The 57454-nt window shown below is 55.6% G+C and carries 50 protein-coding genes and 4 pseudogenes (2 of these 54 only partly in view); 32 read left to right on the top strand and 22 right to left on the bottom strand.

Going from position 1 to position 57454, the window contains the following annotated elements; genetic code table 11:
- The 4 genes in view from QCL65_RS06410 to QCL65_RS06425 are tightly spaced (at most 4 nt apart) and all read left to right on the top strand, a layout consistent with a single transcriptional unit that may run on beyond the window.
- Window positions 1–152, top strand: the 3' portion of a protein-coding gene (locus QCL65_RS06410; protein ID WP_099770638.1) for a transglycosylase SLT domain-containing protein. It extends 439 nt beyond the left edge of the window; the window shows 152 of its 591 coding nt (coding positions 440–591); its start codon lies off the left edge, out of view; it ends in the stop codon at window positions 150–152.
- On the top strand, window positions 149–688 hold the full coding sequence (locus QCL65_RS06415) for an integrating conjugative element protein (RefSeq protein ID WP_407315430.1): 540 nt from the start codon (window positions 149–151) through the stop codon (window positions 686–688). Before QCL65_RS06410 ends, QCL65_RS06415 begins: the two co-directional genes overlap by 4 nt.
- 4 nt (window positions 689–692) lie before the next feature.
- The gene (gene traD, locus QCL65_RS06420; RefSeq protein ID WP_407315431.1) at window positions 693–2855 is read left to right on the top strand and encodes a type IV conjugative transfer system coupling protein TraD; all 2163 of its coding nucleotides are present in this window, start codon (window positions 693–695) and stop codon (window positions 2853–2855) included.
- A complete protein-coding gene (locus QCL65_RS06425; RefSeq protein WP_407315432.1) occupies window positions 2852–3601 on the top strand; it encodes a TIGR03747 family integrating conjugative element membrane protein in 750 nt (249 codons plus the stop codon). Before traD ends, QCL65_RS06425 begins: the two co-directional genes overlap by 4 nt.
- A 196-nt stretch (window positions 3602–3797) precedes the next feature.
- Here the strand turns inward: QCL65_RS06425 and QCL65_RS06430 are convergent, their stop codons facing one another.
- A complete protein-coding gene (locus QCL65_RS06430) occupies window positions 3798–5717 on the bottom strand; it encodes an ATP-binding protein (protein ID WP_147471367.1) in 1920 nt (639 codons plus the stop codon).
- Between the two features lie 242 nt (window positions 5718–5959).
- On the opposite strand from QCL65_RS06430, the gene QCL65_RS06435 reads away from it, so the two are divergent.
- Window positions 5960–7753: an EAL domain-containing protein gene (locus QCL65_RS06435; RefSeq protein ID WP_407315435.1), complete on the top strand. Its 1794-nt coding sequence runs from the start codon at window positions 5960–5962 to the stop codon at window positions 7751–7753.
- 349 nt (window positions 7754–8102) lie between these two features.
- Here QCL65_RS06435 and QCL65_RS06440 read toward each other — a convergent pair whose 3' ends face one another.
- The 5 genes from QCL65_RS06440 to QCL65_RS06460 all read right to left on the bottom strand — a co-directional run bounded on the left by QCL65_RS06440 (window position 8103) and on the right by QCL65_RS06460 (window position 11575).
- Window positions 8103–8456 carry a gamma-glutamylcyclotransferase family protein gene (locus tag QCL65_RS06440; protein WP_407316705.1) on the bottom strand — a complete coding sequence of 118 codons (354 nt, stop codon included), beginning with the start codon at window positions 8454–8456 and terminating at the stop codon, window positions 8103–8105.
- 28 nt (window positions 8457–8484) lie between these two features.
- A complete protein-coding gene (locus tag QCL65_RS06445) occupies window positions 8485–9144 on the bottom strand; it encodes a M24 family metallopeptidase (protein WP_407315436.1) in 660 nt (219 codons plus the stop codon).
- A gap of 446 nt (window positions 9145–9590) precedes the next feature.
- A complete protein-coding gene (locus QCL65_RS06450) occupies window positions 9591–10100 on the bottom strand; it encodes a GNAT family N-acetyltransferase (protein ID WP_407315437.1) in 510 nt (169 codons plus the stop codon).
- 251 nt (window positions 10101–10351) lie between these two features.
- Entirely contained in the window at window positions 10352–10999 is a 648-nt protein-coding gene (locus QCL65_RS06455; protein ID WP_407315438.1) for an HAD hydrolase-like protein, read from the bottom strand.
- Between the two features lie 63 nt (window positions 11000–11062).
- On the bottom strand, window positions 11063–11575 hold the full coding sequence (locus QCL65_RS06460; RefSeq protein WP_407315439.1) for a GNAT family N-acetyltransferase: 513 nt from the start codon (window positions 11573–11575) through the stop codon (window positions 11063–11065).
- Between the two features lie 192 nt (window positions 11576–11767).
- Between QCL65_RS06460 and QCL65_RS06465 the strand changes: the two are divergent.
- Window positions 11768–12535: pseudogene (locus QCL65_RS06465) on the top strand (MCP four helix bundle domain-containing protein); the annotation flags it as partial.
- 69 nt (window positions 12536–12604) lie between these two features.
- Complete coding sequence (locus QCL65_RS06470; RefSeq protein ID WP_407316707.1) at window positions 12605–13393, top strand: methyl-accepting chemotaxis protein; 789 nt, start codon at window positions 12605–12607, stop codon at window positions 13391–13393.
- Window positions 13394–13448: 55 nt separating this feature from the next.
- On the opposite strand, the pseudogene QCL65_RS06475 reads toward QCL65_RS06470, so the two are convergent.
- Window positions 13449–13903, bottom strand: a pseudogene (locus tag QCL65_RS06475) (transposase); the annotation flags it as partial.
- A 148-nt stretch (window positions 13904–14051) separates the two neighbouring features.
- Between QCL65_RS06475 and QCL65_RS06480 the strand changes: the two are divergent.
- From QCL65_RS06480 to QCL65_RS06525, 10 genes are read left to right on the top strand one after another with little or no spacing between them, the layout of a single operon-like run.
- Window positions 14052–14429 (top strand): RAQPRD family integrative conjugative element protein, encoded by a 378-nt coding sequence (locus QCL65_RS06480; RefSeq protein ID WP_407315440.1) that lies wholly within the window; start codon window positions 14052–14054, stop codon window positions 14427–14429.
- Window positions 14426–14659: a TIGR03758 family integrating conjugative element protein gene (locus QCL65_RS06485; RefSeq protein WP_407315441.1), complete on the top strand. Its 234-nt coding sequence runs from the start codon at window positions 14426–14428 to the stop codon at window positions 14657–14659. The genes QCL65_RS06480 and QCL65_RS06485 overlap by 4 nt, the downstream gene beginning before the upstream one ends.
- 17 nt (window positions 14660–14676) lie before the next feature.
- Entirely contained in the window at window positions 14677–15036 is a 360-nt protein-coding gene (locus QCL65_RS06490) for a TIGR03745 family integrating conjugative element membrane protein (protein ID WP_407315442.1), read from the top strand.
- A gap of 11 nt (window positions 15037–15047) precedes the next feature.
- Window positions 15048–15446, top strand: a complete 399-nt coding sequence (locus QCL65_RS06495; protein WP_080721195.1) for a TIGR03750 family conjugal transfer protein — start codon at window positions 15048–15050, stop codon at window positions 15444–15446.
- Window positions 15443–16129, top strand: a complete 687-nt coding sequence (locus QCL65_RS06500; RefSeq protein WP_003413095.1) for a PFL_4703 family integrating conjugative element protein — start codon at window positions 15443–15445, stop codon at window positions 16127–16129. Before QCL65_RS06495 ends, QCL65_RS06500 begins: the two co-directional genes overlap by 4 nt.
- Window positions 16126–17031, top strand: coding sequence for a TIGR03749 family integrating conjugative element protein (locus QCL65_RS06505; protein ID WP_407315443.1), 906 nt, complete (start codon window positions 16126–16128; stop codon window positions 17029–17031). The genes QCL65_RS06500 and QCL65_RS06505 overlap by 4 nt, the downstream gene beginning before the upstream one ends.
- Window positions 17021–18436 carry a TIGR03752 family integrating conjugative element protein gene (locus QCL65_RS06510; protein WP_407315444.1) on the top strand — a complete coding sequence of 472 codons (1416 nt, stop codon included), beginning with the start codon at window positions 17021–17023 and terminating at the stop codon, window positions 18434–18436. The genes QCL65_RS06505 and QCL65_RS06510 overlap by 11 nt, the downstream gene beginning before the upstream one ends.
- Complete coding sequence (locus QCL65_RS06515) at window positions 18417–18851, top strand: TIGR03751 family conjugal transfer lipoprotein (protein ID WP_289883808.1); 435 nt, start codon at window positions 18417–18419, stop codon at window positions 18849–18851. The genes QCL65_RS06510 and QCL65_RS06515 overlap by 20 nt, the downstream gene beginning before the upstream one ends.
- Window positions 18851–21727: a conjugative transfer ATPase gene (locus QCL65_RS06520; protein WP_407315445.1), complete on the top strand. Its 2877-nt coding sequence runs from the start codon at window positions 18851–18853 to the stop codon at window positions 21725–21727. The genes QCL65_RS06515 and QCL65_RS06520 overlap by 1 nt, the downstream gene beginning before the upstream one ends.
- An 8-nt stretch (window positions 21728–21735) precedes the next feature.
- Window positions 21736–22449 carry a DsbA family protein gene (locus QCL65_RS06525; protein WP_407315446.1) on the top strand — a complete coding sequence of 238 codons (714 nt, stop codon included), beginning with the start codon at window positions 21736–21738 and terminating at the stop codon, window positions 22447–22449.
- A 47-nt stretch (window positions 22450–22496) separates the two neighbouring features.
- Here the strand turns inward: QCL65_RS06525 and QCL65_RS06530 are convergent, their stop codons facing one another.
- On the bottom strand, window positions 22497–23519 hold the full coding sequence (locus QCL65_RS06530; protein ID WP_407315447.1) for a DUF4917 family protein: 1023 nt from the start codon (window positions 23517–23519) through the stop codon (window positions 22497–22499).
- A 176-nt stretch (window positions 23520–23695) separates the two neighbouring features.
- On the opposite strand from QCL65_RS06530, the gene QCL65_RS06535 reads away from it, so the two are divergent.
- The 5 genes from QCL65_RS06535 to QCL65_RS06555 all read left to right on the top strand — a co-directional run bounded on the left by QCL65_RS06535 (window position 23696) and on the right by QCL65_RS06555 (window position 28350).
- Window positions 23696–24118, top strand: coding sequence for a TIGR03757 family integrating conjugative element protein (locus tag QCL65_RS06535; RefSeq protein WP_407315448.1), 423 nt, complete (start codon window positions 23696–23698; stop codon window positions 24116–24118).
- On the top strand, window positions 24115–25056 hold the full coding sequence (locus tag QCL65_RS06540; protein WP_407315449.1) for a TIGR03756 family integrating conjugative element protein: 942 nt from the start codon (window positions 24115–24117) through the stop codon (window positions 25054–25056). The genes QCL65_RS06535 and QCL65_RS06540 overlap by 4 nt, the downstream gene beginning before the upstream one ends.
- Before the next feature lie 73 nt (window positions 25057–25129).
- Window positions 25130–26467: an integrating conjugative element protein gene (locus QCL65_RS06545; RefSeq protein WP_407316709.1), complete on the top strand. Its 1338-nt coding sequence runs from the start codon at window positions 25130–25132 to the stop codon at window positions 26465–26467.
- Complete coding sequence (locus QCL65_RS06550; protein WP_407315450.1) at window positions 26464–26811, top strand: hypothetical protein; 348 nt, start codon at window positions 26464–26466, stop codon at window positions 26809–26811. Before QCL65_RS06545 ends, QCL65_RS06550 begins: the two co-directional genes overlap by 4 nt.
- 15 nt (window positions 26812–26826) lie before the next feature.
- Entirely contained in the window at window positions 26827–28350 is a 1524-nt protein-coding gene (locus QCL65_RS06555) for a conjugal transfer protein TraG N-terminal domain-containing protein (protein ID WP_407315451.1), read from the top strand.
- An 11-nt stretch (window positions 28351–28361) separates the two neighbouring features.
- Here QCL65_RS06555 and QCL65_RS06560 read toward each other — a convergent pair whose 3' ends face one another.
- Complete coding sequence (locus QCL65_RS06560) at window positions 28362–28721, bottom strand: DUF3742 family protein (protein ID WP_407315452.1); 360 nt, start codon at window positions 28719–28721, stop codon at window positions 28362–28364.
- A gap of 225 nt (window positions 28722–28946) precedes the next feature.
- On the opposite strand from QCL65_RS06560, the gene QCL65_RS06565 reads away from it, so the two are divergent.
- The gene (locus QCL65_RS06565) at window positions 28947–29705 is read left to right on the top strand and encodes a type IV toxin-antitoxin system AbiEi family antitoxin domain-containing protein (RefSeq protein ID WP_122396403.1); all 759 of its coding nucleotides are present in this window, start codon (window positions 28947–28949) and stop codon (window positions 29703–29705) included.
- Complete coding sequence (locus tag QCL65_RS06570; protein ID WP_407315453.1) at window positions 29698–30624, top strand: nucleotidyl transferase AbiEii/AbiGii toxin family protein; 927 nt, start codon at window positions 29698–29700, stop codon at window positions 30622–30624. Before QCL65_RS06565 ends, QCL65_RS06570 begins: the two co-directional genes overlap by 8 nt.
- A gap of 155 nt (window positions 30625–30779) precedes the next feature.
- Here QCL65_RS06570 and QCL65_RS06575 read toward each other — a convergent pair whose 3' ends face one another.
- Together QCL65_RS06575 and QCL65_RS06580 are read right to left on the bottom strand one after the other, a co-directional pair.
- A complete protein-coding gene (locus QCL65_RS06575) occupies window positions 30780–31070 on the bottom strand; it encodes a hypothetical protein (protein ID WP_019237341.1) in 291 nt (96 codons plus the stop codon).
- A gap of 103 nt (window positions 31071–31173) precedes the next feature.
- Window positions 31174–32130: a diguanylate cyclase domain-containing protein gene (locus QCL65_RS06580; protein ID WP_407315454.1), complete on the bottom strand. Its 957-nt coding sequence runs from the start codon at window positions 32128–32130 to the stop codon at window positions 31174–31176.
- Between the two features lie 450 nt (window positions 32131–32580).
- On the opposite strand from QCL65_RS06580, the gene mobH reads away from it, so the two are divergent.
- The gene (mobH, locus tag QCL65_RS06585; RefSeq protein ID WP_407315455.1) at window positions 32581–34503 is read left to right on the top strand and encodes a MobH family relaxase; all 1923 of its coding nucleotides are present in this window, start codon (window positions 32581–32583) and stop codon (window positions 34501–34503) included.
- A gap of 72 nt (window positions 34504–34575) precedes the next feature.
- Here the strand turns inward: mobH and QCL65_RS06590 are convergent, their stop codons facing one another.
- The 9 genes and pseudogenes from QCL65_RS06590 to QCL65_RS06630 all read right to left on the bottom strand — a co-directional run.
- Window positions 34576–35097 (bottom strand): DUF4189 domain-containing protein, encoded by a 522-nt coding sequence (locus QCL65_RS06590; RefSeq protein ID WP_407316711.1) that lies wholly within the window; start codon window positions 35095–35097, stop codon window positions 34576–34578.
- Between the two features lie 206 nt (window positions 35098–35303).
- Window positions 35304–36686 carry a hypothetical protein gene (locus QCL65_RS06595; protein ID WP_407315456.1) on the bottom strand — a complete coding sequence of 461 codons (1383 nt, stop codon included), beginning with the start codon at window positions 36684–36686 and terminating at the stop codon, window positions 35304–35306.
- Window positions 36683–37273: a hypothetical protein gene (locus tag QCL65_RS06600; RefSeq protein WP_274339151.1), complete on the bottom strand. Its 591-nt coding sequence runs from the start codon at window positions 37271–37273 to the stop codon at window positions 36683–36685. The genes QCL65_RS06595 and QCL65_RS06600 overlap by 4 nt, the downstream gene beginning before the upstream one ends.
- Before the next feature lie 65 nt (window positions 37274–37338).
- A complete protein-coding gene (locus QCL65_RS06605) occupies window positions 37339–37869 on the bottom strand; it encodes a hypothetical protein (RefSeq protein WP_407315457.1) in 531 nt (176 codons plus the stop codon).
- Window positions 37870–38246: 377 nt separating this feature from the next.
- Window positions 38247–38765: a DUF4189 domain-containing protein gene (locus tag QCL65_RS06610; protein WP_407315458.1), complete on the bottom strand. Its 519-nt coding sequence runs from the start codon at window positions 38763–38765 to the stop codon at window positions 38247–38249.
- A gap of 43 nt (window positions 38766–38808) precedes the next feature.
- A complete protein-coding gene (locus tag QCL65_RS06615; RefSeq protein WP_104534797.1) occupies window positions 38809–39945 on the bottom strand; it encodes a type IV secretion system protein in 1137 nt (378 codons plus the stop codon).
- A gap of 31 nt (window positions 39946–39976) precedes the next feature.
- A complete protein-coding gene (locus tag QCL65_RS06620; RefSeq protein WP_407315459.1) occupies window positions 39977–40750 on the bottom strand; it encodes a hypothetical protein in 774 nt (257 codons plus the stop codon).
- Window positions 40751–41645: 895 nt separating this feature from the next.
- On the bottom strand, window positions 41646–43193 hold the full coding sequence (locus QCL65_RS06625) for an MASE1 domain-containing protein (RefSeq protein ID WP_407315460.1): 1548 nt from the start codon (window positions 43191–43193) through the stop codon (window positions 41646–41648).
- A 909-nt stretch (window positions 43194–44102) separates the two neighbouring features.
- Window positions 44103–44323 (bottom strand): annotated as a pseudogene (locus QCL65_RS06630) (transposase); the annotation flags it as partial.
- Window positions 44324–44383: 60 nt separating this feature from the next.
- Between QCL65_RS06630 and QCL65_RS06635 the strand changes: the two are divergent.
- The 5 genes from QCL65_RS06635 to QCL65_RS06655 all read left to right on the top strand — a co-directional run bounded on the left by QCL65_RS06635 (window position 44384) and on the right by QCL65_RS06655 (window position 54296).
- Entirely contained in the window at window positions 44384–47641 is a 3258-nt protein-coding gene (locus tag QCL65_RS06635) for an AAA domain-containing protein (protein WP_407315461.1), read from the top strand.
- 423 nt (window positions 47642–48064) lie between these two features.
- Window positions 48065–50200 carry an ATP-dependent nuclease gene (locus QCL65_RS06640; RefSeq protein ID WP_407316713.1) on the top strand — a complete coding sequence of 712 codons (2136 nt, stop codon included), beginning with the start codon at window positions 48065–48067 and terminating at the stop codon, window positions 50198–50200.
- Between the two features lies 1 nt (window position 50201).
- Window positions 50202–51998, top strand: a complete 1797-nt coding sequence (locus QCL65_RS06645; protein ID WP_256823414.1) for a UvrD-helicase domain-containing protein — start codon at window positions 50202–50204, stop codon at window positions 51996–51998.
- A 182-nt stretch (window positions 51999–52180) separates the two neighbouring features.
- On the top strand, window positions 52181–52966 hold the full coding sequence (locus QCL65_RS06650; protein ID WP_407315462.1) for a hypothetical protein: 786 nt from the start codon (window positions 52181–52183) through the stop codon (window positions 52964–52966).
- Window positions 52967–53411: 445 nt separating this feature from the next.
- Window positions 53412–54296, top strand: coding sequence for a LysR family transcriptional regulator (locus QCL65_RS06655; protein WP_407315463.1), 885 nt, complete (start codon window positions 53412–53414; stop codon window positions 54294–54296).
- A gap of 27 nt (window positions 54297–54323) precedes the next feature.
- Here the strand turns inward: QCL65_RS06655 and QCL65_RS06660 are convergent, their stop codons facing one another.
- A complete protein-coding gene (locus QCL65_RS06660) occupies window positions 54324–54617 on the bottom strand; it encodes a helix-turn-helix domain-containing protein (RefSeq protein ID WP_032699438.1) in 294 nt (97 codons plus the stop codon).
- A 102-nt stretch (window positions 54618–54719) separates the two neighbouring features.
- Between QCL65_RS06660 and QCL65_RS06665 the strand changes: the two genes are divergently transcribed.
- A complete protein-coding gene (locus tag QCL65_RS06665) occupies window positions 54720–55370 on the top strand; it encodes a LysR substrate-binding domain-containing protein (RefSeq protein WP_407315464.1) in 651 nt (216 codons plus the stop codon).
- Between the two features lie 213 nt (window positions 55371–55583).
- A pseudogene (locus tag QCL65_RS06670) lies at window positions 55584–55712 on the top strand (transposase domain-containing protein); the annotation flags it as partial.
- Window positions 55713–55897: 185 nt separating this feature from the next.
- On the opposite strand, the gene QCL65_RS06675 reads toward QCL65_RS06670, so the two are convergent.
- A protein-coding gene (locus tag QCL65_RS06675) for an ATP-binding protein (RefSeq protein WP_407316715.1) crosses the window boundary here: on the bottom strand, window positions 55898–57454 show its 3' portion. It continues 60 nt past the right edge of the window; 1557 of the gene's 1617 nt are visible here — the last part of the coding sequence; its start codon lies off the right edge, out of view — the gene reads right to left on this strand; it ends in the stop codon at window positions 55898–55900.

The raw sequence follows: 57454 nt of genomic DNA on the forward strand, positions 1-57454 counted from the left end.
GGGACGACTGGTTACTGGCGATTGGTCGCTATCACCGTCCGGCAGGCGGCGCACCGGCCGCACGCTATCGACAAAGCGTGGCCCGGCATCTTGACCGCGTTCGCGGTTCTTCACGAACAACCTTCAACGTTCGAAAGGAGACATCACCATGAAATGTTGGTTTATCGCGGATGCCCGAAGCCTGTTGATGCTGTTCACTCTGCCCGCTATGGCTTTGGCAGGCGAACCCTTGATAGTCGTCGAGGATCTTGGCGGTGCCTCTGCATTACCGTACTACGAAGCGCTCAATCTGCAACCGCGTGTATCCGCTCCAGCAAAGCCCCCTGTCGCTGTACCAATACCGTCCACCAAAGCATTAAGCGAAGTAGACATGCTGCCTGTACGCAGTGCCAAGCTCACTCCTGGCAAGATCACTCGCAGGGTCATAGAGGCTCCGGGGCTACAGCCATTCTTCCTGGTCGGAGACGATGAAGCATCGCATGACTGGTTACGCCTTCATGCATTAGCACTGCGTGAGCGCAAGGCGGTTGGCCTTGTCGTCAATGTGGAGTCAGCCCAAGGGCTCGCCAGTCTGAGAGCCTTAGCGCGAGGCATGCAACTCGCCGCAGTCCCCGCCGACGATTTGGCCGAAAGGCTAGGCGTGAGCCATTACCCCGTGCTGATCACCAGCACCAGCGTTGAGCAGTGATGCCATGGCGCAAACCCAGCCGGTAGAAGTATTGTTGCGCCCTGCTGTTGAGCTCTACACCACAGCTGTGTGTGCTGGTGCGGCTTTTCTCTCCTTCGCAGCTCCATGGTCGCTTGCGTTGAGCCCTGCCCTAGGGATCGGCAGCGGACTGGCCTTTCTGGCGTTTGGTGCCGTCCGCTTGCGTCAGGCCCAGACCATCCTCCGCTATCGCCGAAACATCCGGCGCCTGCCGCGCTACGTCATGACCAGCCGCGACGTTCCAGTCAGCCAGCAACGGCTTTTCATCGGAAAAGGTTTTCTCTGGGAGCAGAAGCACACCCACCGACTGATGCAGACCTATCGCCCGGAGTTTCGACGTTATGTCGAGCCAACGCCCATGTATCGTATGGCCCGGCGCTTGGAGGAACGACTGGAGTTCGCGCCATTTCCACTGTCGAACCTGGCCAGGATGACCAGCTGGGACATGCCCTTCAATCCGGTGCGGCCGCTCCCTCCGGTGGGCGGCCTACCTCGATTGCATGGCATAGAGCCCGAAGAAACTGATGTGAGCCTGCCGTTAGGCGAACGCGTTGGTCATTCGCTGGTGTTGGGAACCACACGTGTTGGGAAAACGCGGTTGGCTGAGCTGTTCATCACTCAGGATATCCGTCGTAGGAATCCAGCCGGGGAACACGAGGTGGTGATCGTATTTGATCCCAAGGGAGATGCGGACCTGCTCAAACGTATGTACGTCGAGGCCAAGCGCGCCGGACGAGAAGGGGAGTTCTACATCTTCCACCTTGGCTGGCCCGAAATCAGCGCCCGTTATAACGCAGTTGGCCGTTTCGGGCGTATTTCCGAAGTTGCCACGCGCATCGCAGGGCAGTTGTCGGGCGAAGGCAACAGTGCTGCTTTTCGCGAGTTCGCCTGGCGGTTCGTGAACATCATCGCCCGCGCGCTCATTGAGCTGGGGCAGCGGCCGGACTATCTGCTGATACAACGACACGTCATCAATATCGATGCTTTGTTCATTGAGTATGCGCAGCACTACTTCGCCAAACACGAGCCAAAGGCTTGGGAGGTGATTGTCCAGATAGAAGCCCGACTGAATGACAAGAATATGCCGCGCAACATGATTGGACGGGAGAAGCGCGTTATTGCGTTGGAGCAGTACTTGGGACAGGTGCGCAACTACGATCCTGTGTTGGAGGGCCTGCGCAGCGCGGTACGTTACGACAGGACCTACTTCGATAAGATCGTTGCCTCGCTGTTGCCACTGTTGGAGAAGCTGACCAGCGGCAAAATTGCCCAGTTGCTGGCGCCGAACTACTCCGACTTGGCCGACCCACGACCGATCTTCGACTGGATGCAGATCATCCGCAAGCGTGCGGTTGTCTATGTGGGCTTAGATGCGCTGTCAGATGCCGAGGTCGCTGCAGCAGTGGGCAACTCGATGTTCTCGGATCTTGTTTCGGTCGCTGGCCATATCTACAAGTTCGGTATCGATGACGGTCTGCCAGGCGCAATTCCTGGTGAGAAGTTACCGATCAACATCCATGCTGACGAATTCAACGAGCTTATGGGCGATGAGTTCATTCCAATGATCAACAAGGGCGGTGGTGCTGGCATCCAAGTCACCGCGTACACCCAGACGCTCAGCGACATTGAGGCGCGCATCGGAAATCGGGCCAAAGCCGGTCAGGTAGTGGGCAACTTCAACAACCTGTTCATGCTGCGCGTGCGGGAGACAGCCACGGCGGAACTGCTCACCCGCCAGCTACCTAAAGTCGAGATTTATTCCACAACCATCGTCAGTGGCGCCACCGACAGCTCGGACATCCGAGGTACCACGGACTTCACCTCCAACACTCAAGATCGCATCAGCATGTCCAGCGTACCGATGATCGAGCCTTCGCAAGTAGTGGGGCTGCCTAAGGGGCAGTGTTTTGCGCTTCTGCAAGGTGGAAATCTTTGGAAGATCCGCATGCCGCTGCCGGCGCCCGATCCCGATGAGGTCATGCCAAAGGATCTGCAGCAGTTAGCAGGCTACATGCGCCAGAGCTACAGCGACTCCGCCCAATGGTGGGAAAACTCTGGATCACCTACCCTGCAGAGTCAGGGGTTGCCCGACAGTCTGGTAGAGGATGTAACAGAGCCTGCATCGGTAGTTCGCGAGCCGCTGTCATGAGCGACGTGGCAAGTACCGCAAAGCGCCAAGAGGTTCGTCGTGACGGGCTGCTGGTTGGTCTGATTACGTTGCCGTTCCGGCTCTTTGGTGTGCTGGTTGGGTCATTGCTGATTTCGATTGTGATCGAATGCGTGGGCATGCATTTTTTCTGGAAAGAGCAAGGCTGGCGGCACTCCCAAGAGATGCTGCAGTACGAACTCACTCACCTGTCCAAGCATTTCACCCGTAGTGCGGTCATCCATGAACCTGGGCGTTCCGCGCACCAACTGGTAGAGACGGGCTATCGCTGGATATTCCTTCGCACCGGCTTACTCTCGCGTATGGAGCAAACTGCCGAGCGAGCCCGCGCCCCTAGCAAGGTTGGGACACGCGATTTTCGCTACTACATCAGCCAGGTGTATCTGTGGGCGGAGAATTACTTGATCGCCGCAGCGTTTACAGCGCTCACTTTTTTGGTCCGGCTATTGGTGTTGGTGCTGACGCTGCCACTATTCGTCATGGCGGCGTTCGTCGGCTTAGTGGATGGTTTGGTGCGTCGCGATGTACGTAAGTTCGGTGCTGGCCGGGAGTCGGGCTTCATTTACCACCGCGCCAAGGCTTCGCTCATGCCGCTGGCGGTCCTGCCTTGGGTTATCTACTTGGCGCTACCGATTTCAGTACACCCGCTGCTCATCTTGCTCCCGAGCGCTGCGCTATTGGGATTTGTCACGAACCTCACCGCGGGCAGCTTTAAAAAGTATCTCTAATCCTCTGTCGTAGAAGCTTTCACTAGGGCCTGTCGCACATTTCCTCCCTTCCCCCATGCCCCCCGAGGTGCTCCGGCGAGAGCGGCTTTATAAGCTCAAAGGGATTGTTGAATGTTCACAAGCAATTTCCCCTCAACTTTTTACAGTTTCGTAATCGACCAGCTTCAAGCTGGATACCCAACACAGCCATCGCGTTTCAGCCTGGCGTTAGTAATTTCTGAATCAGCATCTTGAGCTGTTTCATAGCGAAAGGTTTGAGCAGCAATTCGGTCTGTCCGCTTTTTAAGGCCATCGCAGGCATGTTGTTTTCGGCGAAACCGGAGATGAATAGGACCTTGAGCTTCGGCCGCGCATCCAGCGCGGCTTTGGCTAACTCATCGCCACTCATGCCGCCCGTAAGGCCGATATCGGTGATGAGCAAGCTTACCTCAGGCAGTCGCGCTAGCTGATCTAGCGCCTCCGCAGCTGTTGCTGCCTTGACGACCTGGTAGCCCACATCTAACAATGTTTCGCCGACCAGATCGCGAATGGCGTCCTCATCGTCGACCACCAATATGGATCCGCTCAGCGTATGAGCCTCATCCTCCGCCGCAGCTAGCGACACGATGTCGGGAGATGGCGCCGTGCCTTGATGTATTGGCAAAAACAGGTTCACCGTAGTGCCTTTACCTACATCCGATTCAATCTGGACGTCCCCAGATGATTGTCGGGCAAAGCCGTGTACCATCGAGAGGCCCAGGCCAGTGCCGGAACCTAATGGCTTGGTTGTGAAAAAGGGATCGAATGCACGCTCCAGAACGCTCCGAGGCATACCTATGCCGGTATCCCTGATACGGAAGCGTGCATATTCACCTGGGCTTAGCGTCACCGTGGCTTGAGCCGTCTCGATGCGCATTTGGGCTACCTCAATCTGTAGTCGGCCACCTTGCAGCATGGCGTCGCGTGCATTGATGCATAGGTTCAGTATTGCGTTCTCCAACTGGTGCGCGTCACAAAAGCACAGCACTGTTTCCTTGGGCGCCATTACCTCTAGCTCTATACGAGGGGTAAGCGTCCTGCTGATCAGATCCTTCATTTCCTGAACCAATAGTGCCGGGTCAATTACCGTACTTGCCAATGTCTGACGTCTGGCATATGCCAGCAGACGATGGGTGAGAGATGCGGCGCGATCGGATGCATTGCGAGCCAGACCAACGTATCGTTGGACTTCACCGTATTTACCTTGAGCAAGGCGATGTTCGAGCATGTCCAGGCTACTGGTGATCACTGTTAGTAGGTTATTAAAGTCGTGCGCCAAACCGCCGGTCAGTTGACCGACCGCCTCCATTTTTTGACTTTGCTGTAATTGGGATCTGACCTCTTCGAATGCCTCCTGGCGTTCTTTTTGAAGGGAGATGTCTCGAGCTACCGCGAAGTAATGCCCTTCGCGACGTGCAATTCTCCAGTTCAAATGCAACGGCGTTCCATTGCTGCGCGGGCCCTGGCTATCGAATTCAGCTACCGGCACCTCGCTTAGCCTGAGTAAGGCATCGGATAATTGCGAAGGAGAGATAAAGCTAAAAAACGCCCCGTCTTTGAGTGTAGATTCGACATGTCCCGTCTCGATTTGCCAGGATGGATTCATCGCCAATACTTCGCCACGTTCTGACAGCATGCAGATAAGGTCGGGAGAAACATTCCAGATGCCATCCCGCTCCAGGGTGCGGCGCTCGACCTCATGCTCCAGACGCTCATTTAGATCGGAGAGGGCGTTCAAGCTCTTCAGGAATGACGCGCAGATGACTGACATGCAGAAGGTCACCAAGGCGAAACTCGCGCTACTGGCCCAGGCCGGAAAGCCATCGTTGAAACCGATCTCGCCGATGAAAAAAAGGTGCGCAGCTAGAACCGCCAGCACGCAACCAAAAGCAGACGGCCCGACACCGAAGCAGAAGCCGATAAACATCAATCCGGGAATGAAAAATAGGTATGGCAGGGATGTGAAGGGAAGCAGAGAGCGAAGCGCGCAGCACAGCGTAACTATTAGGAATGCGCCCGCATAACGAGCCGGTTTGCTTCGCCGAGTGCGAGCAAAGCGTCGAACTAGCTCAAGGCGCGATGATAAAATACTGATCAAGTGGGCTCCATGGTGCAGATCCGGACTCTCGGGTAGGCATAGCTAGCAGTGCATAAAAGGGAAGGGATATGATGTGAATGGTATCGGCCAAAGCGCAGGCTGCTTGAGCGACCAATATCACCCGTCAACGTGAGCAGTGCGGAACTGCAATTATTCGTGCTCGGGTAGCGCCGGTTTGGTCGAGCGCGCGACCGCAAAATGCAGCGCGATGATTTCCTCACCACTGGGGTATATTAACCGACATGACCCTGACCAATCTTATATCCCCGCAAGAACGATCGCGCCTTGTCGAAGTAGATAGGTTGACGTCAGATCTGGAAAGCGGGTCTGACCCCGTGCTCAACAGCATTGTTACGATGGTTTCCGCTTACTTTGGCGTGCCTACGGTTATGGTCAGTATTATTGAGGGCGAATACCAAGTCTTTAAGGCTAGGGTTGGCATGGAGCCGGCGTGTACGCCGCTAGAAATGTCGTTCTGTTCCCATAAGCTTGAAGACGCCGATGTGCTGGAGGTTTGTGACCCTTTAGGAGACCCACGCTTCTCAGAAAACCCTCTAGTAAAAGGCACACCTTTCATACGGTATTACGCAGGTGCTCCCTTGATGATCCGCCCTGGCCTGAGCCTTGGTAGACTCTGCGTCATCGATCAAAAGGCTCACCCGCCGATGGACGAAAGGGGCCAAACTTTATTACGAGATGCGGCCAAGGTGGTGGTGGCGCGATTGGAATCTATCCATCGCCAACACTACTTCGAACCGACGACCGGCCTGCCCAATCACCAGCGTTTTGAGGCGGACTTCTTTGCCAAATCCGTGCGGCACAACGAGGTCGCGATCCTGATCGAACCACTTTCCGCGTCCGGAATGGACCGCCTGGTCAAGGCGCTGGGTGTGGAGTTTTACATAAACTTCATGCTTGCCTCCAAGGAGATGTTACTGGGCACACTGCCCGACGCGGCGCGGCTGTATCGATTTGGTAACCTCGGATTTGTTACTATTTTCAAACCCTCGGATGCGCTGTCGTTGCAAGGTCTGCTCAACGGACTTGTAGCAGCATTTTCACGCCCGCTGTTCAGCGCGAATGTGCCAGTTTTCCCCGATGTGGGGATCAGTGCGCTCGAGCTTGACCGTGACGTCGGCGCACCTAGGGAGATCCTGCGCTTGATGGCCAGCATAACCGATACGGCGCGGGCAAGTGAGCGACGTTGGCTTGATTACGATCCAGCGATCGATTTGAGTCTGCGCCGAAGTACCGAGCTCCTCAACGCTATAGAAGCTGCGCTGATTGCGCCGGATCAGTTGAGGCTGGTGTATCAACCCCGCGTAGATTTGGCCAGCAACCGCTGCGTGACTGTAGAAGCGCTGTTGCGGTGGAAACATCCAACACTGGGGGAAATCAGTCCCGCCGAATTCATTCCGCTTGCCGAAACAACCGCGTCGATACGACACATAACACGTTGGGTGGTCCGACACGTCTGCGAGCAGTTGGCGCTTTGGCATAGCCAAGGCTTGGATATAACAGCATCGGTGAATGTCTCTGCCATCGATCTTACCGACGGGCTGCTATTCGATGAGCTGATGGCGGCTCTGCGTGAGTTCGATGTGCGCCCGCAACACCTTGAGCTCGAATTTACCGAAAGCGTGTTGATCACCGACTTCCCAGCCGTGCAAGCACAACTTAAAAGGTTCCGTGATCTGGGCGTTGCCATCGGCATTGACGACTTTGGTAGTGGCTACAGCAACTGGGCCTACCTGCGACAGATTCCGGCGACGAGCGTGAAGCTGGACCGTTCGCTGCTGGCCGATCTCGTCCCGGGTAACAGCGAGTGGCACATCGTCCGGGGCCTGATCAGCCTAGTGCGCGACCTGCGCCTGACTGTCGTGGCTGAAGGCATCGAAACCGAACTGCACTACCATCTGTTACGCGGCTGGGGGTGCGAGCAGGGACAGGGTTACTATTTTGCCAAGCCCTTGCCGCCGGTAGAATTGGTGGCCTTGTTGAACAGCAGTAATGGATTTGGCGCTTCTACAGGCTGACCGATGGACTTGCCCGTGCCAAACCAGGCAACTGCTCACCGTTAAAATTGTGCTGCTACCAAACGCCTGAACTCTTGGCGGCCGATATTTCAAAGCGCTGTGCGGACGCTGACCGTTGCATTGCCCGAATTATTGGCGCCGATTCTTACTATCCATTTTTTAATGCCTGCTCGCACTCGGTCTGGTCCGAGAAAATAGGTCCGTGGTCTACAGCAACGCCAGTAATAGCTGCACTGTAAACCTGCACTGACTTTCATCGAACGACTTCCTTTCATCTGGGGGATTAAAAACTGTCGATCATGATCGGAACTTGCGCTGTGTGAATACAAACATAGCGCTCAGAGAAAATTTACGCCTGAACGTATACCCAAGCTGTCAATCCTGATGCCAGCGCAACCGACACGCGTTTGTAAGCTGCGACTTCATAGGCATCGGCAGCGGCAAGCTCTTGTTCGTCGATCTGGAAGACAGTGCCTGCTACTTTGTCTGCGTCGTTGTGGCTTGGGGTGATAATCGGGTGATGAGTCTTCCCGCTTGCTGCAAGCAGGTCGGGGTCGGTGATCTCGACCCATGATTGCGAGTACCCAAGCATTTGATCAGCTTCACCAGTCAGTTCCCGGCCAAAATTTGCCCGTTGCACTGCTTTGTCTTGCAAAGTGCCGTACGAAAAGAGCAGCACGGGGAATTCGGTAGACGCTTTCATTACGTTCTCTTCAGTAAGGTTTAGATGTTCAAGCCAGTAAATCTTCATAGAACGCGCCGTAAGGCTTACTTGGATGGGCGATCTGGATCTCCAGAATCCACAGCCCGGCATTCGGACACTGCTCGAAGTCTCCAAGGTCACCGCCACGGTGAACTGCGTGCGGAAAATCGCTTACCCGATGGCCTTTGATATTGAAGTTCAACCGCCAGCCCATGGCGTTGGCCTGATCTTCGGCGTAGCGATACAGCTCAAGCCCGGCAACGCGTTCATTTTTCCAGAGTGCTTGAACCCGCTCAAACAGAGTCTTGGCTGCAATCGCACATGCCTTCATATCCGGATCTGCGCCCGTGACGAAGGTCTCGCCCGCATCCCCTTCGTGACCCTGCCACACAGCACCCATGTCGATGAAAAAAATATCGTCTTCACCGAGTACCGGGTCACCCTCAGACCGCTCTTTGAAAGTCTTCAGCGTGTTAGCGCCAAAGCGGATCAGCAATGGATGCCAGATTCGTTGCATCTCCAGCCCCGCCAGCACCTGCTTTCCAAGCTCTCTGGCCTCGGATTCCAGCATGCCAGGCTGAATCTGTTGCGATAGCAATCGGATCGCACGCCATGTCATTGATTGAGCGTGACGCATGGAGTCGATGCTGTAGGTCGTGCCGACGGCCTCTTTGGGTTGTGCGTTCAACGAGTTTCTCCTTGGATCTAAGTCTATCGTTATATTGATAACTATATAGCGATACGCGCGGTAATAGAAAGCAGCAGGCCTGTACGAAATGGAAAGGCCTTGGTGGATCTGATCGGTGCAAGCGCAGCCATCGACCAAGGCGTCTAGGAATTCAACGCATTGCGCCTATGCCGATCAAGTGATCAACGTGTCGCCTGAAGATTGCTCAACGCTGTCATTCGCTCCGTCAAGTCACCCAGCGCTAAAAGCGCGGCTCTGGAAAGCTGGCGATGGGACGCAACGCAGACTGACAACACCGGATGGCTGACGTGTATCCCGGTAAGCGGCACGAAAGCGATAGTGTTTTCCGCTACCTCACTGGCGACATCGAGCCATGAAAGAATACCAATCCCCCCCCCCCGACGACTGGACCACCAATCGCCAAGGGTCGATTTTCGCAGATGCAGCTAGCGAAGCGCACGTAACTCAAGATCTTTGAGGTCGGTCAGATACACCAACTGCTTGCGCATAGGCACGCATGCCAATTGGAGCCCGGAGGGTGAGTTGTAAATAGCTTGGGCGCCTGCGGTGAAGCCACAGCGCTGATAAAAACTTTCAGAATTCAGCGTGGCTTCAAGGTGGATCTCGGCAAGACCCGCCTTTCGTGCTAGATGCTCAAGATGAATGACCATCTTTTTACCTATGCCTTGGCCCATGAACTCTGGTAACACGAAGATTGCCTCCAGTTCCCCCCTCTGGAGATTTATTAGTCCTGTAGCCACAGGAAGTCCATTGACGAAAGCCAAGTGATAATCATTTTCCACCCAGGATCTGTATTTATCCGTGAGCGGAATGCAAGTCCAAGCCATCACTTGAGCATTCGTGTAAACGGTACTGCATTGGTTCTTAATTGCCTGAAAGCGGATATCGAATGCTGCCTCAGCATCACAACGCTCAGCTCGACGAATCTGCAACATCTTCACACTCCTGAGATTGGCCATTCTGGACGGAGAATGAAAAAGCCCCGTCCATTCCTGGCGGGGCTTTAGTCAATGCGCTACTACCTACGCGCGCATAACCTCATGGCCCGCCCAAGGCGGTCATCAAGGTGCGCATCATGTTCAGTCGGTAGGTAATAGTCATTGATTTATAGTCTGGGGATTTATCTCAACTGTCAATGTAGCGCAGCGCCTGTGCAGCCAGCCAGGTGCCGAAGCCGCCACATACCTCAGTCTTTTACGAGTGCACCCAGCAAATGAGTCGGTTGCTCGACTAGCTTGTCGGCACCGCACTCGATCAGCTCTGCGCGGGTGCCGTAACCCCATAGAACGCCAATGGCAAGTAATCCGTTTTGATGGGCGGCGACAATATCATCGCGCTTGTCGCCGATCATGCAGGCGGATCCAGGACGGATCGCCTCTACCGCCAGCAATGTATCCAGCAAGCGGGATTTGTCGTCCAGTTTACCATCCGGTGAAGTGCCGAAAACGCTTTGGAAATGACCTCTCAGCCCCGTCTCACTCAGAATGCGCTCGGCAAACTCCTGACGCTTAGAGGTAGCGACATACAACGCGTATCCTTGTGTAGTCAGCGAATCAATAACTTGTCTAATTCCCGGATAAGCCAATGATCCAGAGATGCCGTACCGTCCATAATGAGTCCGGTACAACTCGACGCCTTGGTCGACGCGGTCATCTCCATAAGGCATCAGCAGTTGTGCCATTACATGAGTCATCGGCGGCCCGAAAAGGTGTGTGATTCCGGCAGAGGGCGTGAAGTCGTGACCTAGAGCCCGAACGGCGTGTGTCAGACTGGCGACGATACCTGGTGCTGAATCAACGAGAGTGCCGTCCAGGTCGAAGATTAAAGTTTTCATAGCTTTCCTTTGAAGGTCAGCGGATGGCAAACACGCCCTAACTAGAATGGCTTGGTTTGCTTATCAATCGTATAGGACACGCCACAATGTTTCACGAGTTGTGGCATCCAGCGTAAGCCATTGGCGATCCATTACCTGTTTCAATCCTTCACCTATATATGCACCCGGCATCGTAAGGAAGCCTTGCTTGCGGAACCAGGGGCCATTCCAAGGAGGCTCACGAAAAGTTGTCAAGCTCACCGCTTGGACCCCAAGGCTTTCAGCATGCTCTACGGCTGCCGAAAGCAGTTTTGCTCCTATCCCAATCCCTGAAGCACTTGGGCGAACGGAAATATTGTCTAAATACAAAAGCCCGTCCAGCGGTCGCATTGCCGCGAAGCCCATTATTTTATGACTATCGCTATCGAGTGCCACCACGACACTACAGGCCTCAAATCTCACAGGGGTCAACGCAGGTGCGTCAGCGATATGGGCTAGAGATGGAAATGTCCTGTAGCGCAGACGAGCCTCTGCCGAGATACGGCATAAATCCGCCACATCCTCAGTACGACTCAGCCGGAAGTAGTAGGTATGCATTTTTTCCTATCCTTCAGTTTCACTGGATGCGTCTTCCAATTTTACCTCGCACAACTCAGGTCAGCATCCCCACAGCGCTCGTAGCTTTGGTTGACTCCGTTTATTTTTACCCTAAACACTACAGTTTAATTACAACCGGCAGATAGCATCTAAAGCAAGCTCTCTATCCACACTCGATACTCCGGACAACCTATGAATCTCCGCTCGTTCACCATCGCCTCCAGAGCTTCACTTTGTTTTGGCATGATTACCCTATTAGTGATCGCTTTGGGAGGGTTCGCCTACCTGCAATTAGGCAAACTTCGGGACTCTGAGCAAGACATCGAAAAAAACTGGTTGGCCAGCATCCAGACGACCGATGACATTCAAATAGCGGTATTGGAGGCACGTCTGGAAAGCATTCGACTGCTTGCCGCGACTACTCCTGAAGCCCGCACCATGGCAATCGGTCAATTGGCGAAGGCGCGTGATGTACTTAGTGAACGGACCGATTTCTATCGGCAGAATTTGCTTTCGGACGAGACGGAACGTCAGACCTTCGAACTTGCTGCCGGGCTTATGGGGAAATTCCTGGAGGGGCTGGCGCGAATCGTCGAGCTAGATGACACGCAGCATAATCTGGCTGTTGATTATGCTAATACAGAGCAGAAAGTCCGGGCAGAGGCTTACCAGAACGCTCTGTCATTGTTACGTAAGCATAATTCTGATGGGGCAAAAACTGCCGGAACTCAAGCAACGGAGGTGTATGACCACAGTAACCATGTAATCGCATCTATGGTGGCTGTTGCACTGGCACTGACTATTCTGTTGGCCATTTTACTTACCCGCAGCATCGTAATGCCCATCAATACGTCGCTGAAGATGGCAGAAGAGATCGCCAATGGGGATTTACGTATGTCCCTTAACGTGACGGGCACAGATGAAGCAGCCCGCCTCATGGCAGCACTCAATACGATGCAGGCAAACCTGCGCGGCACGATCGCTGACATTTCTGAGGCCTCAGCGCAATTAAGCTCGGCCGCAGTGGAAATGACCGCGATAACCGAAAGCGCTAACCAGACCCTACAGCAGCAGAACAGTGAAATCGACCAGGCAGCTACCGCAGTCAATCAGATGAGCGCGGCGGTCGAAGAGGTTGCTCGTAATGCGACGTCTACATCGCAGGCTGCTAAAGAATCGACACGTGCTGCTGAAGCGGGCAATGCTAAAGTTGGAGAGACCCTCGATGCTATGCGCACTCTGAAAGATCGCGTGCACGTAACTTCGGAGCAAGTCCAGCAGTTGGCTGGACAAACGCAGGACATCAGCAAGGTATTAAGCGTGATCGGTTCCATTGCCGATCAGACCAACCTTCTAGCTTTGAATGCAGCCATTGAGGCTGCACGTGCCGGCGAACAGGGCCGTGGCTTTGCCGTCGTAGCCGACGAAGTACGTGCCCTTGCACACCGAACGCAGGCCTCAACAGAGGAGATCGAGGTCATGATTTCCTCAATGAAAGTACGCAGTTCAGAAGTCGTGGATTCAATGGCGGACAGTACGCGAGAGGTGAATAACACCCAGAATACTGCCGAAGAGGCCGGTCGATCGTTGCAAACCATCACTGACGCCGCACAAATGATTGATGACCGTAACCAGCAAATCGCCACGGCGTCGGAGGAGCAAGCTTACGTCGCCCGCGAGGTAGATCGTGCCTTGGTCAGCATTCGGGACCTAGCCCTGCAGAGCAGTGAAGGTACCCGACAGACGTTGACCGCTAGCGGCGAGCTGTCGCAATTGGCCGTAAATTTAAACCGAATGGTTGCACGCTTTCGCACTTGATCAATCTCGAGGTCCGGTCAGCTGAAGCATGCCTTAGTCTTCTTGTTTATCTGTCCTTTTTGGTCTGATGCATCTCAGGAGTGCGCACATGGTCGGCATTCTTGGTTGAGTTGGGCGTAGCGATCAGCGTGTCATCGATGATCGTGCCGGACCGCAGGGCTGGCCATTGCGCTAGATACGCGTGACAGCCTCGAGGATCCGAGTGGCGAGGCCATGGGGTTCTAGCAGGCGCCGAAAGTTAAGAGTCGTGGGCGCATCGGAGAACCTGGTCCAGGTCGTCAAGTGGGCAAAAAGGCGCAACTTCGGTATCTGGTACAGCACTTCTTCCATCGCCGGATTTTTAAGCGCGTACCACTGCTGCAAGATATGAATCCGAAACATCGTTGCCAGTGCTTATAGCTGCCCACCAAGGCATCCTGACCCCGGATAGTGCGGCGCGATCAGCAGTTGTGGCCATGGAGCAACCTTGGCTAGGAAAAAGTTTGTGGTTGTTGCCCTGATTGAGGGCATGTGATGAGCTGGAAGCTTGCGAATAGATGCACACCTAAAAAGCGACTCAGGGCATCAATCCGGGGCCTACTTATTTCCTATTCTTTGCAGTGTGCATCTGCACTCCCGGTCACGATCACTCAACTGTTGATCTGACGAGGAGGGCGCGATGGTGCGTTCATTCGAATGGCGATATGTTGGTTGCAGCGCACCGATGCTCATCCTGACTGCTCTGATGGTCATGCACCCCCTTGCAGCTGCAGCCAGCCCGCCTGCACAGGACCAGGACATCGCCGCGGCACTCCGACAACTCGACGCGCTGGATCGTCTGATCCAGAACAGCGAAACCTCAACTGTCGTTGCCCCCGGCCAGCGCTACTACCTCGATTACAGCCGGCTGCGCGCCGACGTAGCACGTGTACGTGTCGGTCTACAGGAATACCTCACCCCGCCACGTGCCCAGCCTAGAGATCCGGTCGAAATCGTCGGCCAGTACCGAGCCGAACAGGCAGAGGGCCAGCCCGGCGATACCGACTCCTCCCCATGAACGGCGCACAGGTCTCGGCGTTTCAAGCCAACAGCGGTATTGCACCCGCCGCGATGACCACCGTGCTGATCGGCATGGTGCTCGCCGTTCTGCTGCTGTGGGGCGCATGGGCGATCCGCACGGCCTATGTGGGCTGGGCTGAGAGCCGAATCAACCAACGGCAGTTCCTGGGTGTCGTGGTGCGCTTTTTTGCCATGTACATCGTGCTGACGTTTTTCCTCCTCTCTTGATCTTGAAGGGACCGAACATGAAGACGCGCTTTCTCTCCTCTCGTATCCCTCTCCGGCTGGCATCTGCGCTTGGAGTACTGGGTCTACCAACTGTGTCCTCAGCCCAAGGGCTTCCCACGCTGGAGAATCCCTCGCGCGGCACTGGCAACGGGATCATGGAGACCATCCGTAACTATGGCTACGACATCGTGCTGCTGGTGGCGCTGTTGGTGGTGGCGTCCATGTTTATCGGGGTCTGCTACCACGCCTATGGCACCTACGCCGAGATTCACAATGGTCGCAAGACCTGGGGCCAATTCGGTTTGACGGTGGCAATCGGCGCTGTGCTGCTCGTAGTCGGCATCTGGCTGCTCACCGAAGCCACCGGCATCCTGTAAGGGGGCTGGTCATGTCCGATTACCCGCATGTCCGAGAGGACGGCACAGTGTCTTTCTTGCCGCACCGGCTCAACCGTCATCCGGTGGTGGTGCGTGGACTGACCGCAGATGAACTGTGGGTCTGCTGCGGCCTATCCGGCGCGACCGGGCTGGTGGTTGGTGGACCTCTTTCCTGGATGTTCTCGACCATAGCGCTCGCACCGACCTTCATGGTGGCAGCGGTAGCTATTGGCGTGTTCGTTGGTGGAGGCATCCTGCGTCGACAGAAGCGCGGCCGACCCGACACATGGCTTTACCGACATCTGCAATGGTGGTTGACGACGCGTCACCCCACCGTCGCCGGTTGGGTTGGTGGGCAGGCGCTGGTCACCCGCTCTGGTTTCTGGTCGGTTCGAAGGAAAGCAGGATGAGCCGATTCAAAAACGAGGTCATGCACCTACAGGCACACATCAAGACGTTGCGCCTTGGCGTTGGAGCCCTGCTGATTATTGCCTTGGTCATGGGCGGTGGCTGGTGGAGCGCGCCGCGCGACCTCACCGTCCATGTCCCGCCGGATCTGCGCTCTGGCAGCACACGCAAGTGGTGGGAGGTGCCGCCGGAATCGGTGTATGCCTTCACGTTCTACGTATTCCAGCAACTCAACCGATGGCCGACCAATGGCGAGAACGACTACGCGCGCAACCTGCATGCGCTTTCGCCGTACTTCACGCCTGCATGCAAGGGATTCCTTCAGGCCGATTACGACTATCGGCGTAACGCGGGTGAATTGCGCGAACGTGTGCGCGGAATCTATGAAATTCCAGGTCGCGGCTACGGCGACAACCCTGGGCTCCGCGTGCGCGTCGTATCAGAGCGCGATTGGGTGGTCACCCTAGACATCAGCGCGGACGAGTACTACGGCTCCGAACAGGTCAAGCGCGCTCTGGTGCGCTATCTGATCAAAGTGGTGAGGGCCGACGTGGATCCCACGCGCAACCCATTCGGTCTGGCGATCGACTGTTATGACGGCGCGCCTCAGCGCATTGGAGCACCCGATGTAACTGATCCTGCGCCGACTCGAAGTGGCCTGGATGCCCAAGGAGAGAAACCATGAAGCATCAATTCGCCTTCTGGCTTAGCAGCGTCATTGCCATAGCGATGACGCCCCAGGCTCATGCGGTTCAAATCCTGACTTGGGAGCGGCTGCCTCTGACTATTCCGCTGGTCGTAGACCAAGAGCGAATCGTATTCGTTGATCGCAATGTCCGCATCGGGGTGCCGGCTAACGTAGGCGAGCGTCTCCGTGTCCAGAGCGCAGGCGGCGCAGTCTATCTGCGCGCAAACGCACCCATCGAGCCTACCCGGCTGCAGCTGCAAGATGCCGATACCGGGGCCCTCATTTTGCTCGACATCAGTGCCCAGGTTGGGGGTGAGGGCGTTCCGCCCTTGGAACCGGTGCGCATCGTTGATGGTCCCAGCACGCCAACCCGCTACGGCGAGAAGCCATCCGAGGCAGAAGATGCTGATCCGGACATCAAGTCCCTGCCCGCTCAAAACAAACGCGAGACTCCGGTTGCAGTAGTCCTCACTCGATACGCAGCCCAGAATCTCTATGCGCCGCTACGTACTGTCGAAGCGGCTCCTGGAGTTACGAGGGTGAACCTGCGCCGTAACCTACCGCTTGAGACACTGTTACCGACCTTGCCGGTCAAAGCTACAGCGCTTGCCTCCTGGCGCTTGGAGGACCAATGGGTAACCGCCGTCCAGTTGACCAATACCAGCGGAACCTGGATCGATCTTGACCCGCGTACGCTTCAGGGCGACATCCTGACTGCGGCCTTCCAGCATCCGGCTCTAGGACCGCACGGCCAGTCAGAAGACACCACAGTCGTCTACGTGGTCACTCGTGGTCGTAGCTTGGCCCAGTCACTGATACCAGCTATCCAGCGCTTCGACCCAGCAGTAAACCTGCCGCAACCGGCCGCGCCTGCGCAAGGAGATGGCCATGCACAGTAACGGTTTGCTGAAGTGGTTGATGATTCCAGTGGCACTGCTGGTGTTGTTCTTCGGCATCAGGCAATTTTCGGGCGGCGGTGGTCATCAGGCCCCGGCCACCGCCGATGCGGGTGCCCAACTCACCCCTGAAGAAATGAAGGCGCTGGGCATTGAGGGCGATACACCACGCGACACTGTAGCTACCTTGGTCGCCCAGGTGAAGCAGCTGCGTACAGAGCTGCAGACGGCCACATCGGACAACAAGACGCAGCGCGATGAGAATCAACGACTTCGCCAGCGTGAATCGGCAATCGATCAACGCATTGGCAATGCGCTGGAATCTGAGCGCGCCAACCTGCGTCGTGACCAGCAACAGCTCAACTCAGAACGCCAGCAGACCGAAGGTTTGCTACAGGATTTGCAGCGGCGTTTGGACAAGATCGGCAACACCGGCGGCAATGCCGATTTACCTGTGGGGCTGGGATTACGCGATGGCGACGCCGATGGTATGTCTGGCTCCGGCAGTGGTATGCGTTGGGTGGAACCCGAAGACAAAAAGCAGACTGATGGACGAAGCGGCGGGGATACACCCAGCTTTCCAACCAGCTTTGGCCCGGCCCAGCGAACGCTGGAAGAGACAGCCGAATCAACCGTTAAAGCCAGTGCCAAAGCCGTCGGAGCAGCCACGACCAGAGCGGTCTACACCGTGCCAACCAACTCGACATTAATGGGCTCGGTGGCGATGACTGCACTGATCGGTCGAGTGCCGATCGATGGCACTGTGAACGATCCTTATCCATTCAAGGTACTGGTGGGCCCGGATAACCTGACCGCAAATGGCATCGACCTACCTGATGTGGCGGGGGCGGTGTTCAGCGGTACTGCCGCAGGGGATTGGACGCTTTCTTGCGTGCGTGGGCAGGTGCGCAGCATCACCTTCGTCTTCAATGACGGCACCATCCGCACGATCCCCGAGGACCGAGACGGCGATCAGCAGAGTGACAAACAGCAGGAAGGTCTTGGCTGGATCAGCGATCCCTATGGCATCCCATGTGTCAACGGCGAACGTCGCAGCAACGCGCAACAATATCTGGGCTCACAAGCCCTGATCACCGCTGCCGGCGCAGGCGTCGCTTCAATGATCGAATCTGATAGTGGCCGGGCTTCCTATGTCGGAGCCGATGGCTCAGTCGGAACCGTCGGCATCACTGGTCAGGAAGCGGTCGGCCGGATCCTGGCCGGTGGTGTCCAAGAAATGTCGAGCTGGGTTAGCAAACTCTACGGCCAGGCCTTCGCTGCGGTGTATGTACAGCCAGGTGCCAAAGTCGCCGTCCACCTCGATAAGCCCCTAGCCATCGATTACGACCCCAAAGGCCGCAAGGTCGATCACCGTGCAGGAGAAGCCCATGCGCTCGAACTGGATTAAACCCGTGGTACTCGCCATGGCAGCGGTGGCGCTCGTCGGCTGCGCGACCGACAAAGATCAATTGTTGACCCATGGGGGACAAAGCATGCAGGAAATCTGGCAGCAAGAGGCTGGTGATGGTGGCTCAGGCCAGGTCGCTGGTCGCCAGTTGCTAGATGCACGCCAGACGCTGCGGCGGCCTTTGCAAGAGGCAGACTTGGCCGAAGCTCCCTCAGAGCAATCTCGTTACACCCGCACTGCGTCCAATGAAATCTATCGACAGTTTCACCGCCTCCCCAATCCCGATCTGGTGATGTATGTGTTCCCACATTTGACCGGTACCGACCCTGTGCCGGTGCCTGGCTATACGACTGTGTTTCCGCTTTACCAGCGGATTCAGTACGCGATGCCTGGCGAGCGTGTGGAGGACTACTGATGTCCTGGACGCTCCCTTGGTTACGCCCAAAAGCATGCCATTCCATGCCTGACGCCGATGGAAGCCCCGACGGCTGGCAGCGCTACCTACAAGCGCTGCGCGAGGCAGGCATTCAAGCTCCTGGTAAAGCTGCACGCGAGTCCCCGGCTACTTCAGACGATGAGGAGGCACTTTATGATGTGGCTCCGTCGTTCGTAGCACTGCTGCCTTGGGTGGAGTTCCTGCCGGAGACACAGTGCATGCTGCTCGAAGACGGCCAGTCAGTCGCCGCTTTTTTTGAGCTGACGCCGCTGGGCACCGAGGGGCGAGAGGCTGTATGGCTCGCTCAAGCCCGTGATGCACTGGAGAATGCGCTGCAGGACAGTTTCGACGAGCTCGACGAGAATCCTTGGGTTGTCCAGCTCTATGCTCAGGACGAGGCAAACTTCGACCAATACCTTCAGGCACTGAACGATTACATTCAGCCCCGTGCGAAGGAGTCGAAATTTACGAATTTTTATCTCAGGTTTTTTGCTCACCACCTGCGAGCAGTTGCGAAGCCAGGTGGCTTGTTTGAGGACAGCGTTGTGACACGTCTTCGTTGGCGTGGGCAGACCCGTCGCGTACGAATGGTGGTGTACCGGCGGTCTTCAAGCCAGAGCAGGCGTCGCGGACAGACGCCCGAGCAAGCCCTTAATACTGTGTGCGATCGATTGGTAGGTGGTTTGAGCAACGCCGGCATTCAGTCAAAACGGCTCGGTGCACCTGCAATCCATGCGTGGTTGTTGAGATGGTTCAATCCACACCCGACGGTACTGGGACACGAGGCCAAGGACCGCGAGCGCTTCTACCAGCTTGCAGCCTATCCGCAAACTCCGGAGCCTGATGAAATCGAGCTGGCTAGCGGGGTGGACTTCAGTCAGCGGCTGTTCTTCGGCCATCCACGCTCAGATGTCGATCAAGGCTTGTGGTATTTCGATAGCCTCCCTCATCGTGTGATGGTCACCGACCGTTTGCGTATGCCGCCGGTAACCGGCCACCTCACGGGCGAAACCCGCAAAGGTGACGCTATCAACACCCTGTTCGACCAAATGCCGGAAGACACGACGCTGTGCCTTACGCTCGTCGCAACACCGCAAGATGTGTTGGAGGCCCACCTCAACCACTTGGCCAAGAAAGCGGTTGGAGAAACCCTCGCCTCGGAACAAGCACTCAAGGACGTGCACGAGGCCCGCTCACTGATTGGCAGCGCTCACAAGTTGTATCGGGGCACGTTGGCCTTTTATCTGCACGGACGTGACGAATCCGAGCTTGATCGCCGCGGGCTTCAGCTCGCCAACGTCATGCTCAATGCCGGGTTGCAGCCTGTACGGGAGGAGGACGAAGTTGCGCCGCTCAACAGCTACCTCCGTTGGCTTCCCTGCGTCTACAACCCAGGCGTGGATCGCCGGCAGTGGTACACCCAACTGATGTTCGCTCAACATGCAGCGAATTTGGCGCCGGTCTGGGGGCGTAGCCAAGGAACTGGACATCCTGGCATCACCTTTTTCAACCGAGGTGGCGGGGTCATTACCTTTGATCCGTTCAACCGGCTTGATCGGCAAATGAACGCCCACCTGTTCCTCTTTGGCCCGACTGGATCTGGCAAATCTGCAACTCTGAATAACATCCTGAATCAGGTTGCCGCAATCTATCGGCCCCGCATTTTCATCGTGGAGGCAGGGAATTCCTTTGGGCTATTCGGTGACTTTGCGAAGCGGCTTGGACTGACGGTTAACCGGGTCAAGCTTGCGCCTGGCTCTGGCGTGAGTCTTGCGCCATTTGCTGATGCCCATCGACTGATCGATACGCCCAGCGATGTGCAGACGCTGGATGCCGACGCTCTCGAAGAGGAGCTGTCTGATCAGGCCGACGCCAATGAGGCCGATGAGCAACGCGACGTGCTGGGCGAGCTCGAAATCACTGCACGCTTGATGATTACCGGGGGAGAGGACAAGGAGGAGGCGCGAATGACCCGCGCCGACCGCTCGCTGATTCGTCAATGCATACTCGATGCTGCGCAGCGTTGCAGTGCAGAGAATCGCACAGTGCTCACTCGCGACGTACGTGAAGCGTTACGCGAGCGCGGCCGTGATTCAACGCTTCCGGAGATCCGGCGTTCCCGTTTGCTTGAAATGGCGGACGCTATGGACATGTTTTGCCAAGGCTCGGACGGCGAGATGTTTGATCGCCCCGGAACCCCGTGGCCGGAAGCTGATGTCACCATCGTGGACCTGGCAACGTATGCGCGTGAGGGCTACAACGCCCAATTGTCGATTGCCTACATCTCCCTAATCAGCACGGTTAACAACATTGCCGAGCGTGATCAATTTCTGGGGAGGCCCATCGTCAATGTGACCGATGAAGGCCACATCATTACCAAGAATCCGCTGCTGTCACCCTACGTGGTGAAGATCACCAAGATGTGGCGCAAGCTGGGCGCCTGGTTCTGGCTCGCTACTCAGAACGTGGACGATCTGCCCAAGTCCGCCGAACCAATGTTGAACATGATCGAATGGTGGATCTGCCTGTCGATGCCGCCGGATGAGGTTGAAAAGATCGCGCGTTTTCGCGAGTTGAACCCCGCTCAGAAGGCCTTAATGCTGTCGGCTCGCAAAGAGGCCGGCAAGTTCAGCGAAGGCGTGATTCTGTCCAAGTCGATGGAAGTCTTGTTCCGTGCAGTGCCGCCTAGCCTCTACCTCGCATTGGCCCAAACAGAGCCCGAAGAGAAAGCCGAGCGGTTCCAGATGATGCAGGAGTTTGGCATTGGCGAACTTGAGGCAGCCTTCAGGATCGCCGAGAAGATCGACCATGCCAGGGGCATTAGCCCACTGCCATACGACGACTTGTTCGTTTGAGATTCCTTATGACTATCGAACACCTATCTGCTCGCCCTCGCAAGGGACTGCGCGTCTGGTGCTTGACCACGATTGTGATTGCGGCGCTCGCAGCACTGCTTTATAGCGTGCTCGTCTTGACCCGACCTACAGCGCTAAGTGCGTCCACGACTGAACCAACCGATGGCCCGCCCTGGCGTCACGGCTCAAGCACAGCCCGGTTTACCGTTGTCGTATACGCGGATCTTGAATGTCCTTTTTGCCAAACCTACACACCGACCCTGCGCGCCTGGGTCGATGCCCATCCTGACGTCAACCTGCAGTGGAATCACCTGCCGTTGGCGATACACGAACCGGCAGCGGGAGATGAAGCGCGCTGGGTCGAGTGTGTCGGAGAAAGGTTCGGCCATGCACGTTTCTGGGAAGCCGTGCAGTGGGTCTATCAACATACGCGAGGAGGCGGGCAAGGCCTTCCGGCTGGTGTGAGTTACCCCGATGAATCTGCCGTGAGGGAGTGCCTGAAAAGTGATCGTCCTGGCGCGGCAGTGCGCTTGCAAGCCGAGCAAGCCCGCCATGATGGCTTTGATGCGACTCCATCGCTTCGATTGATCGACAACCAATCCAGTCGTTCTATGAATCTTACGGGTCCAGCCTCGGGAGATATGTTGCTCTCTGCACTGGATCTACTGAGTCTGCCTGAGAGCGACAAGGAGGATGGAGCATCCCCCTCAATATCTCAATAGTTCGGACGTCGCTCGCAGACCTATGTATTTGCAGAGTTCAAGGGTTGTCAGTATCGACGTTCGTTGTGCAATAGATTCTGATTGTTCCAACAACCAGGACTCTCGCTATCAAAGAATTCAATGCGTACTGCCCCGAGCACCTCTTGAAGAAGCGCATAGACTCGGCTGCAATAGTTTTGGTCGTTTCGATATACAGAGACAGCGACTCGCCGAATGCCGGTAAATCGCATTCGACGCAAGATATGAAGGTCTTGCTCCCACAAGCCCCACCCGTAGATGACGAGGGTGTATCGCCGAGAAGCCAGCACTTCACGGTATATGCTGGAAAGGTAGTAGCTGTTCTGAATGGCACTAACCTTTTGCTCCCGAGTCCCTTCGCTTACGAAGAGCGGGACTACAGTCTCGGTTTGCCACAGATTCAGAATGGCCTCTAGGAGGGCTGCACCATCGCTGTGAATCTTATGCTCCTGCTCAACCCGATCGCGACACAGAACCAAACTGCCGTGTGGGTAGAACACTAGGGTGGTGGATAGCCGCCCTCGAATAGGCGTCCTGAGTCGAAACCAGTTATCTTGAAACAAACCTCCTGCCCCAAAGCAATCCTTGATCTCGTGGCTATAATCACTGTCACGTCCATCCATCATGGCCCAGTAGACGATAAGGTCGTAATTCAGTGAGGCGACGGTATCGAAATGTTTAAGAAATTGGTAGATGGAAGGCAGATGACCACTGACCTGATCGAACTCTGGATGGATTGCACGCACACTCTCTATAAGACAGTCTCGGACTCTCAGGTATGCCGCATGCGTCCTTTCATCTGGGATTTGCAGTGATCGATTGACATTGGATGCCTGCCAGACGATCCGCAATATAAGTTCGAAGTCCTCAGTATCGAAGAAATCAAATAGCTGCTCTACATCCGGAGCTATCAGCTCATTCGTACGCGCATGTTCCAGCAAGGATTGGTAAGAGAAACTGCGGCTTACCGCAATGCTTGCACCATTGCCAAGTATGAGTGTTCCTCGGTAGTTGTTGGCAATGGCCTGCCATTGCTGAATCGCATAGTGCATGAGTTCCTTCTCCTGGTTATTTGTATCCCACAACCATAGCGCATGCCTGTCGCGACAACGACATTTGCGACAAGGGCGATTCAGGAATGCGGGCATGCCGTCATACCCATTCTTCGTGGCATGTTCGGGCTGCATGCATTGGACTACATGGGTCTCCAACTGCCAGGCAGCACGCCATGCGCAACTTCTACATTGTTTTCGGACACGCGCTGTTCGGACTGGCGATGCTGGTTCCGGGGAGTTCCGAGGCTCAAGAAGTCTGGGTAATCACTGACTCCAAGCACTCTGTGACTGGCAACGCGACCGTCGACCGACGCATAGAATTAGACAAAGCCCAACAGCTTGAAATCGAGTTGTCAGAGCAGCTTCCAAGCGACCCCCAGCATGCCGCAGCGCTAGTACAGCAGCGGTTAGAACGCGGTGGACAAGCTCTGCAACAACGCCTTCGTAGTGCTTACCAAGACGTTGCCGACGCCTGGAGTTTGGGCATCGCCACGCTCCCAGCGGTTGTTGTGGACCAGAGTTATGTGGTGTACGGGGAGCCCAACCTGGACAAGGCACTTGCGCGCGTAGCGCAGTACCGCAGGAAAACTCCATGATGGCCCGTGTTCCACGTCGACTACGAATGGGTGCCGCTGCAGCGCTGCTGTGCGGTGCTACGTCGAGCTTCGCTCTGAATACGGCCAGCATCGTGTCATCAACGCTTTCGCCAGACTGCCTGGAGTATCGGGTGGTGGGCATTTGCTATTGGCTTTATTGCACGTTGACGAGGTGCACGGTTCGCACCTCAATCAAAGTACGTCATTACGTTCCAGATGCTGTGGTCTCCAGCTATTCCAACGTTGGTGAAAATCCCTGGGTTGAAGTGCGTGCGATGAGTAAGCCCAACACGACTGCTCGCTCTGGAGGAGATGGAACAACCAATCATGACAATGAAAACAACCTGACCAAGTTCAAAAACGCGGATGTGATCGGCCATCCCGGTGGGCAGGTTTTCAGTCAATTCGCCAGCGCATCGGGTTACGCGTGCGAAGGTGCTGGTACTGCTTTCATGCCCTACTTGCTCAGCACCTTGGATACGATTGCATGGCGCTACAACTTGCCAGAAGTCGTTTACCCCGAAGCGCTCATCCCTGGCATGCGAGAGATAGGCTCTCGTACAGGCATGAATCTGTGGGGCGCCGTCTACCCCCGCGGAGGATTTCTGCATCAGACCGATGACCACAAGGCCGGCGCTGTGGTTGCGCAGCGCGCAGGCGACATCGTGACGCGTCGAGGACAACTTCACGTCTATCAGCCCCTGCTCGCCAGTAGTCGCGACGGTTATTGGCCGGCTGGCGCGCTGGTAGAAAGCGATGCCTTAACAGGTAAGTGGCAACAACTCACACCGCGCCTGTCCTCTACCTGTGCGGTATTTCCCCAAAGTGGCTCGCTGCCTCAGGCAGCGCCGGGCGACTACGCGTGGGCTTTATGGCGCCCTTACAGCTGCTGCCAGCGTCAAGGTCAGGTCTTCCTGGGCAGCGTCGATTTCAACTAAGGGCACGTCAATGAAATTCTCTCGTGAAATTTCCCCACTTAACCGCCGTCGACAGGGACATTCGCGCCTTGTTTTGCTGACGTGTGCACTTGGCCTTGCAAGCGGATTTGTCTGGGCTCAGAGCGGTGGTTTCCAGAACAGTGGAAGCGTGATTGGCGATGAGGTCATGTATTCAATCGGTGGCGGCAACGCCGTTTCCATGAGCGGCGCTGCTGGTATGCGCTCGATAGGCGTGGGCGCTGGCTGGAACAGCAATTTGGTCTGTGGGGATATGAATATCAGCACGACGATTCAGAACCAGCTCAATGGGCTGACGAATGGATTTCAGAACATCATGGGTAACGTGATTCAGAGCGCGACGAGTGCCGTCGCGTCGCTGCCCGCCTTGATCATTCAGCGCGCAGACCCTGGTCTTTACAACCTGTTGACCAATGGCGTGCTGCAGGCCCGCCTGGACTTTGACCGTTCCAAACTCACCTGTCGCGCCATGGCCGAACGGATGGCCCAGACGGCTGGTGGCCAACTCGGCTGGAACCAGATAGCAGAGGGCATGGCTCTTCGCCAGGCTGTGACCAGTACCGATGCAGTGTCCGCTATCGAGCAGGCTGAAACAACGCGTGGCAATGACGGTGTTCCTTGGGTCGGCGGCAATAACGCTGGTGGTGCGGGTCAGTCCTCGATCAAGGTGGTCGCCGATGTGACCCGCGCGGGCTACAACCTGGTCAATGGCCGCAGCGTTGCCGATACCTCGTCGATAGATGCAACTAGCTGCAACAGCTTGGCTTGCCAGACATGGCCTACCCCGCAAGCAGCAACTGAATGGGCAACCCGTGTCTTGGGGGAGCAGGAGCAGCGTACTTGCGAAGACTGTACCAAGACTCAAACCATGCCGGGTGTGGGCTTGACGCCACTTATCCAGGAAGAATACGAAGCCAAATTGCAGTCCCTGCAGGAGCTGATCGACGGAACCCGCAATACCACGTTCGAAAATTTGCGCGCGGCCGGTAGCACGTCTTTGCCGATCACCCGGGGTGTTATTGAAGCGCTGCGAGATGAGCCGGACCAAGATATCCTCGCGCGCCGACTGGCCTCAGAGGTGGCGCTGTCTTCTGTTTTAGAGAAGGCATTGCTGTTGCAACGAACGCTGCTGACGGGGCAGAAAGAGCCCAATGTTTCAGCCAATCAGCTTGCGGTGGAGGCTATCAACCACGAGAGCAATACGCTGGATCGTGAAATCCAGAATTTGAAGACCGAACTTGAACTACGCCGTGAGCTCGCTAACAACTCGCCGATGGCGATCATCCAGCGCCACGGTACCAGGGCATCGGGTTCGCGTGGGGTCTATGAAGGTGATCCTGTCCCTGACCGCCTCGACCAATTGCAGCGGCCATCGCCAGGGCGGGCGCAATGAATTTCGAGTGGCTGCGCTTTCGCTGGCTTCTCAATCGGAAGACGGCACATGTGCTGCTATGGATCATGGTCCTGCTCGCTACGGCGTTGCTAGCCAACGTGGTCGGTATCTATCTCGTGGGCAGCGTCACGGCTTGGCAGCATTGGATGGCCGCCGCTTCCGGTTACTTTTTGGTGTGGCGGCTGGCTCTCTATGCAGCTACGGCCCGCGGCTGGCTTTGGATGCGCCGTCGGCTGCTCGCTCGCGAGCCAGACTCCGAAGCGCGTTACCGGCTGATCCGCACCGAAGTCGCCGGCGTTGCAGCCATCGTCGTTCTGGAAATCAGTTTATTGCTTCAGTCGTAATTGGAGATCCAGCCGATGACGCTTTTCACGACTGACTACCTTGAGCACTACCTCACCCTGGTAGGCTGGATCGTCAACAATGGAATCTGGGCTGTGCTGGTTTCCAGTGGTGTGTTTGCAATGCCTTTCTTGGCCATCATTGTCCAAGAATGGCTGAAGGCGAAGGCCGAAGGGGCTGATGAAGGCAACAAGGGCGTCCTGTCTTCGTTGCGAATCGAGAACAGGGTATGGGTTGCCATCGTCGTGGTGATGTTCGCCGGCGTTCCATTTATCGACGTCGACCTCAACACCATCAAGTATGACCAAACACGTTCGACGCAGTGTCAGGTCAACATGCCCGAACCCGCAGCTACCGGTTGGTCGCAGTCTTTCAGCACGCTCAACAATCAGAGTGCCAAGTTGCCGGTCTGGTGGGCTTTCGTACACGCAGTATCGCGCGCAATCACTGGTGCCTCAGTCGCTGCAATTCCATGCGGTACCGACGTGCGCCAGATTCGGATGGATATCAACGCCACGCGCATTGACGATCCGGTCCTAGCTCAGGAAGTTGCTGACTTCACGCACGACTGTTACGGGCCGGCACGTGCCAAGTTGTTCATGAACCGACCGCAGCTCGATGACACGCAAATGCATGATGTGTCCTGGATCGGTTCGTTTTATTTCTTTGATACCAGCGGCTTCTACGACACCTATCACGCCGAGACGCCGCGAGACGGCTGGGCTTACGAGAGCAACCGGGATGCGGGGCTTGCGCAGGTGCCTAGCGGTGCGGGTTACCCAACATGTCGCCAGTGGTGGAGCGATAGCAGCAACGGATTACGCGCTCGATTGCTGTCTCAAGTCGACCCAAGCCTGCTCAACCGAGTCGCTGGATGGGCTGGTTTCTTGAGTCGCCAGGAGGTCGATGACTCGGTGATTCGAGCCATCGCTTCACCACGGCAGCAGAAGCTTAATCAAGGCTCCGTCTACACCGACTATGGCGGTCAGATTGATAAGACTTTGCCCAACGTCGTCAACCGTGCAGCCAGCGATGTCGGTCTTGCACTCGGTTCGCTTGCAGCTTTCCCAGCAATGGATGTGGTGCGCCAGGCTTTGCCGATGGTGCTTTCGCTGTTGAAGATGGCCTTGGTGATCTGCATACCGCTGGTCTTGGTGGTGGGGACTTACGACCTGAAGACGTTGGTGACTGTCAGCATCGTGCAGTTCGCATTGTTCTTTGTAGATTTCTGGTTCCAGCTCGCCCGTTGGATCGACAGCACTATTTTGGACGCGCTTTACGGGTGGGGCTTCGGTTACAACCGCCCGCATGCAAACTTCGACCCGCTAGCAGGCCTGAACAACGCGTTTGGCGACCTGCTGCTGATGTTCGTGATGGGGACGATGTTTATCGTGCTCCCCACCTTCTGGATCATGGCACTAGGCTGGGCGGGTGTTCGCGCAGGGAATGTGCTCCAGGGACTCGCCGGTGCAACTGGCGATGCCAAAGCAGCGGGTGGGAAGGGTGCCAGTACGGTGGTGGGCGCAATTTCGAAAAAGTGAGCCAGATCCTCTCAATCCTCGTCAGAGACATGAGGGTCTATACGGAAGCCGTCGTAGGTGTAAAGCCCAAAACCTGCCGGTCCATTCTTCCATTCGGGCTCAGGCGTCTCGCCTAACTCAGCGTTACTCGCCAACCGCGCAGCGCCCACCAATACCACCAGTAGAAGGGCGACCCAGAATACGAAGTAGAGCAGCAGAGCGATTACGGTTAGCTTTACTGTCCAGAACAGGATCTTGAGGACCGCTGGACTCATACCCTTGCATACCAACTGATCAAACAACCGCCGCTCGCCCATGGCATAGGAACGCCAGGCGTTGCCAAGCCAGCGACCTAGCTTCTCCGGATTGCTGTTTTGAGGGTTCGTCTTCATGGCTGTCACCTATCTTGGGGGATATGTGTACGGTCCAGTTTGCCTTTTTCCCCGGGCATGGGTGCCAACAATGAGCTTCGGCCGACACATGATTTAGCTGGTTAGGCAATGCATACCAGCCGAGTATGATTAGATCTACACATGAAATTCAACTATGAGGCTATTTTTTCCCGATAAGTGTGCATTGGGATGACAGGTGATTAGATTGTGATTTACATTTAACATATGAGTAGAACTATACGACATCAACTAATCAAACGACTTCAGGCTGAGCTCCCACGTGGTGCGCCATTCGGTCTAGCTACGCTCGAATCGTTTGGCGTGTCACCACAGCTGGCTGCCCGTTATGTGGAGGGAGGCTGGCTCGTACGCCTCGCCCATGGCGTCTACGCATTCCCGAACGACGACTTTGATGTCAATGGCGCGCTGCGCTTCCTTCAAGGCCAAGTGGCTGGCCTGCACGTCGGAGGGAAAAGCGCGTTGGCGCTTCAGGGGGTCCGCCACAACCTGGCGTCGTGGGACATCCTCGTTCTTTGGGGCGATGCCCGTTTCGTCATACCTACCTGGTTCACCGAGCGTTTTCCGGCGCGTTATGTCGGGGCCAAGCTCTTCGACTGGCCAGACGATACTCTCGCCGGAAAGACCCTGCACACTCCCCCAGGACAGCCCCAGGGCCTGCAGGTAGCTGTGCCAGAACGAGCCGTTCTGGAGCTGCTCTATGACGCCGGCACGAGGCAAAGCCTTGAGGAGTGCCGCAACATTTTTGATGGCCTTCGATCACCGCGTAAGGATCTGCTTGGGCAGCTGCTGTCCTGCTGTACCAGTGTAAAAGCCGTGCGATTGTTTCTGACATGGGCACGAGAGTCAGGTGTCGTCGACGTCGACCTATTGCTTGAGCACAACCAGGTCAGAACCGGAAGTAGCAGGCGCTGGATGAGCCGGCTGGACGATGGCACCTTGCTGAGCCTAAACCCCCATGGATAAGCACTACGCTGACACTGTTCGGCTTCTGCTGGACGTTGCTCCTGCTGTATTCGCCAATGACATCTTCGCCATGAAGGGCGGCACCGCCATCAACCTGTTTGTACAGGATATGCCGCGCCTTTCCGTCGACATCGATGTGGTGTACCTGCCCTGGCAAGTTCCCCGTGATCAAGCACTTCAAGCAATCAACCAAGAGCTAGCTGCGATCGCAGAGCGTGTTGCACCCATGGGTGTGCAAACACGACTGATACACAGCAAAGATCTGGGCGACACGAAGCTGATTGCTGAGAATGACAGCACTCAGGTTAAGGTTGAGGTCAACGTGGTGTTTCGCGGATCCGTCCTTCCGATTACCCGACTGCCATTGAGTGCCAGGACGCGCGACCGTTTTGGAGTCGAGTTCGACGTCCCCACCCTAGCCCCGGATGAGCTTTATGCAGGGAAGTTGGTAGCCGCGATGGATCGTCAGCATCCGCGTGATCTGTTCGACGCGTGGCAGATGTATGAAACGGGCGGGATCACCGATGAAATGATCGAATGCTTCGTGGTCTATCTGGCTGGCCACAACCGCCCTACGCACGAAGTACTGTTCGGCAATGACAAAGACATCGCCGGGGAGTACGAGCGCGCCTTTCAGGGCATGACAGAGACGCCTTGCCCGCTGGGTATACTGCTGGAGACTCGTGCACGGCTGCGGCAAGAATTGCCCGCGCGCCTCTCTGAGGCTCACCGAGGTTTCCTGAGTGGATTGGCGAGGGGAGAGCCCGAGTGGTCATTGCTGCAGTGTGCGTACGTCGAACAGTTGCCAGCATTACGTTGGAAGCTCACCAACCTAAGGACGTTCAAGCAGCGTCGGCCTAGTGATTTCGCGGCCCAGGCCGATGCCCTGGATGCTGCGCTCGCTGCATCCAGGACCTGAGGTTAGTCCGGCTGAAAGACCACGCCAGATCAGCATGGCCGCAGCGGGTAAAGGCTTCTGGAGGCTAGGCATTGTGCTTGTCCGGCATCGCGACACGGGTACCTGTCGCGATGCCCCAGAATGATCAATGTGGGGGCTTGATCGCAGACAGTCGATCAGGCTGGCAAGGACATGTCATCCTCGTGCTCTGAAGGCGACTGCTTCGTGCGAGGATGGGTAATGTGCTCTAGCTCTTCGAAACTCATGTCTCGCAGACGATCCAGAAACGCGTGATATTCCTTGTCTCCGCCAGTCATGCGGGTCAACAGAGCGCACTGAAACATCAGTGAGTCAAGAAAGATGCGTTGATCTTTCAACCCCTTAAATTCTGCCACACCCCGTATGATGAGCTCGCAAGACTTACTTGCGGGCACGGAAATCAAGCTGCTGTCATTCGGAAGGTTCATGTCGGCCCCCTTGGCCTTTGGTTCGCCAGTTGCTCTCAAAATTTGACTCAGAACTTGTGCGTAGGTACTGCTTTAATCGCTACGTATGAAGACTGCATTTCTCTCAAGAAATAGCCAGGCCTTCGACTGGATGCTCTCCTTGGAACCAGCGCCAGGAACCTTTTCCCCCGGTCCTTTTGATTTGATACAGGGCCCGGTCCGCGCGCCGCAGCAGTTCGTGCTTATCAGCAGCTTGATCTGGATAGAGGCAGGCGCCGATGCTGACGCCGACGCTAAGTTTTAGGTTGTCCACCAGAAGCGGCGTATTCACCGACTCCAGTATGCGGCTGCAGACCATTTCGATATGAGACAGGTCACTTGGTGCAACAAGCAAGATACCGAACTCATCGCCACCTAGGCGGCATACCAAGTCTGTCTCTCGCACAGCCCCTTTCAGTCGCTCTGCGATGATCTGAAGCACGGTGTCACCTACCGCGTGTCCATAGGAATCATTGATGGGTTTGAAGTCATCAAGATCCAGCATGAGGAATGCAAGACGACGCTGCGGATCTTCGGAGACCTCTGCATGCCAACGCTCGCGAAGGCCACGCCGATTGGAAACACCAGTCAGATCGTCTCGATAGATCAGCTCCAAAAGCTGCCGCCGATTGAACTGCACACCAGAAAAGTCTTTGAAGATCGCTACCGCCAGCTTCTCGTCGTGAAGTATCAAACCCGAGTGCAACACCGTGCGGATTGACCCTCCGCTGGTCACGACATCAATCTCCATATCACCGGTCGCAACAGGATGTGCCGAGTGATGCAGTTCGATGTCTAGCCAGCGCTTGCGTACCATCTCGCGCTGCCGTTCATGAAGATAGAGGCTGTCCACGAATTGATCGACTGTACGGAATTGGCTGGCGTCGTGGCCGAATAGACGAACGAACTCCGCATTGCAGTACTGAATTTTTCCATCAGGAAAGCTGGCCCACGCGATGCCGAACGGAAGAGCGCTCAGCACTCGCAGCAAGGTGCTCGCCTTTGGTGGGGTGAGTAGTTCGTCCTCATGCTGAACCATCATGTCCTTGCTCCTTTCCTCCAAGCGCATCGAGGCATTGCTGCTGATGCTCCAGGCCTCGATGTGTGGCAAATCTGCATCGTGGTATCGCCCGTGGCCATCGGCCCGCTGCAGTCCAATGCATTGATCCGTGCCTATCCATTATGGGTTATTTTTAACTCATTGAAACAATGCTGACCAGGCCTCGGCAGCGTTGATGCCAGCATGGCTTTAGCTGCTTCCAGTCTTGGGAGGTCTGGTTGCGGCCAGCGTGCTTGAGCCGATAGGCCGGGTAAAGGCGCAAAAGGGGAGCGCCTACATCCGATTGATGCTCGCTAGTGATCGGCGGAAATGGTGTAACCCAAAGGCAGAAGGGTAGAAGGGCGGCGCTAAGGGAATGGTGCTCAAGGGAAATGGGGCTACCTGGAAAAGGAAAAAGGCCATCCCTGCCCTGCATCATCACTGGGAGTGGGCATGCTCAGATTGTTTCAACGAAAGGCCGCCGTTCTGCCACCTGTTGCGGCAGTGACCGAGAGTGCGCTAGGCAAAGGGCTGTTGCACCCCAAGTCGGCTGCGGAACTACTGGCCACACCTCGACGCCAGAAGCTTCTGGAACATATCTGGCAGCGTACCTCTCTATCCCGCAAGCAGTTTCACTCGCTCTATCGAGTCCCGCTTGAGCGCTATGCGGATCTTGTGCAGCAATTCCCAGCGTCTGAAAGCCATCACCACGCGTACCTAGGAGGCATGCTGGATCATGGCCTTGAAATTGTCGCGTTCGCGTTGAAGTTGCGACAGTCGCACCTGCTCCCCGCAGGAGCTTCGCCTGAGGACCAAGCGGCGCAAGCGGAGGCTTGGACTGCAGCTGTTGCTTATGCCGCACTGCTACACGACATCGGCAAGATCGCTGTCGATCTGCATGTAGAGCAGGGGGGGAGGATCTGGCACCCCTGGCATGGACCACTGAACCAGTCTTATCGTTTTCGCCATCGCGAGGGTCGCGAATATCGCTTGCATGGGGCTGCGACTGGATTGCTCTACACCCGGATACTCGATAGCGCCGCGCTTGACTGGCTCAGCGGCTATCCAGCCCTATGGTCCCAGTTGCTTTACGTGCTGTCTGGCCAATATGAGCATGCTGACATGCTTGGCGAATTGGTGGTCCAGGCCGATCGCGCCTCGGTTGCGCAGGAGCTTGGTGGAGATCCGGCGAAGGTGATGGCCGCACCAAAGCACGCATTGCAACGCAAGCTGCTTGAGGGGCTGCGCTACCTGCTAAAAGAGCAGCTGAAGCTGAACCAGCCAGAGGCATCAGATGGCTGGCTCACGGAGGATGCGCTATGGCTGGTGAGCAAGACTGTTTCGGACAAGTTGCGTGCCCACCTGTTATCGCAAGGCATAGACGGCATCCCAGCGAGCAATTCGGCTGTGTTCAACGTTCTTCAAGAGCACAGCATGCTCCAGCCCGCACCGGACGGCAAAGCGATCTGGCGTGCAACGGTGACCAGCTCAAGCGGCTGGTCACATGCCTTTACGTTACTGCGGCTCTCGCCGGCCCTGATCTGGGAGGCTGGTGAGCGGCCGGCCGCCTACGCGGGGACGGTGCTTGTTGAAGCAGCCCAAGGTGCTGAGACAACCGGCGAGAGTGCGCCAGACTTGCTTGACTCGGCCATGCAGGACACCGCCGATGATCGAGCCAATCCGCCGTTGGAATCGAAGCCTTCGTTGAGCACACAACCCGTAGCGAAAAACGCGCCGGACATGATGGATGAACTGCTGGCAATGATTGGGGCACCAGATCCGCCGAAGGCCGATGACCAAGGAAGTTCATCGTCTCAGCCAATGCCTGAAGCTCCCGGAAAGCCACACCAGGTGAGCGAGTCCGTCCCAGCGAAAAAAAATCCAATGTCGACCAGTACCCAACCATCCAGGGACGAGTCGAATGGCACCTCAACTCATATGTCAGCTGATCATTTTGTGACATGGCTGCAGCAGGCGATTGCATCGCGCCGACTCGTCATCAACGACGCTAAGGCGCTGGTGCATATCGTGGCGGATGCCGTCTATCTGGTAAGCCCAGGTGTGTTTCAGCGCTATGCGCAAGAACATCCTCAAATCGCTGACTATGCCAAGCGTGAGGAGATGGCAGATTGGCAGTGGGCGCAAAAGAGATTTGAGAAATTGCATCTACACCGTAAGCAAGCCAATGGCCTGAACATCTGGACGTGCGAAGTAACCGGACCTCGCAAATCGCGCCGGCTTCACGGCTACCTGCTTGAGCGTTGGCAGGGTGTATTTGGCGAACTTCCGCCAAACAACCCTTACCTAAAACTTCGGGAAGTTCCCTCAGACGCCACGATAGAAGCGGATGATCATCCGCGCGCAACGCATAACTGAGTCAGATAAGGGCAGGCCTCAAAAATATTTGAAAATTTGATCGGTGCATGCCCAAAAATAAGATACATGTAATTAATACCTCTGAAAGATTGGCTCGGAGCACGCAGTGTAAATAACTCGACATTCCCCGTTGTTCTCTGATGAGCAAATGTCTCTGACCTCGCGCTGAATATCCTCAGCTGAAGCTCCCGTTCTGAAATGCAAGCTTCCTGCTGAAGAACGTCCATCTTTATAAGGCTCTGCAACTGCAGCACACTGGTTTTCATATGTCGCCCAATCTTTACAGTTCTTTCCTCCCGCCTTGATGCACCCAGCTATCGCATCTCGCTGAGCTTCGCGCTTAGAAAGTTTCCCTACTGAAACGCCTAAAGCTCCCACATCAGATTTATCAAGCGACACAGCCCCCCAAGTTTTGATCCATTTTCCTAGCGGCCGAGGTGCTGGTGCAGTCTCTTGAGAGCTTCCTTGGGGAATAGGCGCACATGCGATAGCTCCCTGCCCACCAATTTGATACTGCCCTGGCGGACAGCCTTGAGCCCAAGCAATTACAGGAAGATATAAAATTGGAAAAGCCAAAAGAACACAAAGCCTCATAGATGCATTACCCAAATATAAATTAATTCATCTGAAGTACATCGGTTTCATTAACACACAAACGTCAGTCTCGTCCATATCTGCAGTAACGCTACTGATAAAGTGATGGTGGTTACCCAATCTGATGAGCTTGAAGCCGAAAACGGCGAACACGCGGCTACCCTGTTTCATTACGACTGACGTGATAGCGCTCTATTAAATGATCTTTACAGCGCCCGCATCGGCGACTGCTGAGCGATGTCCGGCTGGGACCGCTGAGCATCCAAGGCCTGTGACTGGCGGATGCTTTCCTGCAGTGGAGGCACGGTCTCGGACAGATCCACCTTGACCCGGAAGCCCGGTGTCTGGCCAACGATCCAAACCGCGTCCTGATGCGAGGTCACGCTTTGCAACTGATCGACACGCAGGATACCCACGCGTTTGGCCTCGACAGTGGCGTGCATCGCTTCGGCTGGAGAGGTGCCGGCGGGGAGTTTGCTGTGGATGGCTTGGTAAAGCGGATCGTCGGGAACCGATGCAGATGCAGGCTCGTCGAACCGACCACGCGGTGCTGCCGGAGCACCCACTTCGCCGCCAGATGGACCCAAAGGTATCTTCCAGCCTGGCGGGACATATGTCGGCGCATACTCGCTCTGCATACGCTCCTGTACCTCCTCCCAGCGTGCCGCTGCCATGTCCGCGCGCCCTGCGCCGGGTGCGAGCGTGCCGCGCAACTGATCGATGCCATCGGCCAAGGTCATTGCCTGCATGCTGCGTGTACCGAGCGTGGCACCGAGGCGCATCGACGCTACGTCGTCGCGGTACTTGTCGATCATCGGCGAATACTGTTGCGCCAACTGCTGCGCTTTAGGGTTTTCCAGCACCGAGCTATCCGGCTTACCGCTGCCGTCCACTGGCAGGAAATTGTGGATGCGGTGCGAATCGCCCAGTGGGATAGCCACAAACGGATTGCGCGCATCGAGAACACTGGTTGTATTGGCGTAACCAGCCTGTTCCAGAGTGGCAATCTCCTGTGGTGTGGCATACACCTTGACCTGGCCGTAGTGCTTGCTGGCAGCGCTGACGGCATCGCCAGCCATCACGTGGTTGATCACGTCGGTGCCGCCCTCTGGGATGCGCCGATCCAGGCTCACCGAGCCGTAAGCGTTGAAGGTCTCGCCCCTGAGCCCGAAGTGGTGGGCGGTGACCTGGGCCAGGTTGCCACCCAGGGAATGGCCGGTGACAAAGACGTCGGGTTTGTGCCCGTCACGCTTGCCTAGTCGCTCAGCTGTCTCCAGTGCATGGCGGGTCAATTCAATTGCATCGTCTGACTGGTTGTTGTGACGTGCTGCAACCATTCCGCCATCCGCGGACACACCATCCTGCTGGAGTTGCCGCTCAAACTCGGTGCCGCGATGGGCGACAACAAGTTCGCCTGTGTCGACCCTCCTGTAGATCATGCCCTGATAGCCAGAAGGCCTATCAACGTATTCGAGCCGCTTGTATGGAGCACCGCCGATATCTACCGTTCGACTATTCTCACCGGTTTCGCGTGGCTCGTCATAAACATCGCTCGCCAAAGCAGCATATTGTTGCGCAGTCAGAGTCATGGCGTTTCCTTGGTGGAAAGCAGGGTCACTTTGAACAACTGGTTGCGCAAACTTTCTTTGAACTGAGTGGGGTCCGAATGGCCAGAGTCGGGATAGTTATCCATTTCATCTTTCGGATATCCACCAGACCAGAAATATGTCACCCCCGGCTCGCCACTAAGCAATTTATCTTTATAAATCCCTGGCTGAAATCGTGTTTCTTCATGCTTACCGGTAGCTCTTAACGAAACATCTGCGCTAGTTAGCTCCCATCGGCAGACGCCCTTGCCGTAGTAGTCCGAATCCACCATTCCATCTGCGTAGATCGTCGCCACATATGTAGATTCGTTGATTTTCTTAAAATGGATGGGTATTCCATCCTCTTTAGATTTGCTCCAGACACCTGCAATAGGCTCGATTGGCGTGCATTGCTTGTGGTTGGTCATTTCATAGAACGCAGTTCCTGATATCCACTCAAACGGTCCCGGCGCATCCTCGATGGTCATCGTGATCCGGTACGCCTGTGTCGGATGCGGGTTCTTGCGGTAGACCGGATCGCCGTCGGTGGTGGTCGAATCGGTGTCGTGTCTTTCAGAGGCAGTATTCATGGGGTTGCATCCTGCTAAGAGCACTAGAAAAAACCAGCCGACAATCTTGACCCTCAGATACCCGTTCATGCAGCCATCGTGCGTTGTGCGGCACGCTGCGCCGCCGTGACTGAGTCGGTCAGTCGTCGACAGGCGCGGTTGATGTTGATGCCATGTATCAGCAAGGCAATGATCATAAGAGCGAACACCACCCCGAACTCTGGGATTTGTCTGATTATCTCCATCACTGCGGGGACACACGCCGCTCCCACTGCTAGCAGAAACATCAAACCCGTCATTGCAGTTGTACTAACTATGCCCCGACGCAGCTGCTTCAATTCACAGGTATTTTTCCCGTCTGCTTGCAGCTTTTTCCATACTTTCAGAGCACCTGCAATGAGACTCAGCAGCATCGACACTACAGCGAAGTGCAATACAGCACAGATAGTGGCCACATACTGTGCAAGGTCCAGCAGGACCGTGAACGAAGTTCGATAGGCAAGAACAACCAAGCTTGCGGTCAGTAAGGTTGACATCAGCAGGATAGTCAACATGCGCCGAACGCCCTTGGGTGACCGGTACCAATGTGCGGTGTGGGGCGAGAACACGCTATCCATTACATCGCTCCTACGAGCTCTATTGAACTAACGGCGAACGTGGTCAGGGGTACGGGACCAGCTTTAAGAGATGCCTGTTGGAAACGCTTTTGGGCAAGCGCGTGCAGACATCTGTGCTGAGACGGGGTTGAAGCATGTGGGATAGGTCACAACGTAAGTGCCTGTCGCAGGGTTTACCGGCAGCCAGCAGTCCGTTGGAACGCCAACTGTGCGAAAGGTAAATGGGTCGTTGTTATATTAGGGAAGGAATTCATCGAAACCGCCGTTCTGTGCCGGTAACTGGATAGCTGTGGCATACAACATGAAAGCTGCAAATAGACTAAGCTTTTTCATGGGGCATCCCTAAGTAAGCAATTATTTTCGGCTTGTGAAGCGGATCAGTATTTTTGAAAATAAGGCTCAGAGCATGCCTGATATATCACTCTGCAGTCTAAACCTTTGTTGTGTTTATTGCAGTTTGCAAGAGCGTCACTACTCGCGACATCAACCGTTGGGCCACCAGTGTACGAAAGTATTCCTGGCACAGCACTTTCGTTCTTATGTGGCTCTGCTATCGCAGTACACTGATTCTTGTATACGAAATCAACTTGGCACTCTTTTCCGCTCACGGATTTGCATTTTGACAACGCTTCTTCTTGAGCATCTGACTTTGTCAACTTGCCCTTTGCCACGCCCAAGTTATCCCCCCCGTCACTAGCTATAGCCCCCCAGGTTTTTATCCACTTACCGCTCGCACGAGGCTCTTGCTGGATAGAGTTTTCTTGCGGAATTGGCGCACATGCAGCCACCCCTTGTCCACCGATGGGATACTGCCCAGGCGGGCAGCCCTGCTCAGCTTGGGCATTAGTGCCCATGCCTATAAAAACCAAAAAAACCAACAGGACCGTATTTTTCATTTCCATTACCTTGTACGGTTTTCTAAGAGGTCGAGCTAGCTAACTAAGCTTGATCCCGTGAATTTTGTCCAGCCAAGCCTCGTGAGCCTTTAGCAACTGTTTCACTGGAGTCTGCGCCAGCTATAGTCCTGGTAGCCGTTCCAACACCTTTCTGAACGTTAGCCTCTGATCTGTCCTCACTAGCTGCTGTGCGCTGCGGCACATAAGACCCAGCTGGTTGCCCCTGCGGCCCAGGACTCGCCGCGCCGCCACGATCAAATGCTGAATACGCCATGAACGTACCCATATTACCCTGCCAAATTGCGGCCGCCAACGTTGGAACGCTTATGATCAACAAGGTCATGACCAGTCCGATACCGCCCTGTTGTAGGGCTTGGCTAGACAGTCCTTCAGCATTGCCCAATGTGATGAGTTGGGCAGCCCAGTAGGCCGCAGCTACTTTTGCTGTGAATTTCAGCACCATCGCCGTGACCACCGACAGCATTGCCATCGAGAACAGCGTGCCGATCACGTAGAACAACCACTTCTTGAACAGGTCTTTGGTCTGGTCGAAGATCAGTGCCAAGATGAAGATTGGCCCGATCCCGATCAGGAACGCCATAGTGAACTTGAACAACAGCAGCATCGCTCCAGCCGCCATCGGCGGACTGGCGGTGCCGAAGCCCGCCATCAATACAGCGCGGCCTTTCTTCTCTATTGCCTCCGGATCGGTTGGGTCGACGCGCACCGCATCCAGCGCGGTCAGCGCCACCTGCGTGTAGGCAAGATTTTCGTCAATAGCATCGGAGGCGGTGCTGTCTTCATCACCCGTAAAAAGACCATGGATCTCTTTGTCCAGGTTTTGGGTCATGGTCTGGTGCAGCATTGCCCCGTTGACCCCGACAGCTGAAGCAAGGCTGATGATGATCGCGACCTTGCCGGCCTTGATCATGGTCGCCATTGCACTTTCACGCGACTGCCCGGTTGCGATGCGATAGCCCAGAATCAGTACCCACAGAGTGGTCACTGTCAAAGCGATCGTACTGACCCACCTCATAGCGCGGCTCATCAACTCCAAGCCGAACTCTTGAATCTCGTTGCTGAAGTAGTCGTTGACCAGTTTGAAGAAAACGAACTCACCGAGGCCGATATCCGCCAAAGGCTGCAACCAGTTCATCGCTCCGTGGAGAATTGCGTCCATTACCTTCTGCCTGTCTGTCGTGGTGTAGCGATCAATTGGATAACGCGGCTTTCAGCGTTGCGGCCTGCACGAGCTGTCCCAGCGGTTTGAGCCAGCTATTTTGGTCGCCATCCAAAGCTTTTCTGGCCAATCGCGACTGATCTTCCTTGAGCCCGACGATATAGCTGTCATATGCCGTCATCTGGGCCTGCCAGTAGTCCAGGTCCATGGCGTTTTGTGCTACGAAACGCTGAACTTCGTTATCGTTGGCAGCAAGCGCCCCTTGGCTGGTGCCACCTCGGTCGCGTTGCGCCTCAATCGCTTTAAACTGGTTGTTGCGTTCTATAAGGCGCTTGAGCATGCGTACCGACTCGTTGTACTTGGCATTTTTTGCCAGCACCATGCGTGTGCAGACCTTCATTTGCTCCTCCACCATATTTCCTTTCATGTTGGGGGCGAGAGACTTGAATTGCTGGAGCACCCCTGCGAGGCCAGTCTTTGGGGCACCCGGACAGTCGTCTTCCAGGCCATAGTCTTCTGGACGTTCGGCAAAGTTGTCAGCCATGGTGGATGTCCCTAGGTTCAACCGCTGAAGCTTGATGAGCTGCTGCTGATAGTGATCCAACTGCTGCTGATACTGCTTGAGCGTCTCGGTCCATCGCTTAGCCTGCTCTGCGTACTCCTGTAAGGCCTTCGCCATCGACGTTGGGTCATTGACAATCACTCCCACTGCATTCGCGGGCCCAACACTAAGACCGGCCGCAAGCAACAAGCCTACGGCGAGACGTGAAAATGAAAGGCGTGAGCGGCGTGAGCGGTCATTCATGGCGGGACTCGTCGGTCTTGTTGGGTGCAGATGGATGGCGGGGATAGCAAAACGAGGGATATAGAGGGCACAGCCCGGAAGGCGATAGGCAGCCCAGGCAGGTGGTGGGGAGTCAAGCGCGTAACGCAATCATGAAGCGAGAGAATTTTTGTTCAGACACAGGCACAGCGACGAGAAAGACGCCGCCGGGGGTGCGGAGATGAGCGCCTGCTAGGGCCATTATCCTTATGTGCTATTGAGGCAGGTTGGGTCGAACTCTGGCATAGGTCAAGGCAGATTGCCACTACCTGCTCTCCTCAAGACCGTCCTCTCATCGTCTAGCGGCCGCCACCTCAAGGGACAAGGTTGCCTGGGTAGGAAAAATCTGACATTCGGGAACGGCAATTCCCCACCCTCTGCAATGGCGTGCCCGGTCGAGTCCGCACGATATTTGTCAACCGAGGAAAGCTCTGGATCGCGTACCGTCGCAGCTGCCTGGACCGCAGGCGAGCACTCCCTCTTCGAGGGGAAAGGACATGTGATGCGTAACTTCCAACGTACTGCAAAAGTGGCTGTGGGACTGCTAGGACTGGCACTGTCATACAGTGCGGCGGCATGCTGTCCGGATGTCGGTCATAGCCCCGCTGCAGCAACAACAGGGCTGGGGGCCAGTCGTCCCTCTGCTACTGATCTCTCGGCTGTCAGCACCTTGCACGTGTATACGTTCGAGCGAGATGGGATCCGCTACCTGCAAGTCAATGGCCCTAGTGGCGATGTCCGAACTGCAATCGGGTGGATCGACGGTACCCGTTGGGTCATGCCGGTTGGTATCGATGCAGACCGCACCACGATCCTGGCGGCGGGTTCACGCCCGAGCGGTACAGTCGTATATGAAGGAGACGGTATGACGGTGCTGCTACAGACACTCCCGCGTGGTAACAGCTGGCTCATCGTACCTAAAAATTGATCGTGTCCCTGTTGGTTCGGAAACAAAGAAGCTGATCTTGCCCGTATGGTGGCGCCGGCAGGTGCCACCATACGAGCGCACCCTGCTGGACAACTCTGCTGTGTTCTCAAGAGCGGTCCGACTGGCAGGCTTGCTCTCTGGCTTATCCCCGTAAATAGATACAGCAATGCCCTGGAGCCCGCGCAGTTTTCCGACCCTGGCCTTGATGGTATGACGCCTTGCTGGAGGCAGACAGGCAATCGCCTGCTGGGTGCATCTGTAGACGGCAAGCTGCAGCCCAACAGACAATTGCATGGGATTGCCGCGAAGCATGACTGGGTGAATTTCTGTGTGACTGGAACTGGCGAAGCCTGGCGAACGGAAAACGTGATAGAGCCCATGCGTCTCGATCTCCAGCGGGTACAAAGCATTGATGTACTCGTGCAGCATCTTCGATTGGATAGAGCCCGTACGAATCATCCGCATGGCGGCTTCATGTTGTCCGCGTGACTTGAGATGACTTTCGATGTCGCGGCGTAGTCGGTTCATCTGTACCTCGATGTCGACGTACTCGATCACGTGCTCGCGCAATTCCCGCTCAGCCCATAGGTAGCTCAGTTTTGCCGTATCCAATGCCTGTTGCTCGCCTCGCAGACGCAGGCGCACTTCGGCAAGGGTGCTGGAGATACGCGCGCCCAGCACGAATAGTCCCGTAGCCGTTGTTGCGAGCATCACCTGCACAACAAAGCCTATTGAGTCATAGGCCCCCAGCACACCCGTATTTCGCAGTGAAAATGCCAGAGCGGTATTCGCCAGCACAACGCCGATGGCCGCGCCCCGCCAGCCATGCAGCCAGGTGAGTAGAACGGCAGGAACGATCAGCAACGACATTAAGCCCAACCGTGCAACATTGCTTTGCGGCAGTGTTGCTAATGCAAAGATCAATGCAGTCGCCAGAACCGCCAGTGCGCAATGAGGCGTCAGGCGGCTGGGCGTCTCTTCGTCGTGGCGGCGCACCCATAGAAGCACCGGCAGGACCACCATCAACATTCCGAGGTAGTCACCTACAGCGAAACGGGCGAACTTGACGCCGCTGATTGCCGACGAAGGTCCATCGAGCATGATGTTGGTCCCCAGAGTGCAGAGCGCGCCCCAGACTGCCGTGACCAGAAGCATCGGGATCAGTGACGCTCCTGCGCGATGTACTGCCCCATACCTTGCCCGAATAGCAATAGGGACCAGAGCAATGGCCGGGACCAGGATCCAGGGGCTTGCGTAGGCCCAGGTAGGATTGACACCGACACTGCTGATCGCGGGAACCCGAATCATGAGCAACGCCGCGACATCGCCCATCAGTATCCAAGGTAGCAAGCGAGAAGGGGCGAGCAGCAACGCTGCGATCCGAAGGCCAGCTGGCAGGTACCACTGATCCAGTGAGCAGTGCCAAGACAGTTGAAACGCCAAGCAGTAGGCCGTAGCGGTTAACAGGCCCTGCGTCACACTTTTCAGCCCTTCCATGGGAATACCTTGAGTTTTGACGACGCCAGAGCATACCTGAGCGGGAGCCGTAACGGTGTGGGTGACCAAGACCGGTACATGCCCCTACAGCCCAGTGAAACGGGTACGCCACAGATGCGCGTCAGGTATGTAGAGAGCCTGCTGCAAAAACATGGACGTCCTTGCCCCCTCGGCTTGGTCAGATGGACAGAGGCCGTGGCGGGGAGCGTGGAGTTGGCGGGAGCCCTGGAATGCAATTCGGCTTGGTCACGCGATGAGCAGTGTTCTTCGGTGACGAGGACGGCACCCTGTCACGCTGCGAAAGAGCGCTGCCGCCAGGCACGGCGTCCCAGCCAAAGTAAAAGCGTGCCATCATCACCACATCTAAGCGAGCACGTCATTTCAAACACTACCAGGGAGGTACTTGTCATGAAGCCACGCACCACTGCCGCCACTTTCGCACTGGCTGCGGCTTTAGGCCTTGGCCTGAGCGCCCCAGCTCGCGCCCAGGCGCCTGATCCTTGCTCGGTCTTTCTTTGCATGTCCAGCATGACCGGCTTCGGCACTCCGTCTCCTGAATGTGCGGCGCCGATCGCAACCTTCCACGCCATCCAGGTATGGAGCCCGGCCTTTAACCCACCGGCCACGGCGGCGGCACGCCGGGTATATCTGACAACATGTCCAGGCGCGACTGCACCGAATCAAGCCATCTTGGAAGCCATCATCGCGAAGTGGGGCTATAGGCCTTGACGGGCATCGCCCGCTGACTCAGAAACATACTTCTGAGACTTTGCGGGAATACCACCACGCTCCTGTTCGCGATGTGGATCGCGCATTGCCTTTCTGTGCGATTGGGTTCCTACGCATCGGCCAGTGCGAAGTGAACCCGCAACCTTTGTATGTTCGCCCGCAGGAAAGTGAACTCTGCAGCCAACTTTGGGGTTGCTGATACACCGCCTCCCAAGGTGGAAATCGTTGGGAAGCAATCACTATGGTGCGCCGGCCCGTGCGATCCAGCGCAGTGCGTTGAACATCGCGCGTAGCGCTTACTTACGCTGTGGCGCCTGCACATCCATTCGTGTCAAATACGGCGCAGCAAAGGCCCGTTCCTCTTCGGAAATGTCGGTTGGATGAGGCTTACGAGGCTTCATCCGTATACGTTAGTGTAACAAGGGCAAAGTTCATAACACGCTCTAGGGGAAGTCATTTTGATGGATCAAGAAAGCATCGTCCGGTACTGGCACGCGGTCGAGTTGTTGCAACCGCAATCAGCACCCAAGCTGAAAAAACGCAGTAATCCATACGAAGCGTTTATCCATAACACGCCAATTCAGCGCCCGCTGCTTCCGTGGACCCCGGAAAGTATCATCGGTAAGCAGGAGCTGCCTAAGAAGCGCATATGGAGCCACACGCTCTATGCTCATCTTTACGACAGTCGTCTTGTTGCCGAGAAGCTCGATGCGATGTACGGCGCCGATCAGGGCTACCAGGAACCCAAGTTTCGTGAGTCAGCCGTGTTTGCGGCAAAATTTACGGCGGGAGGGCGACTGGTCGATGACAGTTTCGTTCTATCAAGCGAAGCGTGGTTTCTTGGGCGGGTGTTGACCGGCAAAGATTGGACTAGAGGGTTCGAGACCGACCAAAAGACCCTCAGGGAGCGCGCTAACAGTCAGTTCGAGGGGGAGGTATCAAGCGAAGGCTTGCGCGAACTGACTCACTGGACCCTCCAGTTCCTGGGGTTGGGGGACTTTTTTGGTGAGATGGACCACCATCTTTTTCGCTTTCGCTCACAACCAATCAAGCCCGACAAACCCGAGTCGGAAGACGATCCGCTGAACAGCTTTTTGCTGGACGATCTTGCAGATGTCGCCGATGCGATCTCCAGAGGGGTGAAAAGCGAACCACTGGATCAGTACCTGCGTCATCACGATCCAAAGCCTCGCCTGCATATGGACGATCAGCGTGCGTCGCTGCCATTGATGGGACGACTGATGCCGGATGCATATGCTAGTAGCTGTTGGCCTACAGAACACCATTTGGGCCTAGTGCATTCCCAACAGCTAGCCGTTAATACAATCCAGTCCACCCTTGCCGATGGTCAAGGGTTGCTTGGCGTCAACGGCCCACCTGGCACGGGCAAGACGACGCTGTTGCGCGACCTGATTGCAGCGATTATCACCAGTCGCGCCGATGCGTTAGCCAATCTACGCCGCGCTTCCGATGCATTCGCAAGCAACGGACGCGAATCTGCCAACGACGGCGGTAAGCAGCAACACAGTTTCAAGCTCAACCCAGCACTGTATGGCTTTGAAATCGTGGTCGCTTCATCCAACAACGGTGCTGTGGAAAATGTCACGCTCGAACTGCCTCAGCGAGACAAAATTGATGAAAGCTGGTTGCCAGAAGCAGAGTACTTCGCCGAGCTGGGGGAACTGGTCTCGGGCAAACCTGCGTGGGGATTGATTTCTGGTGCATTGGGGAGCAAGTCACGACGCAACAACTTCGTCGATCGTTACTTCTATGGTCAGCTCCCGTTTGGCAGCGAAGACAAGGCTTCTGCGGAGGTAGAAGACGAGACTGAGGTAGAGCCTGATGAGGAAGTCGACGTGGAGGCACTCTTTTCGACTCCTTCTGCTGAGACGGAGCAGGCTGACGATAGCGAGTACCAGAGCGAAGATGCACCAACCGAGGAGGACAAGGGCCCGAAGGGTTTTTGGGGCTGGCTCAATGTGAGTGCTGAGGCGAATGCAGTCCGCTCCCCAGAGCAACGTCAAACGTTGTGGCAGCAAGCTGTGTCTGACTACGAGGCGGTCAAGGCGGAAGAACGCAAAGCATGCAATGACGCCAGTCGAATTCGTGAGCTGATCTTGGCCATCCTAAAAATCAGGAAGACAATTGCCGAAGACTCCGAAAAACTACGGGCATTCGAACAGTCGCTGATTGAGGTAGCAAATAAACTCTCGCGCTTGGATAACGAGGAAGGTGGCCCCGCCAACATGGCGCTCAAGAAGTGTATTGACGCGCTTGAGAAGCTGCCAAAAAAGCCCGGTTTCTGGTCAAATTTATTCAGTCTCGGAAATGCTCGACGCGATTGGAGGACCGCTCGGGAACTGCTAGAAAGCCAGCATGACATCGCTAAGGCTGAGTTCGCGCGGATCACGCGCCTCACCCAACAACTTGATAGCGATAAGGCCCAGGTGGAAGGAAAAATCGCTGAAGCGCGTCGAGTGCTTCAGGGATCGCAGCAGCAGGACAAAACGCTTACGAGCGATGCCTTGGAACTCGCAACCACTCATCAGGCTGACCATCTGCTCGCTTGGTTGAAAGACAATGCTATCGGACGTGGGGATGTCATTGAACTGGCCGAGCCCTGGCGCATTGAAGGCTGGCGGAAGGCACGGGCGCGGGTTTTCATCCAGGCATTGAAGCTCCACCGGACGTTCTTCGAGCTGGAAGCTTCAAGACTGCGCTCTAATTTGTTCATGATTAACGGGATGTTGGGTGGCTCACGCTTTCAAGGGATGTCGCGCGACGCAATCCGTTCGGCATGGGCTTCTTTGTTCATGGTCGTTCCAGTGTTGAGCAGCACTTTTGCATCATTCGCTCGTTCGTTTGGCTCATTGGGCGCAAGTGAAATTGGCTGGTTACTCGTGGATGAGGCTGGTCAGGCCGCTCCTCAAGCTGCAGTCGGTGCGCTATGGCGGTCCAGGCGTGCGTTGCTGGTTGGAGACCCTCTGCAACTCAAGCCCATAGTCACCGTCTCCGATGCAGTGCTAGAACACATGCGTACACGTTACGGCGTTGATGCGCACTGGATTCCCAACCAAAAATCTGCGCAGGTACTGGCCGACGAAGCCACCCCTTGGGGGCGCATGGCTGGGCCTGCCGGTGGCAAGTCTTGGGTAGGATTGCCACTGGTCGTGCATCGCCGCTGCGACAGGCCCATGTATGCACTCGCCAACCGTATCGCCTACGACGGAGCGATGGTGTATGGAACGATCGCGCCGCGCGCCGACAAAGAAACCCGCGCCAGTCTGCCGACAGGGTGGATACATATCAGTGGCACATCCGAAGGAAATTGGGTGCCTGGAGAAGGCCAAGTCTTACGAGACCTGCTCAAGCGGCTACATGGCGATGGCGTAGAGGCGAAAGATATTTCGGTCATCACTCCTTTCAAGGCTGTGCAGCAGAACCTAAAGCGCATGCTCCCAGGCAAGATGGTGTCCGGCACCATCCACACTATGCAGGGCAAAGAGGCGTCGGTCGTCATAGTCGTACTGGGGGGCAACACGGCAGGATCTGGCGCTCGCAACTGGGCTGTTTCGGAACCAAACCTGCTGAACGTGGCGGCGACGCGCGCCAAGCGGCGCCTCTATGTGATTGGCGACAGGAATGACTGGAAACATCGGCCATTGTTTTGTGATGTGATGGATCTGCTACCGATTCAGGATATTCGGCCCCACGAGTAATTGGCTTTCACAGCAGCATAGCGGGATGGACTTTTCGCTTTGCTGTGAGTAATTGCATGGACTTGACCACCTATTTGCATTCGACTTGACCAGTCGTTTGCATCGGATTTGACCAGTCCGCTGGCCGACCCTGACCGGCAGGAATCGGCCAAGAGCAGTCACTTACTGACGGTAGAGTCAGTTTTGGACTTCCCCGTCAGTATCAATATCGTGGTCTGCCCCGATTACTTCCGATCAAGATCGCAGGGGCTGCAGCCTTTGCAGGGCCGGCGGCGCTTGTGTTCGCCTACAATGCAGGATTCGATCGGTGCTTTGCTAAGCGATTGAGCCGTATCTTCACCACCAAGCCACGGGAGCGCACAATGCTCCAGCTCGATTGGGCAGGCTAAATAACGAGCTATGGCTAAACGGGGTACGTTATTCGTGCATATTTCAAGGTTACAACTCGTCAACTACCGGAATTTCGAATGCGCGAATGTCGTATTCAACAAGGGCGTAAACACGATCATCGGCGAGAACGGATCAGGCAAGACCAACCTGTTCCGGGCGTTGCGTCTCTTGCTCGACGACACGCTGCTGCGCGCGGCATATAGGCTCGACGAGAAGGACTTCCACCGGGGCCTTGGCGACTGGCGCGGTCACTGGGTAGTCATTAGCCTCGAGTTCGATGAGGTATCCCAGGACGAAGCGATTCAATCCCTCTTTCTCCATGGGACCGGTAATATCGCCGACGGCGCGATCGGCAAGGCGACCTACAACCTAATTTTTCGCCCCAAGGCGGCAGTTCGGCGGACCCTGGCCGACCTTGCCGTCGGTGATGCCGTAGGACTCGCCGAGGCACGTTCGAAGATCACCATTTCGGATTATGAAACGATCTTCACCGGCAAGAGCACCGCAAACTTCCTCGATCCCGAAACCTACAGGCAACTGGTTGGCGACTTCGATGCGGTAATATTTCCCCAAGAACTGACGATCCCCGCTATCGGGGGCGTCATCCCGGGCATGCTCTCGATCTCGCGCGAAGTTTGCTTCACCTTCGTGCAAGCACTGCGCGATGTGGTCGCCGACTTCCAGAACAACCGCACCAACCCCCTCCTAACTCTGCTCAAATGTCGAAGCGGTGAGATCGATCCGCAGAGCTTCGAGCCGATCACCGCGCTCGTCAAAGGGCTCAACGATGCAATTGAGGGCCTACCAGATGTAGAAACCATCCGCACCGATATCCGCGACACCATCACCGATGCGGCAGGCGAGACCTACTCTCCGCGATCACTTTCGATCCGCTCAGATCTGTCCGACGAGGCCGACCGTCTGTTCCAGTCGCTCAAGCTATTTGTGGGCGAGAGTGAGGAGGAATATGAGGGCGCGATTCACGAGTTGAGCCTAGGCGGTGCAAACCTCATCTACCTGACGTTGAAGCTGCTCGAGTTCAAATACCAGAAGCAGAAAGAGTCCTTCGCCAATTTCCTCGTGATTGAGGAGCCGGAGGCGCACATCCACACCCATATCCAGAAAACGCTGTTCGACCGGCTGAACTTTGATGACACCCAGATAATCTATTCGACCCATTCGACCCACATATCCGAAGTGAACAACGTCGTGAACATCAACATCCTCGGCCGGCAGGACGGACGATGCGAGGTGTTTCAGCCATCTACGGGACTTGACGCCGGCCAGATTGGCAATATCCAGCGCTACCTCGATGCTGTCCGCAGCAATCTGCTCTTCGCCAAGAGCGTGGTTCTAGTCGAGGGCGACGCCGAGGAGATCCTCATCCCAATCCTCGTTAAAAAAGTGTTCGGGCTTAGCCTGGACGAGCTGGGGATCAGCTTGATCAACATCCGCAGCACCGGCTTCGAGAACGTTGCGGTGCTTTTCCACAACGAGCGCATCCGCAAGCGCTGCGCGATCATCACCGACCTTGACCGCGCGTTTATCGATACGACCACGGACATACTAGACAGTGACGATAAGGCGGCAGCGAAGAAGAAAGCACTGGGGTCACAGATCGCTGGACTCCAGCGCGAGGCAGCGCTCAAGGAGTTGTGTGCCGGGAATCCCTGGCTGACGGCGCACTTCGCCGACCACACTTTCGAGGTCGATTTCGTCTCCGCCGGCAATGTCGGCACTGTCGTTTCGGTGCTGGGCGACGTCTATAAGGATGGCGGCACCATCGCGACATCTAAGATGGAGCTGGAATCGGGCGACATCGCACGTTTCGGGACGCGCGTGCTGACGATGGCACGTTACGCCGGAAAAGGGTGGTTCGCCATCATCCTAGGGCGAATGATCACGCCAGAAACTTCCATTCCGGATTACATCCTCGACGCCATCTTCCAAGCGCATATCCCGGTATCCATCCAGACATGGGCGCGTGTGCTGGACTATCGGGTCTCGATCCTTGCGGCGTCGCAACTACACGCGCCAGGAGACATCGACGCGATGCGCGCGCAAATCAGACGCTACCACCGCGGCGAGATCGACTTTACAGGTGTCCGCGCCGAAATGCTACAGGCCTTTCCGGCAGACGGCATCAACACTATCCTTGCGAGCTTCTAGAATGTTTGTCTGGGACAGGAAGGATCTGAACGACGCCCAAGTCGCAGCCATCGAGCATCCAGGCAGCGTCTTCCTCGTTGCCTGCCCGGGGAGCGGTAAAACGAGGACCCTGACCTACAAGATCGCCCGGCTGTTGTCGGAGCTTAAGTCGGACAAAAAACGCGTCGTCGCGATCACCTACACCCACCGGGCTGCGGATGAGATTCACGAACGGATTGAGCAGCTTGGCGTCGATACGAGCCAGCTCTGGATTGGCACGATCCACTCCTTCTGTCTCGAATGGATCTTAAAGCCCTACGGAATCTATCACTCGGCGCTCAAGCACGGTTTCCGGGTGATCAATGCCCATGACACCGAACGAATGCACGAGGAACTCTGCAGCGCGGTGCAGGGCACTAAGCTCAGCAGCTTCGACTGCGCATATTATTTGAAGCCGAACGGCTGTGTCCTGACATGCAACAAGACTGATAAGCATGAAGCAATTCGTGGAGTTTTGCAGGCATATTGGAAGGCGCTCCGTGCCGAGCGGCAGGTTGATTTTGAACTGATCCTTTTCTACGCCTATCAACTCATCGAGAAGAATCCCTCGATCAGCGTGCTGCTGGGCTCGATCTTTGAATGCGTGCTCCTCGATGAGTTTCAGGATACGCGGGAAATCCAATATGCGATCCTCGCATCGATCCTGAAAGCGTCTAAAGGTGGTGCGTCCGCCTTCGTCGTAGGCGATCCTAATCAGGCAATTTATGGCTCGCTTGGCGGCTATGCGATCACGGCGGCGGACTTTGGGACGCAGTGCGGCATCGCCTTCAAGGAAATGGAGCTATCAGACAATTATCGGTCGTCATCGCGCATTGTGAGCTATTTCGGCAATTACAACGTCTTGCCTTCGAAGATCGAGGCGGTGGGAAGGGGCAAGGACTACGCGAGCGTCGTGTCATTCGATCACCAGACGCACCGCGACGCGCTGGAGGAAGAGCTTGTAAGGCTCATCAAATTCAACGTCGAAACGCTCGGGATCGCTCAGCATGAGGTCTGCATCGTTGCGCCTTGGTGGGTCCATCTCGCAAGCATGACACGCCGTCTGGTCGCGGCGCTTCCGGCCTATTCGTTCGATGGCCCGGGCATGGTGCCCTTCGCGCGCGACGTCGATAATTTCTGGTACAAGCTCGCCCGGATCATTCTGACGGAGGCGTCCCCACAGCTCTATGTACGCCGGATGCGATGGGCGGGGGAAGTAATCGCTGACCTCAGCGTGGCGGGCGTCGAGGTTCAAGGTTTGGACCGCAAGACACTGCTGCGCGTCTGCAACTCCATCACCGTCACCGAAACCGATGGCCTGGTCTTCCTCCGGGTGTTCTTCGACCAGCTATGTTCCACTTTGGGAGTCGATCGCCATACTTACGCGGCGCTCCAAGAGCATCACGACGCTTTCTTTGAATGCTCGCAGAAGCGCATCGACAAGCTCATCAAAGAAGGCGCTGAGGCGATCGCTGAATTGGAGATGTTCAGGAAGGTCTTTGCGGGCCGAACTGGTATCACCGTATCGACGATCCACGGGGTAAAGGGCGCTGAGTATGATGCAGTGATCGCCTATGGCCTGCTAGAAGGGATGGTTCCCCATTTCAGCGATCCGAACCAGGCCGAGACAGCGAAGAAGCTCATGTACGTGGTTTCGTCGCGGGCTAGAAAGAACCTACATCTGATCTCTGAGCGCGGTCGCAGCCGAGGCTGGAGCGGAGATTATCAACCAACCGACGTACTTGCTGGATGTGCATTCGGGTACGACCAGCTTTCTTGACGGGTAAGAATCTGGTCGCAAATGACCGCTCCTAGCCGTTAGCAGCCCTTAACGAAGGCCTGCTTCGGGTAGACTCTAGCCGGTCGAGGACATGCAGTGCGGCGGTCAATTCTCTTGCAACGCGTGGTCACGTCGAATGCAAATGACTGGTCAGTGGCAATGCAAACGGGTGGTCGAGTGGAATGCAATTCCCCAACTGGTTGAATTATGCACTATTACTCACTTTTTACGGTGTGACCATGGCGCCACGAACCGAAGAACTTGCTGCACTATATGAGTTACTTGAAGAGATGACTCTTGCCGAGGACAAAAAAATTTCCTCTTTGTCATCTGAATGGCTGAAGAAAATCGAAAACTGGCTGATGATCAGTTTCTTGATCACGATTCTGGTATTTCTATGTTTTGCAGCGTGGTATCGCTATGGTCCAGATGCGCCAGTCGTGAAGATGATCGGTGCAATGCAGGTTACCAATTGGGTCCTACTTTTAATTGCACTGCTTTACTTTGGCACCCTCAGCATTGGGTTCTATCAATTCTTTCGGCAACACCGGAGAAAAAGCTCTGCACTTATATTGAAACGGTTGGAAAGCGATCTTTTGGACGATGCGCAGTTTCTCGGAAGGCTAGCTGAATTTGACAAAATAACCCTTGAATATGGATTGCTACAATATAAGCATCGCTGGAGTACTGTTGACGGACGAGTCTCGCTCCTGGTCGGTGATATTCGAAAAATCGGCATCTTCCCAGCTTTTGCAGCTGCCGCAATCTCTGTCACTATCCTAGCCAAGCAAGACAGTAGTTTCATGCTGTGGGCGCCCTTGATCCTGGCCTGTTGCTTTTATCTGATCGCCTTCTATGCGACCGGTCGACGGGAACGCCCCGATCAGGTGATAGCTCTGCTGGAGCTGATTATTCGTCAAGGGAAAGAACACGATTTAGCAGTAAAACCCCAGAGCAGCATAACTTAGGCAATACAATTAACAATAATGGTTGTTTTTATTAATCCGTAATTAAGGCTGACTCATTGTGTGTGTCACAGTGCCTTTTTTTAACTCGGGATCTTCGAAAGCATAGCCACCTGATTTGCTGGATTCAATAGTACGGATGTGCTATGGGCAGCCTGAGTCAAGCCCTCTATTTTAATCAAGCAATTCAGCTTCCGAAGTGAGTGGGTTTAGAAGACATTGAGAGATGTGCAGTTTGCATGCCGACTTGTTTGATTGCTCAGCGCCAGCATTTCAATGGTATTTATACTAGATATCCTATCTTGAGTTGATGCGCATCTCGTCGACATATCATGAATTGCGTCAGGAAATTCATCGCTAACCTACGCGATTATACGAGCCAGCAACCGAACCAACCTTGCCCTCTGCTGTTAGCACAGATGATTGTGACTGTTAAGGAGTCTTGCGGATGGAGCTGCGACATCTGCGCTGCTTTGTGGTTTTGGCCGAGGAACTGCACTTCACAAGAGCAGCTGAACGCCTCCATATCGAACAATCTCCTTTATCCAGGACTATCAAGGAACTGGAAGACGATTTGGGCGCTTTACTGTTCAACCGTGATCGAAGAGGAACACGGCTGACCGACGCCGGCAAAGTATTTCTTCTAGACGTGCGCCGTTTATTTACTACTTTGGATCAAGCCCGAGAAAACGTGAAGGCGGTTTCCGCGGGCTTCCGGGTAAGTATGCGGATTGCAGTATCTGACGGAGCGATCGATTCCAGATTATCTGATCTTCTTGCGCGTTGTCGCGAGGAGGAGCCTGATGTTGAAATTCGCCTCACAGAAGTCACGCTCTCTGAGCTCCTCCATGGACTAAGGTCGGGAGACTTCACCATTGGGTTCACACACACAGAAGAGGTTGGCGATGGCATTGTTGCTGAACCCATTTGGCATGCAAGAATGGTTGCAGTAATACCAGCCCGTCATCCGCTACTCGCCTTCAAAGAAGTGCCTATTGAAGAACTTCTCCGCGCCCCATTGATCATGTGGAACCACCAAGCCTATGAGGGCTACGATAAGGCCTTTAGCAAGCTGTTGCGAGGCTTGGATGAGAAACCGAACGTCATCGAGCGCGCAGCTTCGCTCGACGTTATGCTAGCTCTCGTTGCGGCTGGTTACGGGATTGGCCTCGCATCTGGCGCGAAGCTGGAACCGTGCAAGCATTCTGATATCGTCATCCGTCCATTGGCAAATCAATCAGCGGTGATTACGACGTACATGCTGAAAGCTGCCAGTGCTGCGCCTTCAATCTCTGTGGATCGCTTCACAACACGTTTGAAAGATAGAAATTAGATAATCGCTGCAATCAAATCGAACACTTTACCCTTCTGAGTCAGCGTACAGAATGCTTTCAGTAGCAGTCATCAGGTTGGCTGCACTGTCGTTCAATGCGATGGATACCCGCAAAATCAACGCTAGTGTAGGCATGTGTTGCCCCCGCTCGATCTTTCCCATGTGAGAGCGCTCAATGCCGGCGAGGGTTGCCAGCTCTTCTTGAGATATGTCGCGCGCAGTCCGTGCGGCACGTACAGCCTTCCCGAACGCAATCGCCGGCTCAGCTTCATAGGTGGTGGCGCCCATTGGGCGTCCTGGTTTCATTGTGCGCTTCTGCATCGGCAAAAGCGTCACGCATTAAGCTTAACTAAACCACGTTAAACTTAACTCTTTGCATGATGTTTGGTGACTTTTCCCTTACAAAGTCCGGAGGGGCAGACCATGAACCAGAATTGTTGCTCGCGATTGATCAGAGTTGCCGCCGCTCCAGCAGTGCTGTCCCCAGAGTTGGCTGATCTCCTTGCGCTTCAGCGAACAGAAGAGCCTGAAACACCTGTGCTATTGCAAGAGGTCAACCAGGACGTGCTCACGACTAGCATCCTCGGAGGAACCTACGATCTAGGCATCGGTTGGCCGGTAGCCACCGATGCCCTAGCCGTCCTGCCACTGTGGCGCGACCGATTAGCCATCGCTTTGCCCGCTCGGTCCCCACTGCTGGCACGGCATGCTATTTCATTACAGGTATCACTCAGTTACCCCCTGATTTGTTGGCATCCGAATCCTTGTGTTGAAGGGCTTGATACGGAGGCTGAAACGGATGATGGAACCGCTCATCTATGCCGCATTGCAGTCACATCCTTCGATCTTCTGACGGTACTCGTTGCGGCTGGCTATGGCATCGGTATTGCGCCGCAGAGCTACATAGTCAGTGCCCGTAATCGAGGTATCGTCATGCGTCAGATCCTCGGCACTCCTCGATGGGTTTACACCTGTCTTTTTCGATCTGCTAATTCTCTCTCACCTGCAGTTGAAAGGTTTGTCGAGCGAGCGTCAAGGGTAGCGATGTCCACGGAAAACAAGCGCTTCAGGTGAAAACAGGAGCGGGATTTTGATAGACCGTTTATGGCGTTGTCGTGCATCGCTGCTCTAGGCAAAAAAGAGGCTACAGATAGGGCACAGTCGGCCGCTGCCGTGCTTCTTGCTCCGGAATCTGGTGTGGAGGCTGCTGCTGCGCGCGCTCCGTTACTGACTCACTGCTTTGCAGTGTTCGCACCTTTTCGAAAGATTGCTCAACTGGCGTCTGTTTTGATCCAGTCGGCGCGGCTCAACGGACATGATCCGTACGCTTACTTGAAGGATGTTCTTACACGCCTGCCGACGCAGCGGGCGAGTGAGATTACCGAGCTGTTGCCGCACAGGTGGGTGCCCGTTTAATCACGCAAGGTGTGTTGGGCGGACGCTTACCCTGCGCCGCCGTCCCTAGGCGACTGGCGTGCAAGTTCCAGGAAAAATGGCCGGGTTTTACGGGCCCGTAGCGAAAGACCGGCTGATGATGGCCATGGCTAATCAGGTCAGTTTCAAAGGAGAACCGATAGTCCTGCATGGTGCAGGCCAGAACATCACGGATGAGCATCCATTAATACTTCGCGCATTGATAGCAGACCAAGTCGTAACTCTGAGGGCCTTAACGGTTTTGCCAGCAGCACGACATTGCGTTTGTGCAATTCTTCAGCGACAAACCCGACATCACGCCCGGTAATGATCATGGCCGGTATATCCCTGCCACGTGCCGCTCTGACTTGATCAATACAGTCCATGCCATTGGTCGTCGTGCCCAAATCATAATCGGCGATGAGGATGTCACACTCGGTGATCAAACCCTGCGCCGAACGGGCAGTCTGAACCTCGCAGCCCCATCGTCCCAGCAACGTGGCGGTAGCGGTCAGCACGTTATCGTCGTCCTCGACCAGACAGACTTTCAGGCCTCTGAGCAGACTCTCGCCGAGTATCTTCTTCAAGGGCTGTTGCATGGGCGACGACACTTCCTGAAGGCCGTGAATGGCCACACTGGTTCCGCGATCCAACCGGGAAACAAGGCTGACTCTTAGACCAAGGATCTGGCTGAGGCGCCTGACAATCGATAATCCAAGCCCCACACCCTCGATGTCTTTCTCCCGCGTATGGCGAACGCGATAGAACTCATCAAAAACCTTGGGCAAGTGCTCATCCGAGATGCCGCGCCCCTGATCGTGTACATGGATCGAAAGACCACTGCTGGTTCTGCGTACCCCGATCAGAACCGGATGCTCAGGGGCATATTTGAGCGCATTGGAAATGATGTTCTGCACCATCGTCGACAGCAGTGTGGCGTCTATTCTGACCCAGCGTGGGTACGCACGAACTCTCAATTCGACGCCAGCCCAGCGCGCTGCAGCTGCGTTTTGCCGGGCCAGATCACGAAGCAGGTCGTCGATATTCACCACGTCTGATTTGACTGAGACCTTGCCGCTGTCCAGCGTGTAGATATCCAGTATGGAGCGGAAAAGCTGCGACACGTTTTGCAGTGAGCGATCAATGTTATCGACCAACTGCCGCTCATATTCACCTAGAGGGCTCGTACGCAGGCATGCGGTGAACATGCCGATTGAGTGAATAGGTTGCCGCAGATCATGACTGGCCTGGGCTAAAAAGCGTTCCTTTTCCTGGTTCGCAACCGTCGCCTGCTCGGAGACCTGACGGAGCCTTATCAACAGGGTATTGGCGTAGGCCGGAACCAGAATAATGACCAATATCAGCATCACGACCATATAAGGCTGCGCCTGCCAGTATGGCGTAAGTTGATAGGTAATCAATATAGACAGCAGCGCCATGACCGCCGCCGTGGCCAGATAGCGCGAGCCGAAGCGCATGCCGTAACCCAGGGTGACCCAAACCATCAGGCTGAAAAGCGGTAGGGTAGCTTCCCCGCCCAATACCAGTCCGACCGAGATCCCTACGTAGTCATGCACCATTGCCAACAAGCGGCGCGTCAAATACACGCCCGGATAGCTGACAATGTGCATGCGCAATATCAGGGAAAACACCAAAACGCCGGTGTAATACCCAATGATCAACCGGTAATGCTCAAGGACAAGACCCGGGACAAGCCCAACGACCACCACATATGCGATCACGCA

Origin of the sequence: Pseudomonas sp. nanlin1 (assembly GCF_045571515.1) — a bacterium.
Lineage (GTDB): Bacteria > Pseudomonadota > Gammaproteobacteria > Pseudomonadales > Pseudomonadaceae > Aquipseudomonas.

Bases quoted from the DNA above. Each gene is read 5' to 3' on its own strand.
- QCL65_RS06615 (WP_104534797.1), bottom strand. From the start codon at position 39,945: ATGGACGCAATTCTCCACGGAGCGATGAACTGGTTGCAGCCTTTGGCG.
- QCL65_RS06535 (WP_407315448.1), top strand. From the start codon at position 23,696: ATGCGCAACTTCTACATTGTTTTCGGACACGCGCTGTTCGGACTGGCG.
- QCL65_RS06595 (WP_407315456.1), bottom strand. From the start codon at position 36,686: ATGACTCTGACTGCGCAACAATATGCTGCTTTGGCGAGCGATGTTTAT.
- QCL65_RS06415 (WP_407315430.1), top strand. From the start codon at position 149: ATGAAATGTTGGTTTATCGCGGATGCCCGAAGCCTGTTGATGCTGTTC.
- QCL65_RS06650 (WP_407315462.1), top strand. From the start codon at position 52,181: ATGCAATTCCCCAACTGGTTGAATTATGCACTATTACTCACTTTTTAC.
- QCL65_RS06575 (WP_019237341.1), bottom strand. From the start codon at position 31,070: ATGAACCTTCCGAATGACAGCAGCTTGATTTCCGTGCCCGCAAGTAAG.
- QCL65_RS06530 (WP_407315447.1), bottom strand. From the start codon at position 23,519: ATGCACTATGCGATTCAGCAATGGCAGGCCATTGCCAACAACTACCGA.
- QCL65_RS06450 (WP_407315437.1), bottom strand. From the start codon at position 10,100: ATGTTGCAGATTCGTCGAGCTGAGCGTTGTGATGCTGAGGCAGCATTC.
- QCL65_RS06490 (WP_407315442.1), top strand. From the start codon at position 14,677: ATGAAGACGCGCTTTCTCTCCTCTCGTATCCCTCTCCGGCTGGCATCT.
- QCL65_RS06440 (WP_407316705.1), bottom strand. From the start codon at position 8,456: ATGAAAGCGTCTACCGAATTCCCCGTGCTGCTCTTTTCGTACGGCACT.
- QCL65_RS06515 (WP_289883808.1), top strand. From the start codon at position 18,417: ATGCGCTCGAACTGGATTAAACCCGTGGTACTCGCCATGGCAGCGGTG.
- QCL65_RS06555 (WP_407315451.1), top strand. From the start codon at position 26,827: ATGACGCTTTTCACGACTGACTACCTTGAGCACTACCTCACCCTGGTA.
- QCL65_RS06455 (WP_407315438.1), bottom strand. From the start codon at position 10,999: ATGAAAACTTTAATCTTCGACCTGGACGGCACTCTCGTTGATTCAGCA.
- QCL65_RS06645 (WP_256823414.1), top strand. From the start codon at position 50,202: ATGTTTGTCTGGGACAGGAAGGATCTGAACGACGCCCAAGTCGCAGCC.
- QCL65_RS06485 (WP_407315441.1), top strand. From the start codon at position 14,426: ATGAACGGCGCACAGGTCTCGGCGTTTCAAGCCAACAGCGGTATTGCA.
- QCL65_RS06435 (WP_407315435.1), top strand. From the start codon at position 5,960: ATGACCCTGACCAATCTTATATCCCCGCAAGAACGATCGCGCCTTGTC.
- QCL65_RS06620 (WP_407315459.1), bottom strand. From the start codon at position 40,750: ATGAATGACCGCTCACGCCGCTCACGCCTTTCATTTTCACGTCTCGCC.
- QCL65_RS06505 (WP_407315443.1), top strand. From the start codon at position 16,126: ATGAAGCATCAATTCGCCTTCTGGCTTAGCAGCGTCATTGCCATAGCG.
- QCL65_RS06525 (WP_407315446.1), top strand. From the start codon at position 21,736: ATGACTATCGAACACCTATCTGCTCGCCCTCGCAAGGGACTGCGCGTC.
- traD (WP_407315431.1), top strand. From the start codon at position 693: ATGGCGCAAACCCAGCCGGTAGAAGTATTGTTGCGCCCTGCTGTTGAG.
- QCL65_RS06510 (WP_407315444.1), top strand. From the start codon at position 17,021: ATGCACAGTAACGGTTTGCTGAAGTGGTTGATGATTCCAGTGGCACTG.
- QCL65_RS06495 (WP_080721195.1), top strand. From the start codon at position 15,048: ATGTCCGATTACCCGCATGTCCGAGAGGACGGCACAGTGTCTTTCTTG.
- QCL65_RS06590 (WP_407316711.1), bottom strand. From the start codon at position 35,097: ATGAGGCTTTGTGTTCTTTTGGCTTTTCCAATTTTATATCTTCCTGTA.
- mobH (WP_407315455.1), top strand. From the start codon at position 32,581: ATGCTCAGATTGTTTCAACGAAAGGCCGCCGTTCTGCCACCTGTTGCG.
- QCL65_RS06500 (WP_003413095.1), top strand. From the start codon at position 15,443: ATGAGCCGATTCAAAAACGAGGTCATGCACCTACAGGCACACATCAAG.
- QCL65_RS06580 (WP_407315454.1), bottom strand. From the start codon at position 32,130: ATGATGGTTCAGCATGAGGACGAACTACTCACCCCACCAAAGGCGAGC.
- QCL65_RS06600 (WP_274339151.1), bottom strand. From the start codon at position 37,273: ATGAATACTGCCTCTGAAAGACACGACACCGATTCGACCACCACCGAC.
- QCL65_RS06660 (WP_032699438.1), bottom strand. From the start codon at position 54,617: ATGCAGAAGCGCACAATGAAACCAGGACGCCCAATGGGCGCCACCACC.
- QCL65_RS06520 (WP_407315445.1), top strand. From the start codon at position 18,851: ATGTCCTGGACGCTCCCTTGGTTACGCCCAAAAGCATGCCATTCCATG.
- QCL65_RS06665 (WP_407315464.1), top strand. From the start codon at position 54,720: ATGAACCAGAATTGTTGCTCGCGATTGATCAGAGTTGCCGCCGCTCCA.
- QCL65_RS06550 (WP_407315450.1), top strand. From the start codon at position 26,464: ATGAATTTCGAGTGGCTGCGCTTTCGCTGGCTTCTCAATCGGAAGACG.
- QCL65_RS06610 (WP_407315458.1), bottom strand. From the start codon at position 38,765: ATGAAAAATACGGTCCTGTTGGTTTTTTTGGTTTTTATAGGCATGGGC.
- QCL65_RS06570 (WP_407315453.1), top strand. From the start codon at position 29,698: ATGGATAAGCACTACGCTGACACTGTTCGGCTTCTGCTGGACGTTGCT.
- QCL65_RS06635 (WP_407315461.1), top strand. From the start codon at position 44,384: ATGGATCAAGAAAGCATCGTCCGGTACTGGCACGCGGTCGAGTTGTTG.
- QCL65_RS06560 (WP_407315452.1), bottom strand. From the start codon at position 28,721: ATGAAGACGAACCCTCAAAACAGCAATCCGGAGAAGCTAGGTCGCTGG.
- QCL65_RS06655 (WP_407315463.1), top strand. From the start codon at position 53,412: ATGGAGCTGCGACATCTGCGCTGCTTTGTGGTTTTGGCCGAGGAACTG.
- QCL65_RS06605 (WP_407315457.1), bottom strand. From the start codon at position 37,869: ATGGATAGCGTGTTCTCGCCCCACACCGCACATTGGTACCGGTCACCC.
- QCL65_RS06565 (WP_122396403.1), top strand. From the start codon at position 28,947: ATGAGTAGAACTATACGACATCAACTAATCAAACGACTTCAGGCTGAG.
- QCL65_RS06470 (WP_407316707.1), top strand. From the start codon at position 12,605: ATGACCGCGATAACCGAAAGCGCTAACCAGACCCTACAGCAGCAGAAC.
- QCL65_RS06480 (WP_407315440.1), top strand. From the start codon at position 14,052: ATGGTGCGTTCATTCGAATGGCGATATGTTGGTTGCAGCGCACCGATG.
- QCL65_RS06460 (WP_407315439.1), bottom strand. From the start codon at position 11,575: ATGCATACCTACTACTTCCGGCTGAGTCGTACTGAGGATGTGGCGGAT.
- QCL65_RS06625 (WP_407315460.1), bottom strand. From the start codon at position 43,193: ATGGAAGGGCTGAAAAGTGTGACGCAGGGCCTGTTAACCGCTACGGCC.
- QCL65_RS06425 (WP_407315432.1), top strand. From the start codon at position 2,852: ATGAGCGACGTGGCAAGTACCGCAAAGCGCCAAGAGGTTCGTCGTGAC.
- QCL65_RS06540 (WP_407315449.1), top strand. From the start codon at position 24,115: ATGATGGCCCGTGTTCCACGTCGACTACGAATGGGTGCCGCTGCAGCG.